Origin of the sequence: Streptomyces sp. H51, from assembly GCF_035656535.1 — a bacterium.
Lineage (GTDB): Bacteria > Actinomycetota > Actinomycetes > Streptomycetales > Streptomycetaceae > Streptomyces.
The window spans coordinates 54,673-111,084 of the sequence record NZ_JAYMHD010000039.1 but is presented as its reverse complement, the minus strand read 5'-3'; the positions used below and the strand labels follow the sequence as shown (position 1 = coordinate 111,084).

Sequence of the window (56,412 nt, the reverse complement as noted above, 5' to 3'; positions counted from 1 at the left end):
GCACGAGAGGAGGCGGGACACCGTGAGCGGGACCACGGAAACCAGGCTGGACGGGCAGCGCTCGGTGGGCGAGCTCGTCAACCGAGCCACCGAGCAGCTCTCGCGGCTCGTACGACAGGAGTTGGCCCTCGCCAAGGAGGAGCTGGCCGCGAAGGGCCGCCGGGCCGGGCGCGGCGGCGGACTGCTCGGCGCCGCCGGCGCGGTCGCCTACGCCGGCCTGCTCGCCCTGGCCGCCACCGGGGCCGCCGCCCTCTCGCTGGTGCTGCCGGTCTGGGCCGCGGCGCTGATCGTGACGGGGGCGCTGTTCGCGATCGCGGGTGTGCTCGCCGTGACCGGCCGCGCCCAGTTGCGCCGGGCCGGGCCGCCCACGCCCGAGCGGACTCTCGACAGCGTCAGGGCCGACGTCGAGGTGATCAGGGAAAGGGCGCACCGATGACGGACAGGGCAGGAGTGCCGGGCTCGGGGTCCCACGGCCCCGAGGAACTGCGGCGGCAGATCGAGCAGACCCGCGGCCAGCTCGGCGACACGGTCGCGGAGCTGGCGGGCAGGATCGACGTCAAGGGCAGGGCGCAGGCCCGCGCGGCCGACCTCCGGGACAAGGCGGGCGCGATGACCGTGCAACTGCGCAGCACCGCGGCGCAGGCCGGGCACAAGGTCCACGACACGGCGACGGCGGCCGGGCACCGGGTCCACGACCGGGCACTGGCCGCGGGTCACACGGCTCAGGAACGGGCGCTGCGGGCAGGCCACACGGCTCAGGAGAGGACGGCGGAGACGGGGCACGCGCTGGAGCGCAAGGCGGAGCGCGGCGTGCCGTGGCCCGCCCGGCCCGTGGTCACGGCGGCGGTCCGGCATCCGCGTCCGGCGCTGGTCATCGGCGCGGCGCTGGTCTTCGCCGCGGTGGTCGCGTGGCGGTACCCCAAGAAGCCCTAGCCGGCCGACGGGCTCGGCGGAAGCAGACGGCACGGCCGACGGCACGGCCGACGTGAGCGGGCACCCGGGACACCCGGGTGCCCGCTCACGCGGTGCCGCGTCGCGGCGACCGGCGATCCGTCGCCCCCCGGCCGGTCGGCCAAGCAACTCCGCCCCGGCTGAGGTGTGTCCCCGTGCTCGGGCCGCGCGTCCCGGGGTGGTCGTGTGGGGCGGCGGGGCTACGCGCCCGGGTGGGCCGGATCGGGGAGCGTGCCCGGGGATGGGCCGCCGGCGGGCGGCGGTGCCGGGCGTCGGCGGCGCCGGGCCGCCCTGAGCCTCGGCGGCCACTTCCTCGTGTCCCGGGGTTCCACGTACGGCTCCTCCGACGGCGGCCGCCCCTCGCAGACGATGGCCCGCTCGCGCGAGAGTTCGGCGTCGAACTCCAGCCCCAGCAGGATCGCCAGGTTGGTCAGCCACAGCCAGACCAGGAAGACGATGGCGCCGGAGAGGGTGCCGTACGTCCTGTTGTACGAGCCGAAGCCGGCCGCGTAGACCGCGAACCCCGCGGACGCCACCAGCCAGATCAGCGTGGCGAGGACGCTGCCGGGACTGATCCACCGGAAACCGCGGCCGCGGACGTTGGGCGCGGCCCAGTACAGCAGGCCGATCATCATGACCACCAGGAGCAGCAGCACCGGCCACTTCGCCACGCCCCACACGGCGATCGCCGCCCGCCCCAGCCCGATCGCCGTGCCCGCCCGTTCGGCCAGCGGCCCGGTGAAGACGACGATGACCGCGCTCGCGGCCAGCAGCACCATCAGAGCCACGGTCAGCGCCAGCCGCAGCGGCGTCAGCTTCCACACCGGCCGCCCCTCCGGCAGGTCGTACACGGCGTTGGAGGCGCGGATGAACGCGGCGACGTACCCGGACGCGGACCACAGGGCGAAGAGCAGCCCGGCCACGGCCAGGACGCCGCCCGTGCCGCCGCTGTCACCGAGTTGGACGACGGCGTCCCGCAGGATGTCCCGGGCGGGACCGGGCGCCAGGTCGCCGATGTTGTCCAGGAGCCGGTCCGTCGCGCGCTGCCCCACCACGCCCAGCAGGGACACCAGCACCAGCAGCGCGGGAAACAGCGAGAGCACGCCGTAGTACGTCAACGCGGCTGCGCGGTCGCCGAGTTCGTCGTCCAGCAGTTCCTTCGCCGTGCGCCGCGCCACCGCCCGCCAGGACCGTGCGGGCAGCCGGGCGGGACTGTCCTTGCCGCCCGCATCGTCCTCGTTCTCGTCCATGACCAGCGTGTTGCCCGGATACGCCCGGCGAATCGCGGACGCGGCCCGAATCCTCCGGCCGGACAGGAGCGCTCGGCCGGACGGGAACCCCGCCCGGTCGCGGCGATCCCGTCCGGCACGGCTCCGGGCGTTACGGGTGGAACCGCAGCACCTGCGGGTCGTGGTCGCTGATCTGGTCGTTGAACTCCGAGTTGATGTGCACGCTGTCGTACTCGTAGTCGCAGCCGCGCCGGATCGACGGGCTGACCAGGATCTGGTCCAGGACCTGCTCGTTGCCCTGGTAGTTGTAGGTGTACCGCTCGCTCCTCGGCAGCGACTTGATCGCCGACCACAGCTCGCCGTCACCCTCGAGGATCTTCGTGGTGTCGGAGAACTCGAAGTCGTTGATGTCGCCGAGCGCGATGACGTCCGCGTTCTTCTGGACGTCGAGGATGCTCTTGACGAAGGCGTTGACGAGCGTCGCCTGCTGGTGGCGCTGCACCTCCGAGATGCGCACCGGCGGCTGGTACTGCGCGGTCAGGCCCTGGTCGCCGCCCTTGGAGTTGAAGTGGTTGGCGATCACGAAGACCGTCCGGCCGCGGAAGACGAACTCGCCGGCCAGCGGCTTGCGGCTCTTCTCCCAGGCGGCGTTCGTCGGGTCGATCCGGCCCGGGGAGGCCGTCAGGGCCGCCTTGCCGTGGTCCCTGGTGACACCGACGGCGGTGGTGGCGTCGCCGCCCGCGCGGTCGGTGAAGGACACCCGGTCCGGGTTGAACAGGAACACCTGGCGGATGTTCCCGCCCGTCTGGCCGCCGTCCTCGTCGTTCACCGGGTCGATGGAGCGCCATTCGTAGCGCGGGCCGCCCGCCGCGACGATCGCGTCGATCAGCTTGTTCACCGTCACGTCCGCGGCGGTGGTGCCGTCGTCCTTCGCGCCGGTGTTGTCCTGGATCTCCTCCAGGGACACGATGTCGGGCGACTCGAGGTTGTTCACGATCGCGGAGGCGTGCTCCTCGAAGGTGGCGTCGGACGGGTCGAGGTTCTCGACGTTGTAGGTGGCGACCGCCAGCTCGCCGTTCCGCTGCTTCTCGGTCGACTCCCGCTCGAGTCCGGCGCTTTCGAGGGCGCCGATCCGGTTCGCGACGAGCGTGTAGCCGCCGTACTGGCTGTAGTCCAGCGGGCCGTCCGTGGTGCCGGTGAGGGTGTCGCCGACGTTCGCCTTCGGGAAGGCGGCGGTCGAGCCCAGCGACTGGATCTGCAGCCGGCCGGTGTTCTGGGAGTCGTAGGAGCCGTAGACCGTGCCGCCGCGGCGGTTGGCGTGCTCGTGCGGCTTCACCGTGACCCACAGCTCGGTGTAGGCGTCGGTGGCGGTGACCACGCGGGTGTCGGCGACCTGGACGTTCATGCCCTCCAGGGACTCGTAGTGGTCCAGGGCGTACGCCGACGGGTCCAGGGCCAGACCGTTGATCGAGCCGTTCGCGGCGGCGTCGCCGGCCGGGGTGTAGGCGTCCGGCACCGAGTCCGCGTCGATCACCGTGGCCGCGGGCACCGTGTTGCCGCTGGAGACGACCGTGATCGTCGGCTTGGTGATCTCCGTGACCGACTGGTTGCCGCTGGAGGTGCCGCCGGGCACGTACTCCGAGACCGTGCCGCTGACCTTCACGGAGTCGCCGACGGCGACCTTGGGGGTGGAGCTGGTGAAGACGAACACGCCCTCGCTGGTGGCCGGGTCGGCGTCGGGGTTCGGGTCCTGGATCCAGAAACCCTTGGACGAGCCGTAGGTGCGCACGCCGGTGACGATTCCGGTCACGTCCGCGACCTTCTGGCCGGCGTACGGGGATATGCGGGTGGTCCCCTGGACGTCATGGATGCGCACGGAGTCGGCGTGCGCGGGAGAGGTCAGCACGACGGCGGAGGCCGCGGAACAGACGGCGGCGACGGTGAGCGCGGCGAGGCGCGCGGAAGACTTGCTCGGCAACGGGATCCCTCCGGGGACATACGTGAGCGCCGGGACGAGGGTGCAGCTGGCTGCGACAGTGACGCGCGTAGAAACCGGTGAACAGTTGTCCTCGGTTTCTACGCGCGTCAATCTCCTGCCTGGTCGCGCCAGTTGTCAAGGTTTCGGCCATGTACGGACCCTGACGGGGAGATGAACCGGGCGGCATGGGTGGAAATCCGTCTAGGCTTCGACCTGAGTCGTACGTCCTCCAGGTGGTCGTACGGCCCCGAGCCGTTCTAGGAGAACCAGCCGATGTCAGACAGCTCCCCCCTGCCGCCGGTACGGCTGCGTCCCGAAGCGGAGCTGGCGCGGGACGCACTGTCCACGCCGTTGCTGTCCCGGGCCGCGCGGCTCGCCCGCTGGGCAGGCCCGGACACGCGTGTCGACGCCGCCGGCGGGCTCGTCGACGAGCAACTGCCCGCGGCCGCCGCGGCCCTCGGGCTGAGCGGGGACGACGCCGCCGCCTGCGCGAGCGAGGCCTGGCGGGTCGCCGTGGACACCGGCCTCCTCGAGATCGCCGACGAGCAGGCGGGCACCGTCGCGGCAGGCGAGGACCTGGCGCTGCTCACCGGCGGCTCGCCGAGCGACGTGCTCGGGGTGTGGCTGGGGGCGCTGGAGACGCTGCTGGCAGACGCGAGCGTGCCGGACCTGGACGGGCTGGTCGAGGCCATGGACGACGGCGGGCGGGTCGACCTCTCCGAGCTGGACTGGGACCCCGAGGCGGAGGCCGAGTTCCTGGACGGCGTCCTCGGCAACCTCTACCTGCTGACGGTCAGCGAGGACGGGCCGGGCGGGTCGCCGGTGCCGCTGCCGGCGCTCGCCGCCTCGATGCTCGTGCCCGCCGACATGACCGAGCCCAGCAACGACGTGCTGGAAGAGGTCTCCGAGGCGATGATGCGCCTCGACGACCAGTTCCGGCTGCTCGAACCGGTGGGGCTGGTGGAGTACCAGCCGGTGGACGAGGCGCTGATGACGGACGCCGACGAGGAGCCCGCCGCACCCGTCGACGAGACGGACGTCTCCCGCTACGGGATGGTGCGGCTGACCCCCCTCGGCCTGTACGGCGTGCGGGCCCGGCTGCTGGAGGCCGGGTTCCAGGCACCCGCCGTCGGCGACCTGGCCGACAAGGGCGCCGACGCGCTCCTGGACGGCGCGGCGTCGTTCGGGCACACGGCGGCGCAGGCGGAGATCGAGCAGTGGCTCACGCGCCGCGAACCGCTCGCCGCGGCACGGGAGTTGCTGGCGGCCGCGCGGGGCGGGGACACCGGGGCGCCGCTGCGGCGGCTGCGCTGCCAGCAGGCGCTGTCGCTGGTCGGCGCGGAGGCCGAGCCGGCGCTGCGGGAGGTACTCGACGACGCCGAACTGGGCGGGCTCGCCCGGGTCTGGCTGACCGAGCGGCAGGCCGCCGACGTGCCGGCGCCCTCCGAGAAGATGATTTTCTGGCTCACCATCGACACGGTGGCCGCCCAGCTCGCGGCCGAGGGCAACTCCGACGAACTGCGTTCCCTGGTGCAGGGGCTGGCGGACCGGCACGGCGGTTTCTTCGAGGCGGCCTGGCGGGTGGACCACCCGGCGACGGCCGACGTCCTGGAGGCGATGGGGCGCCTGCACCCCGACAAGAAGATAGCCAAGCAGGCCCGCAAGGCCGCCTTCAAGGCCCGCTCGCAGCGCGGGGACTGACGCCTCGGGGGGCTCGGGCCACGCCCGCTGCCCTTGCCCCCCAGCCCTTGCCCCCGCCCTTGCCCTCTCGCCCGTACCCCCGCCCTTGCCCCCTCGCCCCTTGTCCGCGAGCGCGGGTGACATCTAACATTTCAGTCATGGAGGCCATTCGACCCGTCCGGCGCACCCTGCTCAGGGACCGGGCGTACGAAGCGATCCGGGACGCCATCGTGGCCGGGGAGATCGAGCCCGGGACGGTGGTGCGGGACGCCGACCTCGCCGAGCGGCTGGGGCTGTCCCGCGCGCCGGTGCGGGACGCCTTCTCCCGGCTGGTCGACGAGGGGCTGCTGGAGAGCAAGCCGCAGAGCTACACGCGGGTGACCCCGGTCGTCGCCGCCGACGTGCGGGACGCGGCGGCCGTGGTCGGCGCGATGCACGAGCTGGTCGCGCGGGTCGCGGTGCCCCGGCTGTCCGCGGCGGACGTGGAGTCGATGCGCGCGGCCAACGAGCGGTTCGCCGCCGCCGTCGGCTCGGGCGACGTGGACGCGGCGGTGCGCGCCGACGACGACCTGCACGACGTCCTGGTCCGCGTCGCCGGCAACCGCGCGGCCGCCGCCACCGTCGCCCGCTACACCCCGCTCATCCGCCGGCTGGAGCGACGCCGCTTCGGCGAGGGCGGCACCTGCCGTTCGGCGGGCCTGCACGAGCAGCTGATCGCGGCCTGCGCGGCCGGTGACGCGGACACCGCCGTCCGGGTCACCGCGGAGATCTGGCGCGGCCTGGCCGAACTCGCCGACGGCGACTGACCCCCACCCCGGGAGGACGCATGTCCCTTTCCTCGTACGACCGTTACCCGCTGCTCTTCGGGCCGTCGCCCGTGCACCCCCTGGAGCGGCTGACCGCGTACCTCGGCGGGGCCTCCCTGTGGGCCAAGCGCGAGGACTGCAACTCCGGCATCGCCTACGGCGGCAACAAGACCCGCAAACTGGAGTACCTGGTCGCCGACGCGTTGGCGAAGGGCTGCGACACGCTCGTGTCGATCGGCGGGGTGCAGTCCAACCACACCCGCCAGGTCGCCGCCTGCGCCGCCCGTGCCGGGCTGAAGTGCGTGCTGGTGCAGGAGAGCTGGGTGGACTGGCCGGACTCCGTGTACGACAAGGTCGGTAACATCCTGGTCAGCCGCCTCGCCGGGGCGGATGTGCGGCTGGTGCGCGCCGGGTTCGGGATCGGGTTCAAGGAGAGCTGGGAGCAGGCGCTCAGGGAGGTCGAGGAGTCCGGCGGGAAGCCGTACGCCATCCCGGCCGGGGCGTCCGACCACCCGCTCGGCGGCCTCGGGTTCGCCGGATGGGCGCAGGAGGTCGCCGAGCAGGAGCGGGAGCTGGGCGTCTTCTTCGACACCGTGGTGGTGTGTTCGGTGACCGGGTCGACGCAGGCGGGCATGGTCGCCGGGTTCGCCGTCCTGGAGCAGGCGGGCGGGCGGCCGCGGCGGGTGATCGGCATCGACGCGTCGGCGAAGCCGGCCGCGACCCGCGCGCAGATCGCCAGGATCGCCCACGACACCGGTCGGCTCATCGGTGTGGAGCGGGACTTGACCGAGCAGGACGTCGAACTGGACGAGCGCTACCACGCGGGCACGTACGGCGTCCCCGACGAGGCCACGCTGGAGGCGATGCGGCTCGCCGCCCGCACCGAGGGGATGGTCACCGACCCGGTGTACGAGGGGAAGTCGATGGCCGGGATGGTCGACCTGGTCGCGCGCGGGGAGATCGGCCGGGACGCCACCGTCCTCTACGCCCACCTGGGCGGGCAGCCCGCGCTCAACGCCTACAGCGCCCTGTTCTGAGCGGGCCGGGCGCGGTCCCCTCGCGCGCGGCGGGGGCGGGCAGGTCCGCCGGCGTCCGTCGCCGCTCATGGACGGACCGCGGCCCGCGGCCGGGGAGTGACCGCCGGGCGCCCCGGGACCGGGGGCGCCCCGGGCGTCGTACGGATGCCTACAGCGCCTGGGCGGCCGGCTTGACCATGCCCCGCACCGTGCGCGCCTTGACGAACTCGCCCATGGCCGTCATGTCCCACTCGCCGGAGAACTGGCGGATCAGCTTCGCCATCATCACGCCGGTCTGCGCCTCGGCGTTGGTGAGGTCGAAGCGGACCAGCTCCTCGCCGGTCGTGGCGTCCAGCAGGCGGCAGTAGGCCTTGGCGACCTCGGTGAACTTCTGGCCGGAGAAGGAGTTCACCGTGAAGACCAGACCGGTGACCTCCTGGGGGAGGCGGCCGAGGTCGACGACGATGACCTCGTCGTCGCCGCTGCCCTCGCCGGTGAGGTTGTCGCCGGAGTGCTTGACCGCGCCGTTCAGGATCTGCAGCTTGCCGAAGTAGCAGCTGTCGATGTGGTTGCGCTGCGGGCCGTAGGCGATCACCGACGCGTCCAGGTCGATGGACTTGCCGCGGTACGCCGGCTCCCAGCCGAGGCCCATCTTGACCTGCGACAACAGTGGGCGGCCGCCCTTGACGAGGGAGACGGTCTGGTTCTTCTGCAGGCTGACGCGGCCCTTGTCGAGGTTGATCTTCCCGGCACCGGGGGCGGGCGGGGCGGGCGGCGCCGGCGGGACCGGGGGAGCGCCGAGCGGAGCGGCCGGGGGCGTCACCGGCGCCTGCGGCGCGGGCGTCGGAGGAGCCGCCGGCTGCGGCGCGGGGGCCGGTTCCTCCACCGTCACGCCGAAGTCGGTGGCGATGCCGGCCAGACCGTTCGCGTACCCCTGGCCGACCGCCCGTGCCTTCCACGCGCCGCCCCGCAGGTAGATCTCCATGACCACCAGCGCCGTCTCGGCGCCCAGCCGCGGGGGCGTGAACGTGGCCAGGACGCTGTGGTCGTCCGCGTTGCGGAGGGTGGCCGTCGGCTCGATGCCCTGGAAGGTCTGCCCGGCCGCGTCCGGGCTGGCCGTGACGACGACCTTCTCGATGCCCGGCGGGAGCGCGGTGGTGTCGACCGTGATCGCGTCGGGCGCCGTGCCGCCGCCGGAGCGGTAGGTCACGCCCGGTCCGGCGGGCTGGTTGTAGAAGATGAAGTCGTCGTCGGAGCGCACCTTGCCGTCGGCGGTGAGCAGCAGGCCCGAAACGTCGAGCCGCACCGGGGCGGCGACGTCCACCGTCACACGGGCGGCGGAGAGCGGGATGTTCGAGCCGGGGGTCATAGCTGTCATGCCAGGTGAACGAGCGGAGGTGTTTTGCCGTTCCCTTACTTCCCTCCCGCGCCGCCCGGCCACTCCCTCTCCCGTGCCGCCCGGCCGCTCCCCTCTCCCGCGCCGCCCGGCCGCTCCCGCTCCCGCGCCGATCTGGCTCCTCCCTCTCCCGCGCCGCCCCGGCTCGGCGCCGGTCGCGCGGGCGGCCGTCCTGCGGCACCGCCACGGTCTTCCGCCCGATCCCCGCCGCGAACCGCTCCAGCGCCTGCGGGCAGCGCTCCAGCGGTACCCGGTCGAACGTCCGTCTTCCGCCTCGTCGGCACTTGTCGGTGCGGCCGGGTCGGGGAGGGCCGGACGGTGCGGCCGTACCGGATCAGTACGGCCAGATCGGCGGGTCGTTGACGAAGTGGCCGCCGAGGCAGGCGTGCGCCGCCTTGTCCGGGTCCAGTTCGCCCTGTTCGGCGATGAGCTTCTCGGCGAACGGCTCGGAGTCGTCCCGCGGTTCGTAGCCGAGCGCCCGCGCGCCGGACAGGTCCCACCACAGCCGGGTGTTGGCGGAGGAGCCGTAGACGACGGTGTGCCCGACGTGCTCGGCGGTCAGGGCGGCGTGGAAGAGACGGGCGCCGTCGGCCGGGCTCATCCACACCGACAGCATCCGGACGCTGGTCGGCTCGGGGAAGCAGGAACCGATCCGCACCGACACCGTCTCCAGGCCGTACTTGTCCCAGTAGAACTGGGCCAGGTCCTCGCCGAAGGCCTTGGACAGGCCGTAGAAGGTGTCCGGGCGGTGCGGGGTGTCGACCGGGATCAGCGGGTCGTCGCCCTGCGGGCGCGGGGTGAAGCCCACGGCGTGGTTGGAGGAGGCGAAGACGACGCGGCCCACGCCCTCCTCGCGGGCGGCCTCGTAGACGTTGTAGGTGCCCTCGATGTTCGCCCGGAGGATCTTCTCGAAGGGGGCTTCCAGGGAGATGCCGGCGAGGTGGACGATCGCGTCGACGCCCCGCACGGCCTCGCGCACGGCGTCCCTGTCGGCCAGGTCGGCGGTGATCGCGTCCGGGTCGCCCTCGATGGGGACCAGGTCGAGAAGGCGCAGCTCGTAGCCGAAGGCGGGGAGCAGGTTCCGCATCAGGGTGCCGAGTCCGCCGGCTGCGCCGGTGAGCAGAACGGTGCGGGGAGCGGGCATCCTCGGTTCTCCTTGGTCCGCCGCCTCTGACAGGTGGCCGCATGCATGGACAGTATTCACATTCGTGGACACGCTAGGGATCGGTGCCACCCTCCGTCAAGTGTGGCGCGCCCCGGGGATTCTGTCCGTGTTCCGGTGCCGTGTTGCCGGTTTGCGCGCTTGACCGGCCCGGAGGCGGCTCCCTGGGGTGGCGTCGTTCAGAAACAGGGACGCTGGTCAGAATTGCGTACGCGCCTGCCTCAGGGAGAGCCCGTGACGCCTGCCCCTCTCGCCGCTCGACTCAGCGTCCCCAGCGGGCCGCTGTTCTTCCCCCGTCACCGCCTTCGTCCCCGACGGCGGCCTCGACCTCGACGCCTGCCGCACGCACGTGCGCGCCGGGGTCGAGGCCGGAGCCGCCGCGGTCTTCGCCTGCTGCGGCACCGGCGAGTTCCACGCGCTCACCCCCGAGGAGTTCGAGACGTGCGTGCGGGCCGCGGTCGAGGCGACGGCGGGCCGGGTGCCGGTCGTCGCAGGCACGGGCTACGGCACCGCGCCGGCCGTGCGGTACGCGCGGCTCGCCGAGGCGGCCGTCTTCGGCAGCCCCGAGCTGGTCCAGTACGCCGAGGCCAAGGGCGTCGAGGTGTTCTGCAACTCGGGCCTGAGCGAGGCCCAGCGCTCCGCCGCCGTCGAGAACCTGAAGAAGGTCGGCGCCGACGTGAACCTCGACACCGCGCACGTGCCCCGGGCAGCTGGACCTGCACGACGGTCCAGTACAAGTCCGGCACCCGCAAGCACATCGAGGACGACCTCGGGTACGAGATCATCGCCAACTTCGGCGACCAGTACTCCGACCTCGACGGCGGCTACGCCGACAGGACCTACAAGCTGCCGAACCCCACGTACTTCGTCAGCTGACGGCTCCTGCCGGTCCCCCGCGGGGCGGGTGGCAGGCGAACGCCCCGCCGGTCGTCACCGACGGGGCGTTCCTTCCGCCGGCCGAGGGGGGCTCAGGCCGGCAGGTCCATGGGGCACCGCACTACGAAAGACGTCCGAAACGGACGCGTGGTTGTCCCGCTCAGCGGAGCATGATGCCGGACGGCGAGAACTCGCACGCCGTCCCGTCCCCGCCGGTGCCGAACCCGGTCGGCTGCACGGACACGGCGGCACCGCTCATCACGGCCCGCCGCCCGGTGACCCGGCGGCGGTGGCGGACGCGCCGTTCCGCTCGTGCGGTCATGCCCATCCTCGGGTGCGAGGGGGACCTGACGGACCGGCCGATTCCGTAACACGGCGAAAACCTGAAACCGCCTCACCGCGGGAACAATCCAGCCAGCATCCGCATCGATCACCAGCAGGCAGGGAGCACCCGCATGTCCGAGACACAGAAGGCGGCCGACCGGTCCGACGCCGCGCCACCCCCGGCGAACGGCGTGGACCGGTATTTCAGGATCTCCGAACGGGGGTCCAGCTTCGGCAGGGAGATACGCGGCGGCTTCGCCACGTTCTTCACCATGGCCTACATCCTTGTCCTGAATCCCATCGTCCTGGGCAGCGCCAAGGACAAGTTCGGCCACTCGCTCGACACCGGCCAACTCGTCACCGCCACCGCCCTGGTGGCCTGCGTGATGACGGTGATCATGGGCGTCGGGGGCAACCTCCCGCTCGCCATCGCCGCCGGACTCGGCCTCAACGCCGTCGTGGCCTTCCAGTTGGCCCCGCTGATGAGCTGGGACGACGCGATGGGCCTGGTGGTCCTGGAGGGCGTCCTGATCTGCGTGCTGGTGCTCACCGGCCTGCGCGAGGCCATCATGAACGCCATCCCGCAGCAGCTCAAGCAGGCCATCGGCGTGGGCATCGGCCTGTTCATCGCCTTCATCGGCTTCGTCGACGCCGGGTTCGTCAGCCGCATGCCGGACGCCGCCAACACCACCGTGCCGGTCCAGCTCGGCGCGGTCGGCCGGCTCACCGGCTGGCCGGTGCTGGTGTTCTGCCTCGGTGTGCTGCTCACCATCGCGCTGCTCGCCCGCAAGGTGAAGGGCGCGATCCTGATCAGCATCGTCACCATGACGGTCGTCGCGATCGTCATCGACGCCGTCGCCGACGTCAAGAGCTGGGGCCTGACCACGCCCAAGGTCCCGGACCGGATCGTGGACGCCCCCGACTTCGGACTCCTCGGCCGCTTCAGCCTGTTCGGCGGCTTCGCGGAGGCCGGCGTGCTCACCGCCGTCCTGCTGGTCTTCACCCTGGTCCTGTCGGACTTCTTCGACGCCATGGGCACCATCGTCGGCATCAGTGCCGAGGCCGGTCTGCTCGACGACCGGGGCCAGGTGCCCGGGATCGGCCGGGTGCTGTTCATCGACGGCGCCGCCGCGGTCGCCGGCGGCATCGGCTCGGCCTCCTCCAACACCGCCTACATCGAGTCGGCGGCCGGCGTCGGCGAGGGCGCCCGCACCGGGCTCGCCAACCTGGTCACCGGCGGCCTGTTCGGACTGGCGCTGTTCCTCACCCCGCTGCTGACCATCGTCCCGCTGCAGGCGGCCGCGCCCGCCCTGATCGCGGTGGGCTTCCTGATGATGACCCACGTCAAGCACATCGAGTGGGACAGGTACGAGATCGCCATCCCGGCGTTCCTCACCATCGCCGCGATGCCGTTCACGTACTCGATCACGGACGGCATCGGAGCGGGCTTCCTCGCCTACGTCGTCATCAAGTCGGTCCTCGGCAGGGCCAGGGAGGTGCACCCGCTGCTGTGGGGCGTCTCGGCGCTGTTCCTGGTCTACTTCGCGATCGACCCGGTGGAGCAGATCCTCGGCGTGAAGTGACGCCCGCCGCCCCGGCGTCCGTGAACGCCGGGGCCGGCGCGGGCCGGGCGGCGCTCACCCCGGCAGGGTCAGCACGACCTCGTCGATCTCCTCGCCCCGGGCCGTCGCGTACCCGGTCGCCCGGGCCGTCTCGCGGAAGCCGCACTTCTCCAGCACCCGCCGCGAGCCGGTGTTGTCCGCCGCCGCGCGGGCGTACAGCGGGCGCTCCGGCACCTCGGCCAGCAGTGCGCGCAGCGCCGCCGTGGCCACGCCCCGCCCCCAGTAGGCCCGGTCCACCCAGTACGTCACCTCGCGCTCGCCCGGCTCCCCGTACACCGCCGCGCTGCCCACCACGTCGCCGTCGGCCAGGACGGTCCGCGTGACGGCGTCCGAGGCCCGGATCCGCTCCCACCGGGCGTCGAACGCGGCCCGGTCGGCGGGGTCCTTCGCGGTGAAGGCCGCCATGCGCAGTGCCTCCGGATCGTTCATCTGCCGGAAGAACACCGGCAGGTCGCTGTCGTGCACCTCGCGCAGTACGACGTCCATTCCTCAAAGCCTCCGGGTAGCCAGGGTCAGCCGGTCGCGCGCGTCGAACAGCGCGTCCTTCACCATCTGCTCGTGCGCGGGGGTCAGCCGCGCCACCGGCACCGAGCAGCTGATCGCGTCCCGGGCCGGGGTTCGGTACGGGATCGCGACGCCGAAGCAGCGCAGCCCCAGTGTGTTCTCCTCGCGGTCCACCGCGAAGCCCTGCTCGCGGACCTGGTGCAGCTCCTCGATGAGCCGCTCGCGGTCCGTGACGGTGTTCTCGGTGAGGGCGGGCAGCTTCTCCGGGAGCAGCTTGCGCACCTGCTCGTCGGTGTACGTGCTCAGCAGCGCCTTGCCGAGGGAGGTGGAGTGGGCGGGCAGCCGGCGGCCCACCCGGGTGAAGGGGCGCAGGTAGTGCTGCGACTGGCGGGTGGCGAGGTAGACGACGTTGGTGCCGTCCAGGCGGGCGAGGTGGATGGTCTCCGTGGTGTCGTCCGACAGCCGGTCCAGCGTCGGCCGGGCCACCGCGACCACCTCGTCGCCGTCGATGTACGACGTGCCGACGAGCAGCGCCCGCACCCCGATCCCGTACCGCGTGCCCGTCGCGTCCGTCTCCACCCAGCCCAGCTCCACGAGCGTGCGCAGCAGCATGTACAGGCTGGACTTGGGGTAGCCGACGGCCTCCTGGACCGAGGCGAGGGAGTGCATGCCGGGGCGGCCGGCGAAGTACTCGAGCAATTCAACGGTCCGCACCGCGGACTTGACCTGCGATCCGCCGCCGCCTGTCTCGCCTGCCGCCATCGCCCTCTACCCCTTCGTCGGACGGAACTGTGGAGCTATAGTCTCCAGCAGCTATTCATCATCAGAGACACCGTTCAGCATATCGAACACCCTGGTGGATGACCCAGAGACTGCGGCGATACGGCGCAGGAGATACGTGGAGGGACCGCGGTGGCAGCAGCACCAGTCTGGAGTGTCGACCCCCGTACCGGGAAGCAGCGCGAGCAGGTTGCGGTGGAGGCCACAGCCCAGGAGGTGGACGCCGCCGTCCGCGCCGCGCACGCCGCCCGCGGGGCCCTCGCCGACCGCGCCGTGCGCTCCGCCTTCCTGCGCACCGCCGCCGAACAGCTGGAGGCGGCCAGGGACGGGCTGGTGGAGACCGCCGACGCCGAGAGCGCGCTCGGCCCGGTCCGGCTCACCGGCGAACTCGCCCGCACCTGCTACCAGTTGCGGGCCTTCGCGGACATCGTCGACGAGGGCGCCTTCCTCGACGTGATCATCAACCACCCCGACGACACCGCTGCCCCGCCCATCCCCGACCTGCGCCGCTACAAGGTGCCGCTCGGCGTCGTCGCGGTCTACTCCGCGTCCAACTTCCCCTTCGCCTTCTCCGTCGCCGGCGGCGACACCGCGAGCGCCCTCGCGGCCGGCTGCCCGGTCGTCGTCAAGGCCCACCCCGACCACCCCGCCCTGTCCGAGCTGGTCGCCAAGGTGCTGCGCCGGGCGGCCGCCGCGCACGGCATCCCGGACGGGGTGCTCGGCCTGGTGCACGGCTTCGAGGCGGGCGTCGAACTGGTCGAGCACCCGCTGGTGGCCGCCGCGGGCTTCACCGGCTCCGTCCGGGGCGGCCGGGCGCTGTTCGACGCGGCGGCGGCGCGGCCGGTGCCGATCCCGTTCCACGGCGAGCTGGGCTCGCTCAACCCGGTCGTCGTCACCGAGGCCGCCGCGGCCGAGCGGGCGGAGGCCATCGGAGCGGGCCTCGCCGGGTCGATGACGCTCGGCGTCGGGCAGTTCTGCGTCAAGCCCGGCCTGGTGCTGGCGCCGTCCGGCGCGGCGGGCGACCGTTTCCTGAAGTCGCTCACCGACGCCGTGAGCGACACCGACGCCGGTGTCCTGCTCGACCACCGGATGCGGGACAACTTCCTCGCCGGCATCGCCGAGCGCAGCGCGCTGCCCGGGGTGGAGTCCCCGGTGACGCCCGGCGCGGGCGGCGAGCACACCGTGAGCGCGGGCTTCCTGGTGGTGTCGGCGGACAAGCTGGCCGAGGAGGGCGCCTACGACGTGCTCCTGGAGGAGTGCTTCGGACCGGTCACCGTGGTGGCCCGCTACGAGGACGAGGCCGACGTGCGCGAGGTGCTGTCGCGGCTGCCGGGCAACCTCACCGCCACCGTCCACCTGTCCGCGGAGGAGGCCGCGGGCGAGGGACGCGGCGCGGAGATCCTGGCGGAGCTGACGCCGATCGCGGGCCGGGTGCTGGTCAACGGGTGGCCGACCGGAGTCGCCGTCGCCCCGGCCCAGCACCACGGCGGTCCCTACCCGGCGACGACCTCCACGTCGACGTCCGTGGGCGGCACGGCCATCGAGCGGTGGATGCGGCCGGTGGCCTACCAGGGCGCTCCCGAGGCGCTGCTGCCGCCGGAGCTGCGGGACGACAACCCGCTGGGCCTGCCCCGCCGCTTCAACGGCCGCCTCGAGCACTGAGCACCCCGCCCGGCCCGCGCCGTCACCCGCCTGGCAGACTCGCCGGATGGACGTCGAACTGCCGCCCCTGCCCTTCCCGCTGCGCACCTACGGCCCCGACGGCCACTGGTCCTACGAGGACGGGGTCCTCACCGGCTGGGCCGGTGCCCGGCAGGACCGGTTCGTACCGCCCGCCGGCGAGGCGGTGGACCCCGCCTCCGACGCGCCCCGGCTGCTCGGGGCGCCGGAGGGCGACTTCCAGCTGATCGCGCGCGTCACGGTCGGCTTCGCCGCGGCCTTCGACGCGGGAGCGCTCTACGTCCACGTCGGCGAACGGGCCTGGGCCAAGCTCTGCCTGGAGTACTCCCCGGACGTGCCCACGGTCTGCACGGTGGTCACCCGCGGCCACTCCGACGACGCCAACTCCTTCACCGTGCACGGCAGTTCGGTGTGGCTCCGGGTGAGCCGCACCGGCCGCGCCCTCGCCTTCCACGCCTCCCGCGACGGCGAACGCTGGACCTTCGTCCGGCTGTTCACGCTGGGCGGCGAGCAGGAGACTGGCGCGGCACTGGTCGGCTTCCTGGCGCAGTCGCCGATGGGGGAGGGCTGCGTGGTGACCTACGACCACATCGAGTTCCGGCCCAGCTGGCCGCGCGACCTGCGCGACGGAAGCTGAGCGTCCCCGCCGGGCCGTGCGCGGCCTCGACGAGCCGATCCCCCTCACCGCCCCGGCCCGCGGCCGTCGTACGCCCCCGCACCCGCCCGGGGAGCGGGGCCGGCGCCCCGCGGCGGCCGCCGTGCCGGGGCGCCGGCGCGGCGAAGGCGCCGGGGAACCGCCGGAGACCACCACCCCGCCCAGGGATCCGGCGGCACGCGCCCGCGGTCCCGGCACCGCCGGCCCGCTGTGCGCCGACGCGGTCCGCGGGGGCCGGCCCCGAGCGCCTGCCGCGCCGGTCCGGCCGGGCCGGGAACCGCGCCCGCGCCGGGCACGTCCTCCGCTGCGTGATCAGAACGCACCGGACCGCCGGCTCCCCGGTGGTCAGGACCGCCCTGCCCGCCGAGGCCCCGGCCGTCGCCGCGCTGCACGCCCGCGCCCGGTCGACGTACTACCCGGACGGCCTGCCCGACGACGGCACCGACTGGCCGGCCAGGTGGGCGGAGGCCATCGGGCGGGCCGACCGCCGGGTGCTGTGCGCGGTGCTCGACGGCCGCCTGGTGGGCATCGCCTCCTTCCGCGATCCGCGGGGCACGCCCGCGGAGCCCGTCGAGCTGCTGCAGCTGCACACCGACCCCGGCCACTGGGGCCGGGGCGTCGGCACCGCCCTGCACAGGGCCTGCGTCGAGGAGTGGCAGGCCGACGGCAGACGGACGGCCGTCCTCGCCGTGCACGTCGGCAACCTGCGCGCCCGGGCCTTCTACGCCGGCCGGGGCTGGGTCCCGGACCCCCGGCAGCCCCCGGCGGAGGACGACCACCACCTGCTCATGCGCCTCACCGTGGCCGGTGAATGACCAGCGCTGGTTGAACGTTCACGCATGCGGCGGAGGGAGTCTCCGTACCCGTGCGAGCCGACAGGAAACCCGAACCATGCGCGTCGAGATCTGGAGCGACATCGCCTGCCCCTGGTGCTACGTGGGCAAGGCCCGCTTCGAGAGGGCGCTCGCGGACTTCCCGCACCGCGACCGGGTCGAAGTGGTGCACCGGTCCTTCGAACTGGACCCGGGCCGCGCCAAGGACGACGTCCAGCCCGTCCTCACGATGCTGACGAAGAAGTACGGCATGAGCGAGGCGCAGGCGCAGGCCGGTGAGGAGAACCTGGCCGCGCAGGCCGCCGTCGAGGGCCTGGCCTACCGCACCCGGGGCCGCGACCACGGCAGCACCTTCGACATGCACCGCCTGCTGCACCTCGCCGAGGAGAACGGCAGGCGGGGCGAACTGCTGCAGATCCTGTACACCGCCAACTTCGCCGAGGAACGCTCCGTCTACGCCGACGACGAGCGGCTGGTGGAACTCGCCGTCGCCGCCGGTCTGGACGCCGCGGACGCCCGCCGGGTGCTCGCCGACCCGGACGCGTACGCCGACGCCGTGCGCGCCGACGAGCGCGAGGCCGCACAGCTCGGCGCGACCGGCGTCCCCTTCTTCGTCCTCGACCGGCGCTACGGCGTCTCCGGCGCGCAGCCCGCCGAGGTCTTCGCGCGGGCGCTGGCCCAGGCCTGGGACGAGCAGCAGAAGACGCAGGCCGGAGGGCATGCATAAGCACCCCTTGGGGCGATCACGCAGAAAACTGCCATGGACGGGGCGCCGGGCGGGGCTCAGAGTGGATCCATGGAGACCTTCGAGAGCCTCGTCCGTTCCGAGTTCGCCCCGAAGAACACCTATCTGAACACCGCGAGCAACGGACTGCTGCCCGCCCGGACCGTGGCCGCGCTGCACGAAGCGGCGCGGCTGCGTGCCGAGGGCCGGCCGCTGGGCTCGCTGCACGCGGACGTGGAGAAGGCCCGCGCCGCCTTCGCCCGGCTGGCCGGCGTCCCGGCCGGCCGGGTGGCTGCCGGGGCGTCGGTGGCCGCGCACACCGGGGTGATCGCCGCGTCGCTGCCGGCCGGCGCCGAAGTGCTCACCGCCGAGGACGACTTCACCTCCGTGCTGAACCCGTTCCACGTGCGCGGCGACCTGAAGGTGCGCGCCGTCCCGCTGGAACGGATCGCCGACTCGGTCCGTCCGGGCACCGCCCTCGTCGCGGTCAGCGCCGCCCAGTCCGCCGACGGCCGGGTCGCCGACCTGCCCGCGCTGCGCGAGGCGGCCCGGCGGCACGGGGCCCGTACGTACGTCGACTTCTCCCAGACCGCCGGATGGCTGCCGGTGGAGGCCGCCGCCCACGACTTCGCGGCCACGGTCTCCTACAAGTGGCTGCTCGGCCCGCACGGGGCGGCCTTCCTCGTCGTCCCGGAGGACTTCGGCGGGCTGACGCCGGTCCTGGCCGGATGGGTCGCGGGCCAGGAGCCCTGGCGGAGCTGCTACGGGCCGGTGACCGAACTCGCCGACTCCGCAAGGCGGTTCGACCTCAGCCCGGCCCTGTTCACGTTCGCCGGGCTGCGCCGCTCCCTGGAGCTGATCGAGGAACTCGGCGTGGACACCGTGCGCGCCCACGACCTCGCCCTGGCCGACCGCTTCCGCGCGGGACTGGCCGCACTGGGCCACGAACCGCTCCCGGCGCCCGGCTCGGCGATCGTGTCGGTGCCCGGGCTCGGCCACCGGCAGCCCGGGCTGAGCGACGCCGGCATCGAGGTCTCCGACCGCGCGGGCAACCTGCGGGCCTCCTTCCACCTGTACAACACCCCCGCCGACGTCGACCGGCTGCTGGACGTGCTGTCCGGCTGACCGGCCACGGCGACGGGGGTGCCGGCGGCGCCGCGGCGGGTCACCTCACGGGGGTGAAGTCCCGCGCGCCGATGAACTCCGGCCGCCGCACGGACGCCGCGAACGGCTCGACGGCAGCGTTCTCCACGCTGTTGAACACGATGAAGACGTTGCTGCGCGGGAACGGCGTGATGTTGTCGCCGGACCCGTGCATGCAGTTGCAGTCGAACCAGGTCGCCGAGCCCGCCTGGCCGGTGAACAGCCGGATGCCGTACCGCGAGGCCATCGCGGTCAGCGCCTCGTCGGACGGCGTGCCCGCGTCCTGCATCCGCAGCGACTTCTTGTAGTTGTCCTCGGGCGTGGCCCCGGCGCAGCCCAGGAACGTCCTGTGCGAGCCCGGCATGATCATGAGCCCGCCGTTGGTGTCGTGATTCTCGGTCAGCGCGATCGAGACCGACACCGTCCGCATGTTCGGCAGGCCGTCCTCGGCGTGCCAGGTCTCGAAGTCCGAGTGCCAGTAGAAGCCGCTCGCCCCGAAACCGGGCTTGACGTTGATCCGCGACTGGTGGACGTACACGTCCGAGCCGAGGATCTGCCGCGCCCGCCCGACGACCCGTTCGTCGCGCACCAGGTCGGCGAACACCTCGCTGATCCGGTGCACCTCGAAGACGGACCGGATCTCCTTCGACCTCGGCTCGACGACGGACCGCTCGTCGGCGCGGACCGCCGGGTCGCGGACCAGCCGCTCCAGCTCACGCCGGCAGACCTCCACCTCGTCCGGGGCGATGAGGCGGTCGACGGTGAGGAAGCCGTCGCGTTCGTACTCCTGGAGGTCGGCGGTGGAGATCGGCCCCGGCGTGTCCGGGGACCCCCAGACGACCGGGTCCTGGCGCGGGACGGTCACCTCACCGGTGCCGCGCGTCGGGTAGAGATCCTTCACGGGGGCGGTGGTCATGGTCCTCACACCTCCTCGGGCTCGGTGAGCAGGGGGTACACGCCGTTCTCGTCGTGGTCCTCCCGGCCGGTGACGGGCGGGTTGAACACGCAGACGCAGTGGAAGTCCTCCGCGACCTTCAGCGTGTGCCGCTCGTGGCCGTCGAGGAGGTACATGGTGCCGGGAGTGATCGTGTACGTGTTCCCGGTCTCGTGGTCGGTGAGTTCGGCCTCGCCCCTGGTGCAGACGACGGCCTCGACGTGGTTGGCGTACCACATCGACGTCTCGGTCCCGGCGTACAGGATCGTCTCGTGCAGGGAGAAGCCGACCCTCTCCCTGGCGAGGACGATGCGCTTGCTCTCCCAGGTGCCGGACGCGGCCCTCACATGCCGGTCGGTGCCTTCGATGTCCTTGAACGAGCGGACGATCACGGTGCTGCGATGCCTCCTAGGTGGGTGAATCGGGACGGCCGGTACGGCCGGGACGGTCCGGACGGTCCGGACGGTCAGGCGGTCTCGCGGACCGACCGGGCGAGGACGCTCAGGCCCTCGTCCAGTTCGTCGGGGCTGACGGTGAGCGCCGGGAGCAGCTTGACGACCTCGCTCTCCGGGCCGGACGTCTCGATCAGCAGCCCGAGTTCGAACGCGCGCCGCGCGACCTTCGCCGCGCGCCCCTTGTCGTGGAACTCCAGGCCCCACACCAGCCCGCGGCCCCGGTACTCCTTGACGTCGGCGAGGTTCTCCTCGGCGATGGCGGTCAGTCCCCGCTCGGCCTGTTCGCCGCGGGTCCGGGTCTGCTTCTCCATCGCGGAGCCGTCCGCCCAGTACGCCTCCAGGGCGGCGGTGGCCGTCACGAACGCGGGGTTGTTGCCGCGGAAGGTGCCGTTGTGCTCGCCCGGCTCCCAGATGTCCAGCTCCGGCTTGAACAGGCACAGCGACATCGGCAGGCCGTAGCCGCTGATCGACTTGGACACGGTGACGACGTCCGGCACGATCCCCGCCTCCTCGAAGGAGAAGAAGGCGCCGGTGCGGCCGCAGCCCATCTGGATGTCGTCGACGATCAGCAGCATGTCCTGCCGCGCGCACAGCTCGGCGAGCGCGCGCAGCCACTCGGGGCGCGCGACGTTGATGCCGCCCTCGCCCTGCACGGTCTCGACGATGACCGCGGCGGGCTTGTCGAGTCCGGAGCCCTGGTCCTCGAGCAGCCGCTCGAACCACAGGAAGTCCGGCACCCGGCCGTCGAAGTAGTTGTCGAACGGCATCGGCGTGCCGTGCACCAGCGGGACACCGGCCCCGGCCCGCTTGAAGGCGTTGCCGGTGACGGCGAGCGAGCCCAGCGACATGCCGTGGAAGGCGTTGGTGAACGACACGATCGCCTCGCGCCCCTTCACCTTCCGCGCCAGCTTCAGCGCCGACTCCACGGCGTTGGTGCCGGTCGGCCCCGGGAACATGACCTTGTACGGCAGGTCGCGCGGCCTGAGCACGAGGTTCTGGAAGGACTCCAGGAAGGCGCGCTTGGCGGTGGTCGACATGTCGAGCCCGTGGGTGACGCCGTCGCGCTCCAGGTAGTCGATCAACGCCCGTTTCAGGACCGGGTTGTTGTGCCCGTAGTTCAGCGAGCCGGCTCCGGCGAAGAAGTCCAGGTACTCGTGGCCGTCCTCGTCGTACATGCGGCTGCCCTGCGCGCGGTCGAAGACGGTGGGCCAGCCGCGGCAGTAGCTGCGCACCTCGGACTCGACGGTCTCGAAGACGCTCAGGTCGGGCTGGGTGATGGTCACGGCGAATCGCTCCTCGTGGCGTGGGGGAGTGCGTGCGGGAGTGCTGGGGGTGTGGGGGAGTGGCCAGTCAGCGGGAGAGGGGGCCGATGCGGTGCAGGACCTCGGCCTCGTGCGGACCGTCGGGGAACAGGTCCGGGCCGAACAGCACCTCGCGCTCCACCCGTGCGCCGTGCCGCTCGGCGAACGAGGCGAACAGGCGCTCGGAGGCGGTGTTGTCCGGGGTGACGGTGGTTTCGAGGGTGGTCAGCCCGTGCTCCGTGACGGCCCGGGCCGCCAGGGCGTCGAGCAGTGCGGCCGCGAGCCCCCGCCCGCGGTACGCCCGGTCCACCGCCACCTGCCAGACCAGCAGGGTGCGCGGACGGTCCGGCCGTACGTAGCCGGTGACGAAGCCGACCGGTTCCCCGTGCTCGGCGCGGGCCACGGCCGTGGTACCGGCGAAGTCGCGGCACCACAGCAGATAGCTGTAGGACGAGTTGACGTCGAGGGTCTTCGAATCCTTCGCGATACGCCACAGCGCGGCGCCGTCCGCGACCGACGGACGGTCTATTTGCAGTTCTGCTTGTGCGGCAGTCATGCAAATTGAACTTACCGAGGGAATTCCAAAAATGCATCGCGCGAGGGGGTTACCCGCGCAGGGGTCCTGTGTTATCGCGCGCGGCGCGTGCGGCTGCGCGGGGATGGTCCGGAAAGTGCCGCTTTGGCCGTGATGAACAGTGATAAAACGGCCAGGATGTGTAACGCGTCACACCCGTGAAACCCCCACGGGACCTGCCCGAAACACGCCGGTCGACGTTCGCAAAATCTTCGCGTTTAGCCGGAAGGAAAGCGGGCAGAAGACGAAGGGAAACTACTCTCGGATAAACCTCGGAATTACCCCTGAATTAGGTGTTGCTAATCCTGCTGACGCGATACCGCGCCCTGTGCCGCCCGGTCCGCCGCCTCCGTGTCCACCGCCAGGCCCCGCTCCGCCAGCGCGGCGCCGAGCGCCGCCAGGCAGCGCCGTACCGTCTCCGGGGACGCGTCCGGCCCGTAGTGGTTGACCCGGATCATCTCCTTGGCCAGCGCACCCCCGCCCGCGGCCAGCGGCAGTGCGGGGTCGCTCTCCAGGGCGCGCGCCACCAGCTCCGACGCGTCCGTCTCCGCCGGCACCCGCAGTGTGGTGGCCACCGGCGCCGCCTCCCGGGCCTCGCGCACGTACGGCTCGAGCCCGCCGCCCATCGCGAGGGCGCCCGCCCGGGCCGCGGCGGCGGCCGACGCGTGCCGGGCCGTCACCGTCTCCAGTCCCGACGCCTCGATCCGCTCCAGGCACGCCTCCAGCGCGAGCATCTCCAGCTGCGCCGGGGCGTGCAGCAGCGCCTTGCGCCCGCCGTCGATCCAGCGCTCCTTCCAGTCCAGCAAGGACAGGTACGACCGGCGCGGGGCCCGCGGGTTCGCGGCCATCCGCGCCCACGCCCGGGCGCTCACCGACACCGCCGAGACGCCGGCCGGCCCGCCCATCGCCTTCTGCGCCCCGATGACGCACAGGTCCACGCCCCACGCGTCCGGCAGCACCGGCTCCGCGGCGACCGAGGCGACGGCGTCCAGGTAGAACAGCGCGCCCCGCTCCCGCACCACCTCGCCGATCTCCGCGACCGGGTTGGTGTTGCCGGTCGCCGCCTCCGCGTGCACCAGGGACACGAAGTCGATCTCCGGATGCGCCTCGAAGGCCTCCCGGACCTGCTCGGCGTGCACGGCGGTGTGGAAGGGCACCGCCAGGTCGACGACCGTCGCGCCGCAGTCCCGCAGCCAGTTGCCGAAGGTCTGCCCGTACGGGCCGGTGATGACGTTCAGTGCGGTCGTCCCCGGCCCCGCCGTCGCGCGGATCGCGCCCTCCAGGGGCAGCAGGGCCTCGCCCTGCGTGATCACGACGTCCTGGCCGGTGCCGAGCAGCCGTGCCACGCGGTCCTCGATGGAGGCGAAACGTGCGGCGCTCAGCGGCGCGAGGTCCAGAAGGGGGTGGGTCACGGCAGTGCTCTCTTCTCGCCGGCGGGGTGGACGCGGTGGACGAAGTCGAGGGTAATCGGTGCCTCGGCACCGCCTCCGACCGGCACTTCTCAGGCAGGGCGGCCCCGAGACCATGGAATTGATTTGAGATAGTCAAAGTTCTCCTTATAATCGGAACCCACAGTTCACCCACAGGAGGTCCCCCGTGCACACCGTCCCCGGGCGCCGGATCCGCGTTCTGGCCGCCACCACCGCGACGGCCGGGCTGGTCCTCGTGGCCGGCTGCACCTCAAGCGACAGCGGCGGCAGCGGCAGCCGGACCGCGGCCGGCGGGGTCGAACTGGTGAAGGCCGGACAGCTCACCACCTGCACCCACCTGCCGTACCCGCCGTTCCAGTCGGAGATCGGCGGCAAGGTGCGGGGCTTCGACGTCTCCCTCGTCGACCTGGTCGCCGAGGACCTGGGTGTGCGGCAGCAGATCGTCGACACGCCGTTCGAGAACTTCAAGACCGGCGCGTTCCTCAACTCCGGCCAGTGCGACCTGGCCGCGGCCGGCATGACCATCACAGAGGAGCGAAAGAAGAACGTCGACTTCTCCGTCCCCTACTTCGACGCCACCCAGGCCGTCCTCGCCGACCGCGGCAGCGGCGTCCACTCGCTCGCCGACGTCAAGGCCAAGGGCCTGAAGCTCGGCGCCCAGGCGCAGACCACCGGCGAGGACCACGCCAGGAGCAAGGGCTTCGACCCGGTCTCCTTCGAGTCCTCCGACGCCGTCCTCAACGGTCTGCGCACCGGCCAGGTCAAGGCCGTCATCATCGACTACCCCGTCGTCCAGGGCTGGCTGAAGAACAAGGCCGACGCCGGCGCCTTCGAGGTGGTCGACAACCTCGCCACCGGTGAGCAGTACGGCTTCACGGTGAAGAAGGGCAACACGAAGCTCCTCGCCGCCGTCGACGCGGCGATCGAGGACGCGAAGGCCGACGGCACGTACAAGAAGCTGTACGAGAAGTGGATCGGCCCCTACGACGCCTCGGCCGCGTCGCCCTCCGCCTCATGACCGACACGGACCTCCGCACCCCCACCCCGCCCCGCGGGAAGGGGCTGACCCGGCGGCAGAAGCGCCGTCTGTCGCGCGGTGCGCAGTACGTCGTCTTCGTCGCCGCCGTGGCCGCCTTCGCGGCCTCGGCCGACTGGGGACGGCTGGGCAACCAGTTCGCGCAGCAGGACATCGCGCGGCGGATGTTCCCCGAGATCATCACGCTGGCGCTGAAGAACACCGTCCTGTACACGGTGTCCGGCTTCGTCGTCGGGCTGGCCCTCGGCATGGTCGTCGCGCTGATGCGGCTGTCGCCGGTCGGCCCCTACCGCTGGCTCGCCGGCGTCTACATCGAGATCTTCCGCGGCCTGCCCGCGCTGCTGATCTTCATCTTCATCGGCGTCGCCGTACCGCTGGCCTTCCCCGGCACGGAGATCGTCGGCGGCACGTACGGCAAGGTCGCCCTCGCGCTGGGCCTGGTGGCCGCCGCGTACATGGCCGAGACGATCCGCGCGGGCATCCAGGCGGTGCCCAAGGGGCAGATGGAGGCGGCCCGTTCGCTGGGCTTCTCGCCCGCCCGGGCCATGGTCTCCATCATCGTTCCGCAGGCGTTCCGCATCATCATCCCGCCGCTGACCAACGAACTGGTGCTGCTGTTCAAGGACTCGTCGCTGGTGCTGTTCCTCGGCGTCACCCTGGAGGAGCGCGAACTGTCCAAGTACGGCCGCGACCTGGCCAGCACGACCGCCAACTCCACGCCGATCCTGGTCGCCGGCCTGTGCTACCTGCTGGTCACCGTCCCGCTCGGCTTCGTCGTCCGCCGCCTGGAGGCGAAGGCCCAGGAGGCCGTCAAGTGAGCCCTGCCGCAGAGATCCGCCTCCAGGGGCTGCACAAGTCCTTCGGCGACACCGAGGTGCTGCGCGGCATCGACCTGGAGATCGCCCAGGGCGAGGTGGTGTGCGTCATCGGACCGTCCGGCTCCGGCAAGTCGACCCTGCTGCGCTGCGTCAACCTGCTGGAGGAGCCCACCCGCGGCCGGGTCTTCGTCGGCGGCGTCGAACTCACCGACCCCGACGTCGACATCGACGCCGCGCGCCGCCGTATCGGCATGGTCTTCCAGCAGTTCAACCTCTTCCCGCACCTCACCGTCACCGAGAACCTCACCCTGCCGCAGCGCCGGGTGCTGCGGCGGGACAAGGCGACGGCCGCGCGGGTGGCCGCCGAGAACCTCCGGCGGGTGGGCCTGTCGGAGAAGGCCGGAGCCTACCCCGCCTCCCTCTCCGGCGGCCAGCAGCAGCGCGTGGCCATCGCCCGCGCACTGTCGATGGGGCCCGAGGTGATGCTGTTCGACGAGCCGACCTCGGCGCTCGACCCCGAGCTGGTCGGGGACGTGCTCGCGGTGATGCGCATGCTCGCCGACGAGGGCATGACCATGATGGTCGTCACGCACGAGATGTCCTTCGCCCGCGAGGTCGCCGACCGGGTCGTCTTCATGGACGGCGGCGTGATCGTCGAGGACGGCACGCCGGGCCAGGTCATCGGCAGCCCCCGCCACGACCGCACCCGCCACTTCCTCTCCCGCCTGCTGGACCCGGCGATGGCCGACGTGGAGGAGGAGACCTCGGACCGGGTGGCCCAGGGCGAATAGCCGGTCACTAGAGTGCCGTGCATGAGCGATCAGGCGGTGCTGCACGTGAAGGGCCGGGTCCTGGCCGGGCCCGACGACGTCCGCGACGAGCTGTGGGTCGTCGGCGGACGGATCTCCTACGACCGTCCCGCCGGGGCGCGCGACGTCCGCAGCGTCGAGGGCTGGGCCCTGCCCGGCCTCGTCGACGCGCACTGCCACGTCGGGCTCGGCCCGCACGGCCCGGTCGAGGAGGACGTGGCCGAGAAGCAGGCCCTGACCGACCGGGACGCGGGCACCCTGCTGATCCGCGACGCCGGCTCGCCCTCCGACACCCGCTGGATCGACGACCGGGACGACCTCCCGAAGATCGTCCGGGCCGGCCGGCACATCGCCCGCACCCGCCGCTACATGCGCGGCTACGCCTGGGAGATCGAGCCCGACGACCTCGTCGAGTACGTCGCGCGGGAGGCGCGCCGCGGCGACGGCTGGGTGAAGCTGGTCGGCGACTGGATCGACCGCGACCTCGGCGACCTGGCCCCCAGCTGGCCGGCCGACGCGGCCCGGGCGGCCATCGCCGAGGCCCACCGGCTCGGCGCCCGCGTCACCGCCCACTGCTTCGCCGAGAACTCCCTGCGCGACCTGGTCGAGGCGGGCATCGACTGCATCGAGCACGCCACGGGCCTCACCGACGACCTGATCCCGCTGTTCGCCGAGCGGGGCGTCGCCATCGTCCCGACGCTGGTCAACATCGCGACGTTCCCGCAGCTCGCCGCGGGCGGCGAGGCGAGGTACCCGCAGTGGTCGGCGCACATGCGCCGGCTGTACGAACGCCGCTACGACACCGTGCGCGGCGCCTACGACGCCGGCATCCCCGTCTACGTCGGCACCGACGCCGGCGGTCACCTCGCCCACGGCCTGGTGGCGGGCGAGGTGGCAGAACTGGTCACCGCCGGAATCCCGGCCGTGGCGGCCCTGTCCGCGACGACCTGGGGCGCGCGCGCCTGGCTCGGCCGTCCCGGCCTGGAGGAGGGCGCGCCGGCCGACCTCGTGGTGTACGAGGCCGACCCGCGGGCGGACGTGCGGGTGCTGGCGGCTCCGCGCAGGGTGGTGCTGGAGGGCCGGGTCGTCGGCTGAGCGCTCCGCCCCGCCGCGGGGGAGTCCCGGCCGTAATCGAATGCGTTCACGGGGAACACCCGTAGGGGTGAACTGGTGCCGTATGGACGCCAGTTCACCCCTGCGGGCGTAACTCTTGGCGGGTCCCGAGCTGTCTCTTCTGGGGGTCCCACCACCTTGAACGGCAACAGTTTCCGCATGCCCGCACGCCGGCTCGCCACCGTCACGGCGGTCACCGCCCTGGCCGCCGGTCCCGCGGCCATGGCAGGCTCCGGCTCCGCCCACGCGACCGCCGACCACGGCCGCGCGAGCGCCGTCGTCCTGCGCACCGGGCTCGACGTCGGCCTGCTCGACAAGACCGTGCACGTCCCGCTCACGGTCTCCCTCAACCAGGTCGAGGCGCCGCGGAGCGCCCGGAAGACCGCGCTGACCGCCCGGCTGGACGGCGTCGACGGCGGGAAGCCGTTCAGCGTGCTGAGCGCGGAGGTGGCGGACGCGCAGGCGACGGTCACCGCCGACCGGGCCGAGGGCTCCACCACCCTCGCCCACGCCCGGCTGCACGTGCCCGGCCTGCCGCTGCTCTCGCTCGTCGAGGTGCAGCAGGTCACCGCGAAGGCCACCTGCGAGGCCGGGAAGGCGCCGGTCGCCTCCGCGAACCTGCTCGGCGCGGTCACGGTCCTCGGCAAGAAGATCACGCTCACCCCCGGCGGTCCGACGAACGTCGAGGTGCCCGGCATCGGCGAGGTGCGCCTGGACCTGTCGCAGAAGCGGACCACCTCACGCACGGCGGCCGCGACCGCCCTCCGACTGAAGGTCTCCGTCAACCCGCTGAAGCTCAACGTCGCCGAGGTGGAGGGCACGCTCACCCTGGCGGAGGCGACCTGCGAGGCTCCGCCCGCGCCCGCGGGCCAGAGCGCGGACCCGGCACCGCAGAGCCCGGACCCGGCCGGTGACGTCAGGCCGCAGGGCGCGCCCGCGAGGGAGGCGGGGCTGGCGGAGACCGGCGGCAGCTCGGCGACGCCGTACGTCGCGGGCGGCGCGCTCGTCCTGGTCGCGGCGGGCGGCGGAGCGCTGGCGCTGGCCCGACGGCGCAGGAGCTGACCGCTACGGGACCCGCAGGCACGGAGCCCGCCGACGCTGTCGCGTGCGGAGGCCTCCGGCCCGCAGGGGGCCGGGGGCGCGGCCCTTCCCGGGGGCGTGTGGTGGTGCCGTGGGCGGGGTGATCACCGCGTTCGGGCGGGGGTGACGGCGGTCCGGCGTCCTGGGCCGGGGCGTGCGGGCGCGGATCGTGCCGGTGGTGCGGGTGCGGGTGCGTCGGTCGGGAGGGGCTGGGGGTGCGGCCCTTCCCGGGGGCGTGTGGTGGTGCCGCGGGGTGGTCGGCCTCTCGGGCGGCCCGGCGGTGTGCGGGGCGGGCCTCCCGGGGCCCGTGACCGTCCCGGCCCGGAGGGGCGCCGTCGCGTGGCCGGGGCGGCGTGCCCGCCGCCCCGGCCTCCGCTCCGCCGCGCGGTTCCAGGACGCCCGTCACAGGCCCCGCGGCAAGGCCCGTTCCAGGGCGCGCAGGAACGAGTCGGCCGTCGGCCGGTCCCGCACCGCCAGCCGCAGCCACTGGTCGCCCAGCCCGGGGAACGTGTCCCCGCGCCGTACCGCGAACCCCAGCTCGCGCAGCCGCCGGCGCACCTCGGTGGCGTGGGGCAGCCGGACCAGGACGAAGGGGCCCTCGGCGGGCCCCGCCACCCGCAGCCCCCGCGAGGCGAACGCGCCGAGCCCCGCCACCAGATGGGCCCGGTCGGCGGCGATGCGGTGTGCCGCGTGGGCCGCCTCCGCCAGCGCCCGCGGCCCGACGCAGGCCGCCGCGGCGGCCAGCGCCGGCGTCGACACCGGCCACAGCGGCTGGGCGCGCTCCAGTTCGGCGATCGTCTCCGGGGCGGCCAGCACGTATCCGATCCGCAGCCCCGCCAGCCCCCACGTCTTCGTCAGACTCCGCAGGACGACGAGCCCCGGCACGTCGGTCCGCCCGGCCAGGGCCTCCCGCTCGCCCGGCACCGCGTCCATGAACGCCTCGTCCACCACCAGCGTCCGCCCGGGACGGGCGAGCGCGGCGACGGACCCGGCCGGGTGCAGCACCGACGTCGGGTTCGTCGGGTTGCCGATCACCACCAGGTCGGCGTCCTCCGGGACCGCGGCGGCGTCCAGCCGGAAACCGTCCGCCGCCCGCAGCAGCACCCGGTCGACCGTGTGGCCCGCGTCCCGCAGCGCCGCCTCCGGCTCCGTGAACTGCGGATGCACCACCACCGGCCGGCGTACCTTCAGCGCCCGCGCCAGCAGCACGAACGCCTCCGCCGCGCCGGCCGTCAGCAGCACCCGCTCCGGCGGCAGTCCGTGCCGCGCGGCCACCGCCGCCCGCGCGGCCCGCCCGTCCGGATAGGCGGCCAGCCCGTCCAGGGACCGGGCGATGTGCTCGCGCAGCCAGACCGGGGGCGTGCCGGTCCGGACGTTCACGGCCAGGTCCACCAGCGCCGAGCCGTCGTCGCGGACCTCGGCGTCCCCGTGGTGGCGCAGGTCAGGCCCGGCGGCCTCCTCAGTGGGCATGGGCGTGTCCGCCGTGGTGGTGCCCGTGGTGGTGATGGTGGCCGTCGTCGTCCGGGTGGAAGTGCGGCTGCTGCGGCGCGCCCACCTTGTCCTCGAAGCCGGGCAGCGCGATGCGGTACACGCAGCTGTCGCAGTTCATCCGCAGATCGCCCTTGACGGCCTCCTGGTACCGCTCCATCACCAGGTCGAGCAGCTCCGGTTCGGGGCCGATGACGTCCGCCGAACGCACCTCCAGCTCCGGGTGCGCGGCCGCCCACTGCTCGGTCTGCCGCCGCACCCGGTCCGGCAGGATCCCCGTGAACAGGAAGTACGGCAGTACGACGATCCGCCGCGCGCCCAGCTTCGCGCACCGGTCGAGGCCGCTCGGCACGTCCGGCGCCGCCAGCGACACGAACGCCGTCTCCACCCCGGCGTACCCGCGGCCCTCCCACAGCAGCCGCGCCGCCTTGAACACCTCCGCGTTCGCGTCGGGGTCGGTCGAGCCGCGCCCGACCAGCAGCACGGTCACGTCCGACCGGTCGCCGGACGGCCGGTCGCCGGACGGGTCCCCGGCCGCGCCCAGCGCCTCCTCCAGCCGCCGCTCCAGCACGTTCAGCAGCGACGGGTGCGGGCCCAGCGGACGGCCGTAGGTGTACGAGATCCCCGGGTGCCGTTCCTTCTCGCGGGCCAGCGCCGCCGGGATGTCCCCCTTGGCGTGCCCGGCGGACACCAGCATCAGCGGCACGGCGGCGAAGCGGCGCACGCCCCGCTCCACCAGCTCGGCGACCGCGTCGCCGAGCGGCGGCGGGGACAGCTCGATGAAGCCGCCCGCGACGGGCAGTTCGGGGTGGCGGCGGCCCAACTGCCGCACGAAGTCGCGGAACGCCTCGGCACCGGCGTCGTCCCGGGTGCCGTGGCCGGCGATGAGCAGGGCGGGCGGCGGGGTGGTCACGATGTCTCCTCGGAAAGCGGAACGGAGTGGTACAGCAGGGCGTTCAGCGCGGCGGCGGCGACCGCCGACCCGCCCTTCTCGGACACGTTGCTCACGGCGGGCAGCCCGCTCGCGCGCAGCGCGGCCTTGGACTCGGCCGCGCCGACGAAGCCGACGGGCAGGCCGATGACGAGCGCGGGGGAGGCGTCCAGCGTCAGCAGCTCCTCCAGGGCGGTCGGCGCGCAGCCGATCACCCACAGGGCGCCGGGGCCGACCTGCTCGTAGGCCAGCCGCACCGCGTGCGCCGAACGCGTCAGCCCCGGACCGGCCTCGGCGTCCTTCAGCCGGCAGACGGTCTCCCGGCGGGTGATCCCGGCCGCGACCATCTCCACGTCCACCACGACGGGCGCCCCGGCGTGCAGCGCGGCGTGCGCCGCGGTCAGCTCGTCCTCGTCCATCACCAGGTCGGCCGCGTAGTCGAGGTCGGCCGCGGAGTGGATCACCCGCTCCACGACCGCCCGGGTCAGCGGCGGGAAGTGCGAGGTGTCCAGGCGGGCGCGCAGCCGCCGGAAGGACTCCTGCTCGATGGGGTGCACCACACGGGTCGCCCGGTTCACCGCGCCTCCTCCTGCCAGCGGTAGCCGCGCGGCGTCACCATGCGCCCGGCGATCTCCCGGGTCGCGGTGTTGCCCACGGTCACGACCGTCATCATGTCGACCGTCGCCGGGTCCAGTCCGGCCAGCGTCGTCACCCGGCCGGCCTCGTCCGGCCGGGAGGCGTTGCGCACGACGCCCACCGGAGTCGTCGGCTCCCGGTGTTCGGCGAGGATCGCGAGCGCCTTCGGCAACTGCCAGTCACGGCCGCGGGAACGGGGGTTGTAGAAAGTCACCACGAGGTCCGCCTCGGCCGCCGCCCGCACCCGCCGCTCGATGACCTCCCACGGCGTGTGCAGGTCGGACAGGCTGATCGACACGTGGTCGTGGCCGAGCGGCGCGCCCAGGATCGCCCCGGCCGCCAGCGCCGCCGTCACCCCCGGCACGCCGACCACGTCGATGTCGTCGGACGCCTCGGCGAGCGCGGGGGACGCCATGGCGTACACGCCCGCGTCGCCGCTGCCGATCAGCGCGACCGCCCGCCCCCCGCGGGCCTCGGCGACGGCCGTGCGGGCCCGCTCCTCCTCGGCGCCGAGCCCGGACTCCAGGATCCGGGTGCCGGGCCGCAGCAGATCGCGGATCTGGTCGACGTACTGGTCGAGCCCGACCAGGACCGAGGCGCGCCGCAGTTCGGCCTTGGCGCGCGGGGTGAGCAGGTCGCGGGCGCCGGGACCGAGCCCGACCACCGCGAGCCGGCCGCGCCCCGGACGCCGTACCACGGCACACGTCGCCATCGCCGACTTCCGCTTGGGGACGAGGAGTTCACCGCCCCCCAGCAGGGCCGCAGCCTCGGCGACGGACGGCGTCCCGACGGCGGCCAGCGGCGCGTCGGACGGGTTGGGCACGTCGACGGCCGCCAGTTCCCCGGCCGGGTACGTCACCAGCGGCACCCCGAGCCGTTCGGCCGCCGCGACGATCCCGGGCTCGTCGGCCTTCGCGTCGACGGTGGCGAGTTCCGCGACGCTGCGCGCGGACAGCCCCGCCTCCCGCAGCGCCTCCTCGACCAGCCCGAGCACCTCCTCGGCGGGCGCGCCCTTCGACGCGCCCACGCCGACCACCAGGGACGGCGGCCGCAGCAGCACCTCGCGCTCGCCGGCCTCCACGGCCCGGTCCGTCAGCCGGACGGTGTACGAGCCGTGCGCCGCCGTCGGCAGCGCGGGCAACGGCCACGGCACCTCCGCCTCCAGCACGACGGGCTCGCCGTCGAGCAGGGCGCGGGAGACCGCCGCCACCGCGCCCTCGCAGGGCAGCCCGAGCGTGTCGAGGCCCGGCAGCCCCACCGCGTCCGTCGCCGTCGTCACCACCGGCTCGGCGCCCAGCAACTCCCCGACCGCGCGGGCGAGTTCGTTGGCGCCGCCGCCGTGGCCGCCGACCAGCGGCACGGCGAACCGGCCGCCCTCGTCCACGCACACCACGCCCGGGTCGGTCCGCTTGTCGTCCAGCAGCGGCGCCACCAGCCGCACCACGGCACCCGTGGCGAGGAAGCACACGAGCTGCTCGCATTCCGCGAACGCCGTCCGTACGGCGTCCCCGACGGGACCCTCGTACACGCGCGTGCGGTCCGGCCACGCCGCGGCCAGCCGGTCGCGTGCCGCCGCCCCCGCCGCGGTGGCGGAAATGAGGCCGATCACAGAGCAACTCCTTCACGAGAGAACGGGGTTCTGACACCCCACAGCAGGAACACGGGATTGGCCGCCGCCAGCCGGGTCACGTCCCCCGGCAACGGCGCCAGCCGCGACGACTGCAACAGCACCCCGTCGCAGTCGAGCCCGGCGCCGGTGAGCGCCTCGCGGGCGGCCGGCACCCGGTCGAGCGCGGCCATCGCCACCACGACCGTCCGCCGGGCCCGCCGCGCGCACGCGGTGACCACGGCGGGCAGGTCCCGCCCGCCGCCGCCGACGAACACGGCGTCGGGGTCGTGCGGGGAATCGAGGCCGTCCAGCACGCCCGGCGCCGACCCGTGCACGGTGCGCACGTCCACACCGTGCGCGGCCGCGTTGGCGCGGATCCGCTCGACGCCGTCCCGGGTCTTCTCCACCGCGGTGACGGCCGCGCCGAGCCGCGCGCACTCCACCGCCACCGAGCCGGAGCCCGCGCCGACGTCCCAGACCAGGTCGCCGATCCGGGGCCCGAGCCGGGCCAGCGCCAGCGCCCGCACCTCGAACTTGGTGATCATCGAGTCGCGGTGGGCGAACGCGGACTCCTCCAGTGCCCACCCGGCGGGCCCGGCCGGCGCCCCGGCGACCGTGCGCACCCCGCCGAGCGCCCGCGCCTCGTCCAGGCACAGCACCACGCTGACCGCGCCGCCCCAGTCCCGGGCGGCGGCCTCGGCGGGCGTCACCCGCTCCACCCGCTCCTCCGCCAAGCCCAGCGCCGACGCGACCACCAGCACCCGCGGCTCGGACCGCAGTGCGGCCCCCAGCTCGGCGGGCCCGGCGCCCGGCCCCGTCAGCACGGCGACCTTCGGCCGCGCCCGGCACACGTTGACCGCCGTCCGCAGCGCCCGCCCGTGCGCGGAGACCACCACGGCGTCGTCCCACGGCAGCCCGACGCGGGCGAACGCGGCGGCGACGGAGGACACCCCGGCCCGCACGTCCAGCCGCTCCGCCCCGAACCGTTCGGCCAGCGCCCGCACGATCCCGAAGAACCCGGGGTCGCCGGAGGCCAGCACGACGACCCGGCCGCCCTCGCCCAGGTGCCGTTCGACGGCGTCCATGGCCGGCGCCAGCGGACCGAGCACCACCCGCTCGGCGCCGGCCGGCACCGGCGCGGCCGACAGATGCCGCCGCCCGCCGACCACCAGCCGGGCCCCGGCCAGCACATCGGGCGGCACCGGCGCCCCCGTCCCCGTGCCGACGACGGTGATCACGTGTTCGCACCCCGCGCGCGCAGGGCCCTGCGGGCCTCCGGGTCGGCCTTGCGGAAGCCGTGGAAGTGACCGGGGTGGTACAGGTGCGAGCGCGTGCCGTGCGCGTCGAGGGCCGGGCCGACCAGGAACAGGGTGTGCTTCCAGAGCTTGTGTTCCTTGACCGTCTCCTCCAGCGTGCCGATCGTGCACCGCACGAGCAGCTCCTCCGGCCAGGTCGCCTGGTAGGCGACCACGACGGGCGTGTCGGTGGGGTACCCGCCCTCCAGCAGCTCCCGCACCAGCTGGCCGCTGCGCGCCGCCGACAGGAAGATCGCCATCGTGGTGCCGTGCCGCGCGAACTCCCGCACCTCCTCGCCGGGCGGCATCGGCGTCTTGCCGCCGCCCAGCCGGGTCAGCACGACGGACTGCGCGACCTCCGGAACGGTCAGCTCCCGCTGCGCGAGCGCGGCGACCGCGGAGAACGCCGACACCCCGGGCACGACCTCCGTCGCGATGCCGATCCGGGCACACCGGTCGAGCTGCTCCTGGGTGCCGCCCCACAGCGCCGGGTCGCCGGAGTGGATGCGGGCGACCCGCAGACCGTCCCGGTGGGCGCGTTCGTAGACGGCGACGACGTCCTCCAGCGACATCGTCGCCGAGTCGAGGATCTCCGCGTCCTCGCGCGCGTGCCCGAGGACCTCCGCCTGCACCAGGCTGGCCGCCCAGATCACGACGTCGGCCTCGGCGATGGCGTGCGCGGCACGGAACGTCAGCAGGTCGGCGGCGCCGGGGCCGGCACCGACGAAGGTCACCTTGCCGGCGGGGGCATCGGCCATGGGGATCGGTCCTCTCCTGAAGGAAACGGGCATTCAGTACGTGATCGGTCGTCGGACGTGCGCGAAGGGGCGCCGATCGGATAACAAGGCCCCATGGCGGTCTTCGTCGCGCTCGGCGCGTTCCTGATGACGCTGGTCGGCGGATGGACGGCACAGCGCGTGACCGACCGTCGCCACCTGGTGCTGGGCCTGGCCGGGGGCCTGATGCTGGGTGTGGTCGGCCTCGACCTGCTGCCGGAGGCGCTGAGGGCGGCGGGCCGGGAGGTGTTCGGCGTCCCGGCGGCCCTGCTGCTGTTCGTCGCCGGCTTCCTGCTGGCCCACCTGGTGGAACGCCTGCTGGCCACCCGCAAGGCCGCGCACGGCGCCGAGGAGCACGCCCACCGGACGCCCGAGGTGGGCCTGACCGCCGCCGCGGCGATGGTCGGCCACAGCGCCATGGACGGGCTGGCGATCGGCGCGGCCTTCCAGGTCGGCGGCGGCATGGGCCTGGCCGTCGCGCTCGCCGTCATCGCCCACGACTTCGCCGACGGCTTCAACACGTACACGATCACCAGCCTGTACGGCAACGCCCGCCGCAAGGCCCTGACCATGCTGTTCGCGGACGCGGCGGCGCCCGTCGCCGGCGCGGCCTCCACCGCCTTCATCACCATCCCCGAGCCGCTGCTCGGCGGCTACCTCGGCCTCTTCGGCGGCGTACTGCTCTACCTCGCGGCGGCCGAGATCCTCCCCGAGGCCCACCACGAGCACCCCGCCCGCTCGACCGTGCTGTGCACGGTCGCCGGGGCGGCGTTCATCTGGCTGGTGGTCGGCATCGCCGCGTGAACTGCATGATCCGGGGGATCTCACAGCTTGCCGCCCCGCCCGCCGTCCCGCCGCGGCGGCGCGATCAGCGTGGACAGGTACGGCAGCTCGGCGCCGTCGAGCTCGGCGGCCGGCCGGATCGACTCGGTCTCCAGACCGAGCGCCGAACCCCACACCGCGTCGCCGATCCGCCCGGTCTCCCGCAGCGCCTCGGCCACCTCACGGGCCTGCCGCCCGAACTTGTACGCGACGACCGTGCCCGGCCCGCTCAGGGCCTCCTTCAGCACCGCGCTCCCGGCCGTGACGGGCACCAGCGTCAGCGGCTCGGTCCCCTCGGTGAGCACGGCGCCGGACCGGGCCGCCAGGTCCTGCATCGCGGTGATCCCGGGCACCGTCTCCACCACCGTTTCGGGCACCAGCTCCGCCACGGTCTGCGCGAGATAGTGGAACGTCGAGTACACGTTGGGATCGCCGATGGTCGCGAACGCGACGCAGCCGCCCTCCCGCAGCAACCGGGCGACCCGCTCGCCGGCCACGTCCCAGGCGGCCTCCCGCCGCGCCCGGTCGGTCCGCTCGTTCAGCGCGAACACCACCCGGACGACCTTCTCCGCGGGCACGTAGTGCAGCACCGTCGCCTCGGCGCGCCCGCGCTCCAGGGTGTCCATCACCGGTACGACCACCACGTCGGCGGCGCGCAGCGCGTTGACGCCCTTGACGGTCACCAGCTCCGGGTCGCCCGGCCCGACCCCGACCCCGATCAGCCTGCTGCTCATGACGTCCGGCACCTCTCCACGAACCGACGGGCGACACCGGGCTCGGCCGCCCAGTGCGTGTGCAGATAACTCGCGTGCACACCTCGCTGTACAAAACCTTCGACCCGCCGCACGGGGGCGCGCACACCCCAGGCGGGAGCCGTCCCCGCGCCCGGCTCGACGACCGTGCGGTGGAACTCGTGCCCGCGCATCCGCGTCCCGGCCACCGCGAGCACGCTGTCGCCGACGGCCACCGCGTCCCGGTAGCCCAGGGTGAGCCGCTCGCTCATCCGGGCCGTGGCGTCCAGCACCCCGCACATCGGCTGCCCGTCCAGCTCCCGGCACAGGTACAGCAGCCCGGCGCACTCGGCGGCGACCGGCGCGCCGCTCGCCGCCAGGTCCGCGACCTCCCCCCGCAGCGGCTCGTTGGCGGACAGCCCGTCGGCGTACACCTCCGGGAAGCCGCCGCCGATGACCAGCCCGCTCGTGCCGTCCGGCAGCCGCTCGTCGTGCAGCGGGTCGAACAGCACGACGTCGGCGCCGGCCGCGGTCAGCAGCTCGGTGTGCTCGGCGTAGGAGAACGTGAAGGCGGGACCGCCGGCGACGGCGACCACGGGACGCGCACGCTCGGTCGTGACAGGCGGCTCCCACGGCTCGCCCGGCACCGTGCCCGCGCTCCGGGCCAGCGCCGCCAGCGCCTCCAGGTCGCACCCGGCGGCGACCTGCGCGCCCATCGCCGCGACGGCCTCCACCGCCGCCGTCTGCCGCTCGGCGACCGGCACCAGCCCCAGATGCCGCGACGGCGTGTCCACCTGAGGAACCCGCCGCAGCACTCCCAGCACCGGCACCCCGGCGGAGTCCAGCGCCTCCCGCAGCAGCTCCTCGTGCCGGTCGGAGCCGACCTTGTTCAGGATCACGCCCCCGATCCGCACCTCCGGGTCCCAGGACGCGAACCCGTGCACCAGCGCCGCCACCGACCGCGACTGCGACGACGCGTCCACGACGAGCACCACCGGCGCCCGCAGCACCTTCGCCACCTGCGCGGTGGACGCCAGCTCACCCTCGCCCGCGGCCCCGTCGTACAGGCCCATCACGCCCTCGACGACGGCGATGTCGCACCCGCGCGCACCGTGCGCGAACAGCGGGCCGAGCAGCTCCGGCCCGCACAGGTAGGCGTCGAGGTTGCGCCCCACGCGCCCGGTGGCGAGCGCGTGGTACCCGGGGTCGATGTAGTCCGGTCCGACCTTGTGCGGGGACACGGCGAGCCCCCGCGCGGCGAACGCGGCCATCAGCCCGGTGGCGACGGTGGTCTTGCCGCTGCCGGAGGACGGCGCGGCGACGACCAGCCGGGGCACGGACGAGGACGTCACCACTCGATGCCCCGCTGGCCCTTCTGGCCCACGTCCATGGGGTGCTTGACCTTGGACATGTCGGTGACGAGGTCCGCGAGGTCGACGAGTTTCCCCGGCGCGTTCCGTCCGGTGATCACGACGTGCTGGGTTCCCGGCCGGTTGCGCAGCACCTCCACGACCTCGTCGGTGTCGATCCACCCCCAGTGCATCGGGTAAGCGAACTCGTCGAGCACGTACAGCTTGTACGTCTCGGCGGCCAGGTCCCGCTTGACCTGCTCCCAGCCCTCGCGGGCCTTCTCCTCGTTGTCCATCTGCGCGTCGCGCTGGACCCAGGACCAGCCCTCGCCCATCTTGTGCCAGGCGACGGTCCCGCCCTCGCCGGAAGCGCCGAGCACGCGCAGCGCGTTCTCCTCGCCGACCTTCCACTTGGCCGACTTCACGAACTGGAACACCCCGATCGGCCAGCCCTGGTTCCAGGCCCGCAGCGCGAGCCCGAAGGCGGCCGTCGACTTGCCCTTGCCGATGCCGGTGTGCACGATCACCAGCGGCCGGTTGCGCCGCTGACGGGTCGTCAGTCCGTCGTCGGGGATGACGCTCGGCTGTCCCTGCGGCATTAGGCGGCCCTCCTGTTGCCCTGAACGTCCCTGACCAGCCCGGCGATCGAGTCCGCCCGCAGCTCCTCCAGCGTCACCGCGGCGCCCCCCAGTTCACCGGCGAGCTGCCCGGCGAGCCCCAGCCGCACCGGCCCCGACTCGCAGTCGACGACCACCGACGCGACCGAATCGGCCGCGAACAGCCGCGCCGCCCGCCCGGCGAGCGCCACCGGCTCCGGACCGCCGGTGGCCCGCCCGTCGGTCACCACCACCACGAGCGCCCGCCGCGCGGGATCCCGCAGCTTCTCCACCCGCAGCACCTCGTGCGCCCTCAGCAGCCCCGCCGCGAGCGGCGTACGGCCCCCCGTCGGCAGCGACTCCAGCCGGGCCGCCGCCGCGTCCACCGACGAGGTCGGCGGCAGCGCCACCTCCGCGGCCGACCCGCGGAAGGTCACCAGCCCCACCTTGTCCCGCCGCTGGTAGGCGTCGAGCAGCAGCGACAGCACCGCGCCCTTCACGGCACTCATCCGCTGCCGCGCCGCCATGGAGCCGGAGGCGTCGACGACGAAGAGGACGAGGTTGCCCTCACGCCCCTCACGCGTCGCCTGCCGCAGATCGTCCCGGCGCACCACCAGCCCGCGCCCGGACCGGCCGCGCGCCCGCTGGTGCGGGGCGGCTGCCTGCACGGTCGCCGCCAGGTGCAGCTTCGTCAGCGCCCCCTGCGGACGCCGCGCCCCTGTGGTCCGCCCGTGCTCGGTCCGCGCCCGCGAACGCCGCCCGGCGGCGCCCTCGCCGATCCCCGGCACGCTCAGCACCTTGGTCCGGAACGGCTCGGCGGCACGCGCGGGGGACTGCTCCGAGGCCCCCGAGGTCTGCGGCTCACCGTCCTCCCCGGCCTCCGGCCGCGCGCCCGTGTCCCCGCCCTGCGGCCCGGCGTCCGGCGCCGGCTGCCCGCCGCCCCCGCCCGGCCCGCCGCCGTCGGGGCCCGGATCGGGATCGGAGTCGGGGTCGCTGCCGTCGTCGCCGGAGAACTCCTCCAGCGTCTCGTCCAGCTTGCTCTCGTCCAACCCGGGCGCGTCGAAGGGGTTGCGCCTGCGCCGGTGCGGCAGCGCCAGCAACGCCGCCTGCCGCACGTCCTCGGCGAGCACGTCGGTCCGCCCGGCCCACGCGGCCAGCGCGGTCGCCGTCCGCGCCATCACGATGTCGGCCCGCATCCCGTCGACCTCGAACGCCGCGCAGGTCGCCGCGATCTGCCGCAGCGCCCCGTCGCCCAGCTTCACCTGCGGCAGCAGCTCCCGCGCGGCGACGATCCGCTGCCGTACGGCGGCCTCCTCGCCGGCCCAGCGCGCGGCGAACCCGGCCGGGTCGTCGTCGTAGGCGAGCCGCCGCCGGACGACCTCCACCCGCTGGTCGGGCTCCCGGGAGGCGGCCACCTCGACCGTGAGGCCGAAGCGGTCCAGCAACTGCGGCCGCAGCTCGCCCTCTTCGGGGTTCATGGTGCCCACGAGCAGGAACCGCGCCGCGTGCCGCACGGAGACGCCCTCACGCTCGACGTACGAGGCACCCATCGCCGCCGCGTCCAACAGCAAGTCCACGAGATGGTCGTGGAGCAGGTTGACCTCGTCGACGTAGAGGATGCCCCGGTGCGCGTCGGCGAGCAGGCCGGGCTCGAAGGCCTTCACGCCCTCCGCCAGCGCCCGCTCGATGTCCAGGGCGCCGACCAGCCGGTCCTCGGAGGCGCCGACGGGCAGCTCGACCATCCGCGCCGGGCGCTGCGTACCGGCGCCCGGCTCGTGCGGCCCGTCCGGGCAGGACGGGTCCGGTGCCGCCGGGTCGCAGGAGAACCGGCACCCGGGGACGACGGCCACCTCCGGCAGCAGCGCCGAGAGAGCGCGCACGGCCGTGCTCTTGGCGGTGCCCTTCTCGCCGCGCACCAGCACGCCGCCGACCGCCGGGGACACCGCGTTCAGCAGCAGCGCGAGCCGCAGGTCGTCCTGCCCGACGACGGCCGTGAACGGAAAGGGGGTAGTCACTTCTCGTCGCCTTCCAAGTCGCCTTCGAGCTCCAGGTAGGTGGCGCGCAGCCGCTCCAGCGTCTCCGCGTCCGGCTCCGCCCACAGCCCGCGGTCGGCCGCCTCCAGCAGGCGTTCGGTGATGCCCCTCAACGCCCATGGATTGGACCTCTTCATGAAGTCCCGGTTCTCCGCGTCGAAGACGTACTCGGCGCTGAGCTTCTCGTACATCCAGTCGTCGACCACGCCCGCCGTGGCGTCGTAGCCGAAGAGGTAGTCCACGGTCGCCGCCATCTCGAAGGCGCCCTTGTAGCCGTGCCGCCGCATGGCCGCCATCCAGCGCGGGTTGACCACCCGGGCGCGGAACACCCGGTGGGTCTCCTCGCCCAGCGTCCGGGTCTTCACCTGGTCCGGTACGGCGGAGTCGCCGACGTACGCCTCCGGGCTCGCGCCCGTCAGATGGCGCACCATGGCGACCATGCCGCCGTGGTACTGGAAGTAGTCGTCCGCGTCCACCAGGTCGTGCTCGCGCGTGTCGACGTTCTTCGCCGCCACCGCGATCCGCTTGAACGCCGTCTCCATGTCGCCGCGGGCCGCCCGCCCGTCGAGCCCGCGGCCGTAGGCGTAGCCGCCCCAGACGGCGTACACCTCGGCGAGGTCGGCGTCGCTGCGCCAGTTGCGGGCGTCGATCAGCGGCAGCAGGCCCGCGCCGTACGCGCCCGGCTTGGAGCCGAAGACGCGGGCCGTGGCCCGGCGCCGGTCGCCGTGCGCGGCGGTGTCCTCGTCGGCGTGCGCCTTCACGTAGTTCTGCCCGGCGGGCTCGTCCAGCTCCGCCACCGCCCGCACCGCGTCGTCGATCAGCCCGACCACATGCGGGAAGGCGTCCCGGAAGAAGCCGGAGATGCGGACCGTGACGTCGATGCGCGGCCGGCCCAGCTCCGCCAGGGGCACGACCTCGAAGCCGGTGACCCGGCGGGAGGCGTCGTCCCACACCGGGCGGCAGCCCAGCAGCGCCAGGATCTCGGCGATGTCGTCGCCCTGGGTGCGCATCGCGGACGTGCCCCACACCGTCAGGCCGACGGACTTCGGGTACTCCCCGGTGTCCTGCAGATAGCGGGCCACCAGCGAGTCGGCGAGCGACTGGCCGACCTCCCAACTCAGCCGGGAAGGAATGGCCTTGGGGTCGACGGAGTAGAAGTTCCGGCCGGTAGGCAGGACGTTGACCAGACCGCGGGTGGGCGATCCCGACGGGCCGGCCGGGACGTAACCGCCGTCCAGCGCCCGCAGGATGTGCCCGATCTCGTCCGTGGTGCGCGCCAGCCGGGGCACGACCTCGGTGCACGCGAACTCCACCACCGCGACGGCGTCGGGGAGTTCGGCGCCGAGCACCTCGCGCACCAGCGGTGCGCTTTCGGCGGCCGCCCAGTCGCGCGCCTCCATGCCCTCCGCGATCCGCCGGCACAACAGCTCCAGCAGGTCGATCGCGTCGGCGGCCGTGCGCGCCGGGCCGTCGACCAGGTCGGTCAGTTCGGCCGGCAGCTTCACCGGGGCGCCCGGCTCGGCCAGCAACTCCTTCTCCACGAGCCCGAAACGGGCCGCGAGCGAGGCCCGCAGCCCCGGCAGCGCGTTCGCCTGCCCGCCCCACACCTGTGAGGCCCGCAGCACCGCGAGGACCAGGTTGACGCGCGGCTCGCCGACCGGACCGCCGCCCAGGACGTGCAGGCCGTCGCGGATCTGCACGTCCTTGATCTCGCACAGGTAGCCGTCGATGTGCATGACGAACTCGTCGAACGCCGCGTCGTCCGGCTGCTCGTCGACGTGCAGGTCGTGGTGCAGTTCGGCCGCCTTGACCAGCGTCCAGATCTGCGCGCGCACGGCCGGCGCCTTCGCCGGGTCCAGGTCGGAGACGAGGGCGTACTCGTCGAGGAGCTGCTCCAGCTTGGCCAGGTCGCCGTAGGTGTCGGCGCGGGCCATCGGCGGCACCAGGTGGTCGACGACCGTGGCGTGCCCGCGCCGCTTGGCCTGGGTGCCCTCGCCGGGGTCGTTGACGATGAACGGGTAGATCAGCGGCAGGTCGCCGAGGACGGCGTCCGGGGCGCACCCCGGGCCGAGCCCCAGGCCCTTGCCGGGCAGCCACTCCATCGTGCCGTGCTTGCCCATGTGCACGATCGCGTCGGCGCCGAAACTGTTCTCCAGCCAGCGGTAGGCGGCCAGGTAGTGGTGCGACGGCGGCATGTCGGGGTCGTGGTAGATCGCGATCGGGTTCTCGCCGAAACCGCGCGGCGGCTGGATCATCACCACGACGTTCCCGAACCGGAGGGAGGCGAGGACGATGTCATCGCCGTCGACGTACAGCGAGCCCGGCGGTTCGCCCCACGCCTCCAGCATGGCGTCCCGCAGTCCGGGGTCCAGCTTGTCGAACCACGCCCGGTAGTCGGCGAGCGGCACCCGTGCGGGCGCGGCGGCCAGCTGCTCCTCGGTCAGCCACTCCACGTCGTGCCCGCCGGCCTCGATGAGCCGGTGGATCAGCTCGTCGCCGCCGGAGGGGTATTCGGTGAGCGCGTACCCGGCGCCCCGCAGCGCGTCCAGGACGCGCACCGCGGACGCGGGCGTGTCGAGGCCGACCGCGTTGCCGACGCGGGAGTGCTTGGTCGGGTACGCGGTGAAGACCAGCGCGACCTTCTTCTCCGCGTTCGGCTTGTGCCGCAGCCGCGCGTGCCGTACGGCGATCCCGGCGACCCGGGCGGCCCGCTCGGGGTCGGCGACGTACACCGGCACGTCGTCCGGCCCCTGCTCCTTGAAGGAGAACGGCACGGTGATCAGCCGGCCGTCGAACTCCGGGATCGCGACCTGCATCGCCGCGTCCATGGGGGACAGGGCGGCGTCGGACTCGTCCCAGGCGGCCCTGGACGACGTCAGGCACAGCCCTTGCAGCACCGGGACGTTCAGCTCCGCGAGCCGCCCGACGTCCCAGGCTTCTTCGTCGCCGCCCGCCGACGCCTGCGAGGCGTGCGTGCCGCCGGCCGCGAGGACGGTGGCGACCAGGGCGTCCGCCGTGCCGAGGATCTCGTACAGCCCGGCGTCCGCCCCGCGCAGCGAACCGCAGTAGACCGGCAGGGCATTGGCGCCGTGCGCCTCGATCGCGTCGCACAGGGTGTCCACGAAGGCATTGTTGCCGCTGAGTTCGTGGGCCCGGTAGAACAGCACGCCCACCGTGGGCCGGCCGTCGAGCAGGGCACGCTCGCCGTGGACGCCGTACTCGGGCATCCGCTGCGGCTCGACGAACCCCTCGCCGGTCAGCAGCACGGTGTCGGACAGGAACCGCGCCAGCTCGGTCAGGTTGGCGGGACCGCCCTCCACCAGGTACCGCAGCGCCTCGGCGACCACGCCGGCCGGCACCGACGACTCGGCCATCAGCTCCGCGTCCGGCACCGCCTCCCCGCCGAGCAGCACGGTCGGGACGCCGGACGCCTTCAGCGCGGCCAGCCCGTCCTCCCAGGCGCGCTTGCCGCCGAGCAGCCGTACGACGGCGATGTCGGCGCCCGCGAGCAGCCCCGGCAGTTCCCCGGCCACGTCCACCCGGGTCGGGTTGCCGATCCGGTAGGAGGCGCCGGAGGCGCGGGCCGCCAGCAGGTCCGTGTCGGCGGTCGACAACAACAACACTGTGCTCATGCGGGCGCTCCCGGTGGGATGAAGGGCAGTCCTTGCGGCGCGCCGGACTCGATGAGCCGCCACAGCGCGTCCGTGTCCGCGTGCTGTTCGATCAGGTCGCCGAGCCGGTCGAGCTGCTCCTCGCGCAGCGCGGCGAACGAGGTGTCGTCGGCGGGCACGAAGCGGCGGCCCGCGGCGGCCGCCACCTCGCGCAGGAAGGCCCGCCGGAAGCCGTCCGACTCCAGCGAGCCGTGCCAGTGCGTGCCCCAGGTCTGTCCGACCCGGCAGCCGTCGAGGCTGTGTCCTTCGTCATCAGAGATGAACGCCTGGCCTCCCTCGACGGAGGCGACCCCGTGGTGGATCTCGTAGCCCTCGACCCGCTCGCCGAGGGCTTCGCCCACCGGCCGGGTGAGGGTCTTCTCGCGGGCGAACCGCACCCGTACGGGCAGCACGCCGAGGCCGTCGACGTGTCCGCGCCGGCTTTCCACGTCGTCCTCGATGTGCTCGCCGAGGATCTGGAAGCCGCCGCAGATGCCGAGCACCGGCCGTCCTTCGGCGGCCCTGCGCACCAGCGCGTCCGCGAGCCGCCGCTCGCGCAGCCACTGGAGGGCCTGCACGGTGCCGCGGGTGCCGGGGATCACGACGAGGTCGGCGTCCGCCAGTTCCTCGGGCCGGTCCACGAACCGCACCACGACGCCCGGTTCGGCGGCCAGCGCGTCCACGTCGGTGAAGTTCGACATCAGCGGGACCGCGCAGACGGCGACCCGCAGGACGTCCTCGCCGACCGGCGGGGCGGTGTTCGACTCCCGCACGGTCCCGCGCAGGGAGACGCGCAGTCCGTCCTCCTCGTCGATGCCGAGCCCGTGCCGGAAGGGCAGGACGCCGTAGGTGTGCCGGCCGGTGAGTCCGTGCAGCATGTCCAGGCCCGGCTGGAGCAGGGAGACGTCGCCGCGGAACTTGTTGACCAGGAACCCGGCGACGAGTTCCTGGTCCTCGGGGGAGAGCAGGGCGACGGTGCCGAAGAAGGAGGCGAAGACGCCCCCGCGGTCGATGTCGCCGACCACCAGCACGGGCAGCCCGGCGTTGCGGGCGATCCCCATGTTCACGATGTCGGTCCGCCGCAGGTTGATCTCGGCGGGCGAACCGGCCCCTTCACAGATCACCGCGTCATACGTGCCCCGCAGTTCGGCGAGACAGTCGAGGACCGTGCCGAGCAGCTTCTGCTGCCGCCCGCCGTGATAACCGCGCGCGCTCATCTCGCCCACGGGCTTGCCCATGAGCACGACCTGGCTGCGCTGCTCGCCGCCCGGCTTGAGCAGCACCGGGTTCATCAGCGCGGTCGGCTCGATCCGGCACGCCTGCGCCTGCATGGCCTGCGCCCGCCCGATCTCCGCGCCCTCGCGGGTGACGAACGAGTTGAGGGACATGTTCTGCGCCTTGAACGGCGCGACCTTGACGCCCTGCCGCACCAGCCACCGGCAGATGCCGGCCGTGACGACGCTCTTGCCGGCGTCGGAGGTGGTGCCGGCGACGAGGAGACCACCGTTCATTTCCCGTGTCCCTTCACGAGGCTCACGACGAGGCGCGCGGCGGCACAGGCGCCGAGCGCGAGCAGACCGACCCGTCGGGACAGCCGCACGGCCCGTTCGATGTCGGGCACGGCGACGGCGCGCCCGTCCCGGTTCAGCACCGGCCGGTGCTCGACGCGCCCCCCGTACGACAGCGTTCCGCCCAGCCGCACGCCGAGAGCGCCCGCGAACGACGCCTCCACCGGTCCGGCGTTGGGGCTCGGGTGCCGGCCGGCGTCGGCCCGCCAGGCCCGCACGGCGCCCCGCCGGTCGTCGCCGGCCACGGCCGCGAGGACGGCGGTGAGCCGCGCGCCCGGCCATCCGGCCACGTCGTCGAGGCGGGCGGAGGCCCATCCGAACCGCCGGTACCTCGGGGACCGGTGCCCGACCATGGCGTCGAGCGTGTTGACGGCCCGGAACCCGACCAGCCCCGGCACGCCGGCGACGGCGCCCCACACGAGCGCCCCCACCACGGCGTCGGAGGTGTTCTCGGCGACCGACTCGACGACGGCGCGGGCGATCCCGTCGGCGTCCAGCGCCTGCGGATCGCGCCCGCACAGATGCGGCAGCCGCGCCCGCGCGGCCTCCACGTCCCCCGCCTCCAGGGCCCGCCCGATCACCCGGGCCTCCCGGGCGAGCGACGTCCCCCCGACGACGGCCCAGGTGGCGGCGCCGGTCAGCGCGACCGAGGCGGCGGCGGAAGGGCGTACGGCACGGGCGGAGAGGGCGCCCAGCGCCGCCGCTCCGCCCGCGCACACGACGGCGTGCAGCGAGCCCCACCCGCGGTGGTCCCGCCACAGCACCCGTTCCACGGCGCCGGCGGCCCGTCCGAACGCGGCGACCGGATGTCCGCGGCGGGGATCGCCGAGCAGCAGGTCGGTCACGAGTCCGGCGGCGGCGCCGTACGCGAAGACGCGATCGGCACGCATCGGCTCAGCCGGCCGCGGGGTGGGGCAGGGCTCGGGCGGTGTTCCTCGGCCGGCAGCCGCGCATGGCGATATGTCCTCACTCAGGGTGTCCACGCCCTGGTTCGAAGAGACCGGCGGTGAGAGTTCCTGGCTCCCGGGGCTCGCACCCCGGTGACAGTGGCGGGACCGCGCCGGACTCGCACCGGCTTCCTCTCCTGCCGCCGTAATTGGCCCCGGCAGTCCACCACGGGGCCGGAAGGGCCGTCAACCTGCCGCTGACCTGCGGCGGGGGAGTGTGCTCAGGCCCACACGCGAGGGGTCGCCTGGGTCACCGGAAACCGTTGCCGGAACGCGTGCGGAACCAGGTGGGGAAACGCGCGGGGACATGCGCGGGGAAACGCCTGGTGCCGGGACGGATCACCGTCCCGGCACCAGGGGGAGTCGGACCGCGGGCTCAGCCCTTGGCCATGATCAGGTTGATGCCGTACGCCACCGCCGCCGCGCAGGCGGCGAAGCACAGGTACGCGCCGGTCACCGCGAGGGCCGCCGAGTCGCCCTGCGCCACCGCCCGCTCGCGGCGCGACAGGCCCATGACGCCCAGGGTGAACAGGGCCACGAGGCCCACGGTGACCCCGAGGCTGACGCCGAAGACGGAGCCGAGGGCCGCCCAGTCGATCTTCATGCTGCTTCTCTTCCTTCTGCCGGGGATCAGACCGCGGCGGCCGGCGGGGTGGCCGGGGTGGCCGGATCGGGGGTGGCGGTCACGGCGGCCGGGGCGGCCGGCGACAGGATCGTCGCCGTGAGCTCCTCGGTCACCGGGCCGGCCGGGGGCGGCGTCACGGCGGCCATCGCCGCGGCCACCACGCCGTCCGGCTCCTCGACGTGGTTGACGTTGCTGTGGTCGACGACCTCGCGGCGGGAGATCTTCCAGATCGCGGCGCTGGAGGCGATCAGGAAGACGGCGACGACGGCGGTGCCCCAGTCACCGAGTCCGGTGACCGACTCGGCGAGCGCGCCGACCAGGGCGGCGGCCGGGAGCGTCAGCACCCAGGCGACGACCATCCGGGTGGCGGTCGACCAGCGGACCACGCCGCCCTTGCGGCCGAGGCCCGCACCCATCACCGAACCGGAGACGACGTGCGTGGTGGACAGGGAGAAGCCGAGGTGGGAGGAGGCCAGGATGGCCGTGGCCGCGCTGGTCTGGGCGGCGAAGCCCTGCTGCGGCTGCAGGTCGGTCAGGCCCTTGCCCATGGTGCGGATGATGCGCCAGCCGCCGATGTAGGTGCCGAGCGCGATGGCCAGGCCGGCGGAGAGGATGACCCAGGTGGGCGGGTCGGAGTCGGGGGCGACGACGCCGCCGGCGACCAGGGCGAGGGTGATGATGCCCATCGTCTTCTGCGCGTCGTTCGTGCCGTGGGCCAGGGAGACCAGGCCCGCGGAGGCGATCTGGCCCGCCCGGTAGCCCTTGTCGGCGGCCTTGCCGTCGGCCTTCCGGCCGAGCGTGTAGGACAGGCGCGTGGCGAACATCGCCGCGACTCCCGCGACGACCGGGGCGGCGACCGCGGGGATCAGCACCTTGGTCACCAGCACGTCGCCGTGCACCGCGCCCATGCCCGCCGAGGCGACGGTGGCGCCGATCAGGCCGCCCATCAGGGCGTGCGAGGAGCTGGAGGGGAGCCCGACCAGCCAGGTCAGCAGGTTCCAGAGGATCGCGCCGACCAGTGCGGCGAAGATGACCTCGGGACGGATGCCGGTCTCGTCGACGAGACCCTTGGAGATCGTGTTGGCGACCTCCACGGAGAGGAAAGCGCCCACAAGGTTGAGCACGGCGGACATGGCCACCGCGACCTTGGGCTTGAGTGCGCCGGTCGAGATGGTGGTGGCCATCGCGTTGGCGGTGTCGTGGAAACCGTTCGTGAAATCGAACGCGAGTGCGGTAGCCACCACAATCGCGAGGATCAGCGAGAAGTTTTCCATTTACCCAGGCAATCGTTCGAGGTCATTGGCGCGTCGAACGTACGTAACCTGGGTGAACGGAAGGTGAACTGAGGCGGGCCGCAGGATGTCCGAAAAAGGGGGTCGGCGGTTCCGCCGTCCGGTCTGCCCGCGGTGGCGGTGACGGTTGGGTTTCACGTGGTCACGTACGGTGTTCCGGTCCGGAACGGCGGCGGGCCCGGGGGTGTCCTGGCAGGATCGCCGCATGGCTGAGCAGCGAGCGGACCGGCGGGGCGGACGGGGTGGACGCAAGGCCCGGGATGCCCGGGATGCCCGGGAGGGCGGGCCGGTCGGGCCGGTCGGGGCGGAGGAACGGGGCAGGGCGGTACGGGCCGAGGAGACGCGCGCCTGGGAGGATCTCGTCGCCACGGCCCGGCGCACGGTGGCCGACGGGCTGGTCGTCGGCACCTCCGGCAACGTCTCGGTACGCGTCGGGGACACCGTCCTCGTCACGCCGTCCGGGGTGCCGTACGACCGGCTGACCGCGGGCGACCTGACCGCCGTCGGCCTCGACGGCCGGCAGGTGCTCGGCTCGCTGGTGCCGACGAGCGAACTGCCCATGCATCTCGCCGTCTACCGCACGACCACGGCCCGCGCCGTCGTCCACACCCACGCCGTGCACGCGACGGCCGTCTCCACCCTCGTCCCCGAACTGCCGACGATCCACTACATGGCCGCCGCGCTCGGTGGAACCGTCCGTGTCGCCCCTTACGCGACCTACGGCACCGACGAGTTGGCCGAGAACATGCTCCGCGCCCTCGCCGGCCGCTCCGGCTGCCTGCTGCAGAACCACGGCACCGTCACCTACGGCGCCACCCTCGAACAGGCCTACGACCGCACGGCCCAGCTCGAGTGGATGTGCCGTCTGTGGCTGACGGCGTCCGCGGTCCCGGGGCTGTCGCCGTCCCTGCTGACGGCGGAGCAACTGGCGGAGGTGGGGGAGCGGCTGCGGGGATACGGACAGCGCGACCGCCCCGCCCCGGCCCGCCCCGCGCCGGACGGATCCGCCCGGGACTGACCCGCCCAGGCCTGCCCGGGACTGACCCGCGCGGGGCCGACTTGCCTGGGACTGACCTGCCCGGGACTGACCTGCCCGGGACTGACCCGCGCGGGGCCGATCCGCCCGGGACTGACCCGCCCGGGATCGGCTCACCGCGTCGTAGCCCGACCCGACCCGGCCCGACCCGCCGCGCACCGCCGTGTCACCCCGCCCCGTCCGCCCACTGGCCGGTGACGCGGTCCGCCGGGACACTGGACGGGTGCGCACCGTCAAAGCATCGGCCGCCGCCGTCACCGCCGCCCTGGCGGCCGGCGCGGCGAGCGTGGCCGTCGGCCGGCTGGCCAGCGACGCCGCGCTCAAGGCGCCGCCGGGCAAGCCCCTGCCCACCGAACCCCGGCTCACCGTGCACGCCACGGCCCCGGACCGGATCTCCCTGACCCGCGACCTGGCCTCGACACGCCCCGGCACCTACGGCCTCACCGACGCCGGCGCCCACGCCGTCGTCGGCCCCGTCCTGGGCACCGCGGGGAACTCCGCCGACGCGGTCGTGCGCCGCCTCGAACGCGTCACGCGCGGCACCCTCGAGCCCGGCGACAAGGTGTGGTTCACCCCCGGCCTCCACGTCGGCGACCCCGGCACCGCGCTCGGCCTCGACCACGCCGACGTCACCATCCCCGGTGAACTCGGCTCCCTGCCCGCCTGGTTCGTCCACGGCGTGCGGCAGACCTGGGTGATCGCGGTGCACGGCCTGGGCACCACCCGCGAACTCGCTCTGAACGTCATGGAGTTCCTGCACGACCGGCGCTTCCCGGTGCTCGTCCTCGCCTACCGCGGCGACCCCGGCGCCCCCCGCTCCCCGGACGGCCTGAGCCACCTGGGCGAGACCGAGTGGCGCGACCTGGACGCGGCGATCCGCTACGCCGTACGGCAGGGCGCCCGGCAGGTCGTCCTGTACGGCTGGTCCACCGGCGCCACCATGGCGCTGCGCGCCGCGCTGCACTCGGGCGTGCGCGAGCGTGTCTCCGGCCTGGTCCTGGACTCCCCGGTCCTCGACTGGACGACGACGCTGCGCGCCCTCGCCGCGGCCCGCCGTACGCCGGCCGCCCTGCTGCCGCTCGCCGTGCGGGCCGCGCAGGGCCGCACCGGCCTGTACGGCGACCGCTCGGCCGGCCTGGCGGACGCGGCCCGGCTCACCGTCCCGACCCTCGTCTTCCACGGCCCGGGCGACGCCCTGGCCCCCTGGGAGCTCTCCCGCGGCCTCGCCCGCGCCCTGCCCGGCCTGGTCGCCCTGCACACGGTCCGGGACGCCCCGCACGGAGCGATGTGGAACGCCGACCCGGCGGCCTACGAGGAGGCGCTGCGCCGCTTCCTCACCCCCCTGATGTGAGCCGCGGCGAGCCCCCTCCCGCCCCCGGTCCCGGAGATTCCGCTTGAGGCCGCGGGACCGGCCTGTTCCGGGCGCTCCGGGGCCCTGCGGAAGCCGCACTTCCGCCCTGTCCGGCGCCCGCGGTGACATTCCGTTTGGGTTTTCGGACCGTCAACCGGAAGACTGCACCCGTGACGTCCCGTATCCCGCGCGACTCCAGGCTTCGACTCGTCCGCCCGCGACCCCTGGCCGCCGCCCCCTCAGCAGTGAACCAGCGGCGCCCGCGGCGCGCCGCCCCCCGCCCCCCGGAGGGCACACCGGCCCCCGCGGAACTGGCCAGGATGGCTCGCTCCGGCCTGGCCGCCGCGGCCCGCGTCGCGCGCTGGGCCGACACCGCGCTCGGCGTGGGCCGGGACGGCGTGACCGCCGACGGAAAGGCCACCCTCTCCGACGCGACCGCCGAACACGCGGCGGCGGACCTGGGCCTGAGCGTGGCTCAGGTGCGCGCCGACTGGGACATCGCCCGCCTGGCCGGCCTGGTGGAGGTGCACGGCGGCCGGGCCCGGCCCGGCTGGCGGCTGCGCGCCTGGGACCGCGACGACAGCGCCGTCCTGCGCGGCTGGGTCGCCCTCTTCGACGCCTGGTCGCTCGCCTACCCCGAGCCCGCCCACCACGAGCCCGCCGCCGTCGCCGAGGTCGTCTCGGCCATGCCCCAGGTGCTCTCCTTCCTCCAGCTGTCCGCCGGCCCGGTCCCCGTGGAGCAGCTCCTGGACCTCCTGGAGCAGCGGGTCACCGAACTGCGCACCGAGCGCTGCGAGATCCCCTACGGCCCGCAGCCCGATCCGGCCCTGGAGACCGGCTGGCAGGACACGCCCCTCGCGCCGCTCCTCGACTGGGCCCTGCACGCCCTCGCCTCCGTCGGCGCGCTCACCTGCGGCGACGGACAGGCCACCCTGACCCCGCTCGGCAGCTGGGCGGTCTGGGTCAAGCTGGAGCAGATCTGCGTCGCCGCCCAGAGCCCCGCCGGGAACATCGAGCAGAGCGCCGAGGACATGCTCCGCGGCTGCGCCCAGCTGCGCCCGAACGCCGCCCGGGCCGAATACCGCGCCTGGCTCGCCGCCCGCCCCGTGGGCAGCGCCGTCACCGAGCTGCTGGCCGCCGCCCGCGGCGAGGACGCCCTGCTGCGCGGTCTCGCCTTCGAGGCGCTGCGCGTGGTCGGCGCCCCCGCCGAGGCGGACGTGCGTTCCGTGGCCGACGAGCCGACCCTGCGGCCCTACGCGCTGCTGTGGCTCGCCGAGCACGACGGCATCGACCCGGAGGACGCCCACGAGGTCCTCACCCGGGAGGAGGCCACCTGGCTGTGGGTGGACACCGCCGCCGCCGTCGCCGACCACGGCGAGGCCCCCATGCTGGTGCGCCACCTGGAGTCCGCCGTGCAGCCGACCGTGCCGGCCCTGCTCGACGAGGTGCGCGCCGTCGGCCACCCCCGCACCGTGCAGGTCCTGGTCGCGCTGGCCGCCGCGCACCCCGACCCGGCCCTCGCCAAGGCCGTCCGCCGCGCCGCCTTCCAGGTGCACACCGGCGGGGACTAGCCACCGGCCGGCCGGGGGAGCCCGGAAGGGCTCCGGCCTCCGTCAGGCCCGGATCTCCGGGGCGTACGTGCCGAAGCTCCATATGTTGCCCTCGACGTCCCGGGCCATGTAGTCCCGGCCGCCGTACTCCTGGTCCGTCGGGGGCGTCAGGATCTCCGCGCCGTGCTCCGCGGCATGGCGGTGGTGTGTGTCGACGTCGTCCACGGCGACGTACACCCCGGTGGTGCCCGCGTCCTTCATGGCCGCGTCGAAGACGCCGCCGCGGCCCTTGGAGGCGATCATCACCGCGCCGTTGCCCTGCACCAGCTCGGCGTGCATGACCACGCCGTCCTCGCCCTCGTACACCGACAGCTCGGTGAAGCCGAAAGCCTCCGTGAGCTGCCTGATCGCCGTTCTCGCGTCCGCGTACAGCAGCGTCGGGCAGATGCTCGGACGTCCGCCGTGCGTGCCGGCCATACCGATCACTCCCTCGTGATCACGTCGGAAATGTCATCCACCGTCCAGTGTGACAGCGGCCACTGACAACGGCCCGCGCCCGCCGGGCCGGAAAAGCGCTTGCATGCGCCCGTTAGACTTCTCCCATGGCCATTCTCCTCGCGCATTAGACGGCGGGAACGTCCTCAGCCGCCCACCCGCCAACCCCTGTCCGCCCTGGAGTCTGTCCGTGATCTCCGCCTCCGGTATCGAGCTGCGCGCCGGTGCCCGCATCCTCATCGAGAACGCCAGCTTCCGCGTCGCCAAGGGCGACCGCATCGGCCTGGTCGGCCGCAACGGCGCCGGCAAGACCACCCTCACCAAGTGCCTGGCCGGCGAGGGCATCCCCGCCGCCGGCACCATCACCCGCTCCGGCGAGGTCGGCTACCTCCCGCAGGACCCGCGCACCGGCGACCTGGACGTCCTCGCCCGCGACCGCGTCCTGTCCGCCCGCGGCCTCGACGTACTGATCCGCAAGATGCGCGAGAACGAGCAGCGCATCGCCAACGGCCAGGGCGCCACCCGCGAGAAGGCCATGAAGCAGTACGAGCGCCAGGAGACGGAGTTCCTCACCAAGGGCGGGTACGCCGCCGAGGCCGAGGCCGCCACCATCGCCGCCGCGCTCAACCTGCCCGACCGGGTGCTGAACCAGCCGCTGCACACGCTCTCCGGCGGTCAGCGCCGCCGTATCGAGCTGGCCCGCATCCTGTTCTCCGACGCGGACACCCTGCTGCTGGACGAGCCCACCAACCACCTCGACGCCGACTCGATCATCTGGCTGCGCGACTACCTCAAGACCTACCGCGGCGGCTTCATCGTGATCTCCCACGACGTCGACCTGGTCGAGACGGTCGTGAACAAGGTGTTCTACCTGGACGCCAACCGCGCCCAGATCGACATCTACAACATGGGCTGGAAGCTGTACCAGCAGCAGCGCGAGGCCGACGAGAAGCGCCGCAAGCGCGAGCGCGCCAACGCCGAGAAGAAGGCCGCCGCGCTGCATTCGCAGGCCGACAAGATGCGCGCCAAGGCCACCAAGACGGTCGCCGCGCAGAACATGGCCCGCAGGGCCGACAAGCTGCTCGCCGGCCTGGAGGCCGTCCGGCAGTCCGACAAGGTCGCCAAGCTGCGCTTCCCGGAGCCCGCGCCCTGCGGCAAGACCCCGCTGACGGCCGAGGGCCTGTCGAAGTCGTACGGCTCGCTGGAGATCTTCACCGACGTCGACCTGGCCGTCGACAAGGGCTCCCGGGTCGTCATCCTCGGTCTCAACGGCGCCGGCAAGACCACCCTGCTGCGCCTGCTCGCCGGCGTCGAGCAGCCCGATACCGGCATGGTCGTCCCCGGTCACGGCCTCAAGCTCGGCTACTACGCCCAGGAGCACGAGACCCTGGACCCCGAGCGCACGGTGCTGGAGAACATGCGCTCGGCGGCCCCCGACATGGACCTCGTAGAGGTCCGCAAGGTGCTGGGCTCGTTCCTGTTCTCCGGCGACGACGTCGACAAGCCGGCCGGCGTGCTCTCCGGCGGCGAGAAGACCCGTCTCGCCCTCGCCACCCTGGTGGTGTCCTCGGCGAACGTGCTGCTGCTGGACGAGCCGACCAACAACCTCGACCCGGCCAGCCGCGAGGAGATCCTCGGCGCGCTGCGCACCTACAAGGGCGCCGTCGTCCTGGTCACGCACGACGAGGGCGCCGTCGAGGCGCTGCAGCCGGAGCGGATCATCCTGCTCCCGGACGGCGTCGAGGACCTGTGGGGTTCCGACTACGCGGACCTCGTCGCCCTCGCTTGACCGAACTCGTGATCAACGGCGTAGGGATCATTCGGCTCATCGTTGATCCGTCATCTGGGTGAGATCGCCTGGTACCCGGGTGTGTCCGCCATCGATTTCGCGGCCGAGTCCTCCATCGCCGGGGGCTCGGCCGTCGCGCGTCGCTGACCAGGAACTTCGCCGGTGAACCCGTTCGGCCCAACGAACGCGACCGTGCGGAAGCGGGCGTTCCGTATGTGGGGATGCGCTCCTGTCGTCACAAGCCTGTCTCACGGACCTTGCCGAATGGGTGGCCATGAGCGCCCGGAGGGGTGATCATGAGGAGACCAGAGCGCACTTCCCATGAGGAGGCACGGGTGGCCGAGACTCTGAAGAAGGGCAGCCGGGTGACCGGCGCCGCGCGCGACAAGCTCGCGGCAGACCTGAAGAAGAAGTACGACTCCGGTGCGAGCATCCGGGCGCTGGCCGAGGAGACCGGCCGCTCGTATGGCTTCGTTCACCGGATGCTGAGCGAATCGGGCGTCACGCTGCGTGGGCGTGGCGGGGCGACTCGCGGCAAGAAGGCCGCTTCGTCCTGACCCGGGCGGCCCATCGGCTTCGATGGTGGCCACCCGGTCGGTCTCCCTTCGGCCCTTGAGGGACCCGGGGGGACGTGAGACCGGCCGGGTGGTTACTGTGCAGTCACTTAGCTCTGCTCTGCTGACCGCACTCATCGGAGGCGCCCCATGGCTTCGCCCGCCCAGGACCTCGGTCCGGTACTCGACAAGGACGGCGTACGGCTCACCGTCGACGACGCGATCGCCACGGTGACGCTGACCAACCCGGCCAAGCGCAACGCGCAGAGCGCCCCCATGTGGCGTGCGCTCGCCGAGGCGGGTCGGCTGCTGCCGGGGTCGGTCCGTGTCGTCGTGCTGCGCGCCGAGGGCCAGTCGTTCTCGGCCGGTCTCGACCGGCG

51 protein-coding genes, 2 pseudogenes and 1 riboswitch (1 of these 54 only partly in view) are annotated in these 56,412 nt (G+C 73.6%); of the genes and pseudogenes, 25 read left to right on the top strand and 28 right to left on the bottom strand.

Translation table 11 applies throughout. From position 1 onward, the window contains the following. The first annotated feature begins 22 nt into the window (after positions 1 to 22). The gene (locus tag VKA29_RS12350) at positions 23 to 436 is read left to right on the top strand and encodes a phage holin family protein (protein ID WP_324785471.1); all 414 of its coding nucleotides are present in this window, start codon (positions 23 to 25) and stop codon (positions 434 to 436) included. Then, on the top strand, positions 433 to 933 hold the full coding sequence (locus VKA29_RS12345) for a DUF3618 domain-containing protein (protein WP_324785470.1): 501 nt from the start codon (positions 433 to 435) through the stop codon (positions 931 to 933). The genes VKA29_RS12350 and VKA29_RS12345 overlap by 4 nt, the downstream gene beginning before the upstream one ends. Before the next feature lie 218 nt (positions 934 to 1,151). On the opposite strand, the gene VKA29_RS12340 is transcribed toward VKA29_RS12345, so the two are convergent. Then, positions 1,152 to 2,201 carry a YihY/virulence factor BrkB family protein gene (locus VKA29_RS12340; protein WP_324785469.1) on the bottom strand — a complete coding sequence of 350 codons (1,050 nt, stop codon included), beginning with the start codon at positions 2,199 to 2,201 and terminating at the stop codon, positions 1,152 to 1,154. Between the two features lie 130 nt (positions 2,202 to 2,331). Continuing rightward, entirely contained in the window at positions 2,332 to 4,158 is a 1,827-nt protein-coding gene (locus tag VKA29_RS12335; RefSeq protein ID WP_324785468.1) for an endonuclease/exonuclease/phosphatase family protein, read from the bottom strand. A gap of 273 nt (positions 4,159 to 4,431) precedes the next feature. Between VKA29_RS12335 and VKA29_RS12330 the strand changes: the two genes are divergently transcribed. The 3 genes from VKA29_RS12330 to VKA29_RS12320 all read left to right on the top strand — a co-directional run bounded on the left by VKA29_RS12330 (position 4,432) and on the right by VKA29_RS12320 (position 7,681). Further along, positions 4,432 to 5,859 carry a hypothetical protein gene (locus tag VKA29_RS12330; RefSeq protein WP_324785467.1) on the top strand — a complete coding sequence of 476 codons (1,428 nt, stop codon included), beginning with the start codon at positions 4,432 to 4,434 and terminating at the stop codon, positions 5,857 to 5,859. Positions 5,860 to 5,996: 137 nt separating this feature from the next. Further along, positions 5,997 to 6,644: a GntR family transcriptional regulator gene (locus tag VKA29_RS12325; RefSeq protein ID WP_324785466.1), complete on the top strand. Its 648-nt coding sequence runs from the start codon at positions 5,997 to 5,999 to the stop codon at positions 6,642 to 6,644. A gap of 20 nt (positions 6,645 to 6,664) precedes the next feature. Next, positions 6,665 to 7,681, top strand: coding sequence for a 1-aminocyclopropane-1-carboxylate deaminase (locus VKA29_RS12320; protein WP_324785465.1), 1,017 nt, complete (start codon positions 6,665 to 6,667; stop codon positions 7,679 to 7,681). A gap of 148 nt (positions 7,682 to 7,829) precedes the next feature. On the opposite strand, the gene VKA29_RS12315 is transcribed toward VKA29_RS12320, so the two are convergent. Together VKA29_RS12315 and VKA29_RS12310 are read right to left on the bottom strand one after the other, a co-directional pair. Continuing rightward, the gene (locus VKA29_RS12315; protein ID WP_324785508.1) at positions 7,830 to 9,029 is read right to left on the bottom strand and encodes a TerD family protein; all 1,200 of its coding nucleotides are present in this window, start codon (positions 9,027 to 9,029) and stop codon (positions 7,830 to 7,832) included. Between the two features lie 361 nt (positions 9,030 to 9,390). Next, on the bottom strand, positions 9,391 to 10,200 hold the full coding sequence (locus VKA29_RS12310; protein ID WP_324785464.1) for an NAD(P)-dependent oxidoreductase: 810 nt from the start codon (positions 10,198 to 10,200) through the stop codon (positions 9,391 to 9,393). 252 nt (positions 10,201 to 10,452) lie between these two features. On the opposite strand from VKA29_RS12310, the pseudogene VKA29_RS12305 reads away from it, so the two are divergent. Then, a pseudogene (locus VKA29_RS12305) lies at positions 10,453 to 10,768 on the top strand (dihydrodipicolinate synthase family protein); the annotation flags it as partial. After that, positions 10,751 to 11,094, top strand: a pseudogene (locus VKA29_RS12300) (HAD family acid phosphatase); the annotation flags it as partial. The pseudogenes VKA29_RS12305 and VKA29_RS12300, both read left to right, overlap by 18 nt. Positions 11,095 to 11,254: 160 nt before the next feature. Here VKA29_RS12300 and VKA29_RS12295 read toward each other — a convergent pair. Continuing rightward, positions 11,255 to 11,416 (bottom strand): hypothetical protein, encoded by a 162-nt coding sequence (locus VKA29_RS12295; RefSeq protein WP_324785463.1) that lies wholly within the window; start codon positions 11,414 to 11,416, stop codon positions 11,255 to 11,257. A gap of 133 nt (positions 11,417 to 11,549) precedes the next feature. On the opposite strand from VKA29_RS12295, the gene VKA29_RS12290 reads away from it, so the two are divergent. Further along, complete coding sequence (locus VKA29_RS12290) at positions 11,550 to 13,001, top strand: NCS2 family permease (RefSeq protein WP_324785462.1); 1,452 nt, start codon at positions 11,550 to 11,552, stop codon at positions 12,999 to 13,001. Positions 13,002 to 13,055: 54 nt separating this feature from the next. On the opposite strand, the gene VKA29_RS12285 is transcribed toward VKA29_RS12290, so the two are convergent. Both VKA29_RS12285 and VKA29_RS12280 read right to left on the bottom strand, forming a co-directional pair. Beyond that, positions 13,056 to 13,526, bottom strand: coding sequence for a GNAT family N-acetyltransferase (locus VKA29_RS12285; protein ID WP_324785461.1), 471 nt, complete (start codon positions 13,524 to 13,526; stop codon positions 13,056 to 13,058). 3 nt (positions 13,527 to 13,529) lie between these two features. Further along, positions 13,530 to 14,306, bottom strand: coding sequence for an IclR family transcriptional regulator (locus VKA29_RS12280; protein WP_324785460.1), 777 nt, complete (start codon positions 14,304 to 14,306; stop codon positions 13,530 to 13,532). 150 nt (positions 14,307 to 14,456) lie between these two features. On the opposite strand from VKA29_RS12280, the gene VKA29_RS12275 reads away from it, so the two are divergent. The 5 genes from VKA29_RS12275 to VKA29_RS12255 all read left to right on the top strand — a co-directional run bounded on the left by VKA29_RS12275 (position 14,457) and on the right by VKA29_RS12255 (position 19,341). After that, the gene (locus VKA29_RS12275) at positions 14,457 to 15,986 is read left to right on the top strand and encodes an aldehyde dehydrogenase (NADP(+)) (protein WP_324785458.1); all 1,530 of its coding nucleotides are present in this window, start codon (positions 14,457 to 14,459) and stop codon (positions 15,984 to 15,986) included. Between the two features lie 46 nt (positions 15,987 to 16,032). Continuing rightward, entirely contained in the window at positions 16,033 to 16,641 is a 609-nt protein-coding gene (locus VKA29_RS12270; RefSeq protein ID WP_324785457.1) for a DUF1349 domain-containing protein, read from the top strand. 329 nt (positions 16,642 to 16,970) lie between these two features. Then, positions 16,971 to 17,474, top strand: a complete 504-nt coding sequence (locus VKA29_RS12265) for a GNAT family N-acetyltransferase (RefSeq protein ID WP_324785507.1) — start codon at positions 16,971 to 16,973, stop codon at positions 17,472 to 17,474. Positions 17,475 to 17,550: 76 nt separating this feature from the next. Further along, complete coding sequence (locus VKA29_RS12260) at positions 17,551 to 18,219, top strand: DsbA family oxidoreductase (RefSeq protein WP_324785456.1); 669 nt, start codon at positions 17,551 to 17,553, stop codon at positions 18,217 to 18,219. A 69-nt stretch (positions 18,220 to 18,288) separates the two neighbouring features. Next, positions 18,289 to 19,341, top strand: coding sequence for an aminotransferase class V-fold PLP-dependent enzyme (locus VKA29_RS12255; protein ID WP_324785455.1), 1,053 nt, complete (start codon positions 18,289 to 18,291; stop codon positions 19,339 to 19,341). A 40-nt stretch (positions 19,342 to 19,381) separates the two neighbouring features. Here the strand turns inward: VKA29_RS12255 and thpD are convergent, their stop codons facing one another. The 5 genes from thpD to VKA29_RS12230 form a co-directional block, all read right to left on the bottom strand. Then, on the bottom strand, positions 19,382 to 20,275 hold the full coding sequence (gene thpD, locus VKA29_RS12250; protein ID WP_324785453.1) for an ectoine hydroxylase: 894 nt from the start codon (positions 20,273 to 20,275) through the stop codon (positions 19,382 to 19,384). Between the two features lie 5 nt (positions 20,276 to 20,280). Next, the gene (locus tag VKA29_RS12245) at positions 20,281 to 20,685 is read right to left on the bottom strand and encodes an ectoine synthase (RefSeq protein WP_324785452.1); all 405 of its coding nucleotides are present in this window, start codon (positions 20,683 to 20,685) and stop codon (positions 20,281 to 20,283) included. Positions 20,686 to 20,759: 74 nt separating this feature from the next. Then, positions 20,760 to 22,031, bottom strand: a complete 1,272-nt coding sequence (ectB, locus tag VKA29_RS12240) for a diaminobutyrate--2-oxoglutarate transaminase (RefSeq protein WP_324785451.1) — start codon at positions 22,029 to 22,031, stop codon at positions 20,760 to 20,762. A 67-nt stretch (positions 22,032 to 22,098) separates the two neighbouring features. Then, positions 22,099 to 22,605 (bottom strand): diaminobutyrate acetyltransferase, encoded by a 507-nt coding sequence (ectA, locus tag VKA29_RS12235; protein WP_324785450.1) that lies wholly within the window; start codon positions 22,603 to 22,605, stop codon positions 22,099 to 22,101. A gap of 317 nt (positions 22,606 to 22,922) precedes the next feature. Next, positions 22,923 to 24,035 carry a pyridoxal-phosphate-dependent aminotransferase family protein gene (locus VKA29_RS12230; RefSeq protein ID WP_324785449.1) on the bottom strand — a complete coding sequence of 371 codons (1,113 nt, stop codon included), beginning with the start codon at positions 24,033 to 24,035 and terminating at the stop codon, positions 22,923 to 22,925. Positions 24,036 to 24,219: 184 nt separating this feature from the next. Here VKA29_RS12230 and VKA29_RS12225 point away from each other — a divergent pair, with 184 nt between their 5' ends. From VKA29_RS12225 to VKA29_RS12205, 5 genes are all read left to right on the top strand, one after another. Beyond that, a complete protein-coding gene (locus VKA29_RS12225) occupies positions 24,220 to 25,071 on the top strand; it encodes a transporter substrate-binding domain-containing protein (RefSeq protein WP_324785448.1) in 852 nt (283 codons plus the stop codon). After that, the gene (locus tag VKA29_RS12220; RefSeq protein WP_324785447.1) at positions 25,068 to 25,907 is read left to right on the top strand and encodes an amino acid ABC transporter permease; all 840 of its coding nucleotides are present in this window, start codon (positions 25,068 to 25,070) and stop codon (positions 25,905 to 25,907) included. Before VKA29_RS12225 ends, VKA29_RS12220 begins: the two co-directional genes overlap by 4 nt. Beyond that, positions 25,904 to 26,698 carry an amino acid ABC transporter ATP-binding protein gene (locus tag VKA29_RS12215; RefSeq protein ID WP_324785446.1) on the top strand — a complete coding sequence of 265 codons (795 nt, stop codon included), beginning with the start codon at positions 25,904 to 25,906 and terminating at the stop codon, positions 26,696 to 26,698. Before VKA29_RS12220 ends, VKA29_RS12215 begins: the two co-directional genes overlap by 4 nt. A 21-nt stretch (positions 26,699 to 26,719) precedes the next feature. Continuing rightward, entirely contained in the window at positions 26,720 to 27,811 is a 1,092-nt protein-coding gene (locus VKA29_RS12210; protein WP_324785445.1) for an amidohydrolase family protein, read from the top strand. A gap of 156 nt (positions 27,812 to 27,967) precedes the next feature. Beyond that, entirely contained in the window at positions 27,968 to 28,891 is a 924-nt protein-coding gene (locus tag VKA29_RS12205) for an SCO1860 family LAETG-anchored protein (RefSeq protein ID WP_324785444.1), read from the top strand. 420 nt (positions 28,892 to 29,311) lie between these two features. Here VKA29_RS12205 and cobC read toward each other — a convergent pair whose 3' ends face one another. From cobC to cobM, 6 genes are read right to left on the bottom strand one after another with little or no spacing between them, the layout of a single operon-like run. Then, entirely contained in the window at positions 29,312 to 30,379 is a 1,068-nt protein-coding gene (gene cobC / locus VKA29_RS12200; protein ID WP_324785443.1) for an Rv2231c family pyridoxal phosphate-dependent protein CobC, read from the bottom strand. Further along, positions 30,369 to 31,310, bottom strand: coding sequence for a sirohydrochlorin chelatase (locus tag VKA29_RS12195; protein WP_324785441.1), 942 nt, complete (start codon positions 31,308 to 31,310; stop codon positions 30,369 to 30,371). Before VKA29_RS12195 ends, cobC begins: the two co-directional genes overlap by 11 nt. Then, positions 31,307 to 31,906, bottom strand: a complete 600-nt coding sequence (locus tag VKA29_RS12190; RefSeq protein ID WP_324785440.1) for a precorrin-8X methylmutase — start codon at positions 31,904 to 31,906, stop codon at positions 31,307 to 31,309. Before VKA29_RS12190 ends, VKA29_RS12195 begins: the two co-directional genes overlap by 4 nt. After that, positions 31,903 to 33,573, bottom strand: coding sequence for a precorrin-3B C(17)-methyltransferase (gene cobJ, locus VKA29_RS12185; RefSeq protein ID WP_324785439.1), 1,671 nt, complete (start codon positions 33,571 to 33,573; stop codon positions 31,903 to 31,905). The genes VKA29_RS12190 and cobJ overlap by 4 nt, the downstream gene beginning before the upstream one ends. Then, the gene (gene cbiE, locus VKA29_RS12180) at positions 33,570 to 34,811 is read right to left on the bottom strand and encodes a precorrin-6y C5,15-methyltransferase (decarboxylating) subunit CbiE (protein WP_324785438.1); all 1,242 of its coding nucleotides are present in this window, start codon (positions 34,809 to 34,811) and stop codon (positions 33,570 to 33,572) included. Before cbiE ends, cobJ begins: the two co-directional genes overlap by 4 nt. Continuing rightward, a complete protein-coding gene (gene cobM / locus VKA29_RS12175; RefSeq protein WP_324785437.1) occupies positions 34,808 to 35,626 on the bottom strand; it encodes a precorrin-4 C(11)-methyltransferase in 819 nt (272 codons plus the stop codon). The genes cbiE and cobM overlap by 4 nt, the downstream gene beginning before the upstream one ends. A gap of 93 nt (positions 35,627 to 35,719) precedes the next feature. Between cobM and VKA29_RS12170 the strand changes: the two genes are divergently transcribed. Further along, positions 35,720 to 36,448, top strand: coding sequence for a ZIP family metal transporter (locus VKA29_RS12170; protein WP_324785436.1), 729 nt, complete (start codon positions 35,720 to 35,722; stop codon positions 36,446 to 36,448). A gap of 20 nt (positions 36,449 to 36,468) precedes the next feature. On the opposite strand, the gene cobI is transcribed toward VKA29_RS12170, so the two are convergent. From cobI to VKA29_RS12125, 9 genes are all read right to left on the bottom strand, one after another. Next, positions 36,469 to 37,200, bottom strand: coding sequence for a precorrin-2 C(20)-methyltransferase (gene cobI / locus VKA29_RS12165; RefSeq protein WP_324785435.1), 732 nt, complete (start codon positions 37,198 to 37,200; stop codon positions 36,469 to 36,471). Further along, a complete protein-coding gene (locus VKA29_RS12160; RefSeq protein WP_324785433.1) occupies positions 37,197 to 38,552 on the bottom strand; it encodes a cobyrinate a,c-diamide synthase in 1,356 nt (451 codons plus the stop codon). Before VKA29_RS12160 ends, cobI begins: the two co-directional genes overlap by 4 nt. After that, the gene (cobO, locus tag VKA29_RS12155) at positions 38,546 to 39,145 is read right to left on the bottom strand and encodes a cob(I)yrinic acid a,c-diamide adenosyltransferase (protein WP_324785432.1); all 600 of its coding nucleotides are present in this window, start codon (positions 39,143 to 39,145) and stop codon (positions 38,546 to 38,548) included. The genes VKA29_RS12160 and cobO overlap by 7 nt, the downstream gene beginning before the upstream one ends. Then, on the bottom strand, positions 39,145 to 41,157 hold the full coding sequence (locus VKA29_RS12150) for a putative cobaltochelatase (RefSeq protein WP_324785431.1): 2,013 nt from the start codon (positions 41,155 to 41,157) through the stop codon (positions 39,145 to 39,147). Before VKA29_RS12150 ends, cobO begins: the two co-directional genes overlap by 1 nt. Then, entirely contained in the window at positions 41,154 to 44,807 is a 3,654-nt protein-coding gene (cobN, locus tag VKA29_RS12145; RefSeq protein WP_324785430.1) for a cobaltochelatase subunit CobN, read from the bottom strand. Before cobN ends, VKA29_RS12150 begins: the two co-directional genes overlap by 4 nt. Beyond that, entirely contained in the window at positions 44,804 to 46,336 is a 1,533-nt protein-coding gene (locus VKA29_RS12140) for a cobyric acid synthase (protein WP_324785429.1), read from the bottom strand. The genes cobN and VKA29_RS12140 overlap by 4 nt, the downstream gene beginning before the upstream one ends. After that, the gene (locus tag VKA29_RS12135) at positions 46,333 to 47,283 is read right to left on the bottom strand and encodes a cobalamin biosynthesis protein (RefSeq protein WP_324785428.1); all 951 of its coding nucleotides are present in this window, start codon (positions 47,281 to 47,283) and stop codon (positions 46,333 to 46,335) included. Before VKA29_RS12135 ends, VKA29_RS12140 begins: the two co-directional genes overlap by 4 nt. 120 nt (positions 47,284 to 47,403) lie before the next feature. Then, positions 47,404 to 47,476, bottom strand: a riboswitch (cobalamin riboswitch). A 240-nt stretch (positions 47,477 to 47,716) separates the two neighbouring features. Beyond that, on the bottom strand, positions 47,717 to 47,944 hold the full coding sequence (locus tag VKA29_RS12130) for a hypothetical protein (protein WP_324785427.1): 228 nt from the start codon (positions 47,942 to 47,944) through the stop codon (positions 47,717 to 47,719). A 26-nt stretch (positions 47,945 to 47,970) separates the two neighbouring features. Further along, the gene (locus VKA29_RS12125; protein WP_324785426.1) at positions 47,971 to 49,239 is read right to left on the bottom strand and encodes an inorganic phosphate transporter; all 1,269 of its coding nucleotides are present in this window, start codon (positions 49,237 to 49,239) and stop codon (positions 47,971 to 47,973) included. A gap of 223 nt (positions 49,240 to 49,462) precedes the next feature. Here VKA29_RS12125 and VKA29_RS12120 point away from each other — a divergent pair, with 223 nt between their 5' ends. The 3 genes from VKA29_RS12120 (at position 49,463) to VKA29_RS12110 (ending at position 53,215) form a co-directional block, all read left to right on the top strand. Further along, complete coding sequence (locus tag VKA29_RS12120; protein ID WP_324785425.1) at positions 49,463 to 50,275, top strand: class II aldolase/adducin family protein; 813 nt, start codon at positions 49,463 to 49,465, stop codon at positions 50,273 to 50,275. Between the two features lie 241 nt (positions 50,276 to 50,516). Beyond that, complete coding sequence (locus VKA29_RS12115) at positions 50,517 to 51,644, top strand: alpha/beta hydrolase family protein (protein WP_324785424.1); 1,128 nt, start codon at positions 50,517 to 50,519, stop codon at positions 51,642 to 51,644. 170 nt (positions 51,645 to 51,814) lie between these two features. After that, positions 51,815 to 53,215, top strand: coding sequence for a hypothetical protein (locus tag VKA29_RS12110; RefSeq protein ID WP_324785422.1), 1,401 nt, complete (start codon positions 51,815 to 51,817; stop codon positions 53,213 to 53,215). A gap of 42 nt (positions 53,216 to 53,257) precedes the next feature. On the opposite strand, the gene VKA29_RS12105 is transcribed toward VKA29_RS12110, so the two are convergent. Further along, positions 53,258 to 53,671: a VOC family protein gene (locus VKA29_RS12105; protein ID WP_324785420.1), complete on the bottom strand. Its 414-nt coding sequence runs from the start codon at positions 53,669 to 53,671 to the stop codon at positions 53,258 to 53,260. 208 nt (positions 53,672 to 53,879) lie between these two features. Between VKA29_RS12105 and abc-f the strand changes: the two genes are divergently transcribed. The 3 genes from abc-f to VKA29_RS12090 all read left to right on the top strand — a co-directional run. Further along, positions 53,880 to 55,478: a ribosomal protection-like ABC-F family protein gene (gene abc-f, locus VKA29_RS12100; RefSeq protein WP_324785419.1), complete on the top strand. Its 1,599-nt coding sequence runs from the start codon at positions 53,880 to 53,882 to the stop codon at positions 55,476 to 55,478. A gap of 335 nt (positions 55,479 to 55,813) precedes the next feature. Beyond that, entirely contained in the window at positions 55,814 to 56,035 is a 222-nt protein-coding gene (locus VKA29_RS12095; protein ID WP_004002281.1) for a helix-turn-helix domain-containing protein, read from the top strand. A 147-nt stretch (positions 56,036 to 56,182) separates the two neighbouring features. Beyond that, positions 56,183 to 56,412: the beginning of an enoyl-CoA hydratase/isomerase family protein gene (locus VKA29_RS12090; RefSeq protein ID WP_324785417.1), read on the top strand. 574 nt of this gene lie beyond the right edge of the window; the window shows 230 of its 804 coding nt (coding positions 1-230); the start codon lies at positions 56,183 to 56,185; its stop codon lies off the right edge, out of view.

Bases quoted from the DNA above. Each gene is read 5' to 3' on its own strand.
- VKA29_RS12345 (WP_324785470.1), top strand. From the start codon at position 433: ATGACGGACAGGGCAGGAGTGCCGGGCTCGGGGTCCCACGGCCCCGAG.
- VKA29_RS12340 (WP_324785469.1), bottom strand. From the start codon at position 2,201: ATGGACGAGAACGAGGACGATGCGGGCGGCAAGGACAGTCCCGCCCGG.
- VKA29_RS12330 (WP_324785467.1), top strand. From the start codon at position 4,432: ATGTCAGACAGCTCCCCCCTGCCGCCGGTACGGCTGCGTCCCGAAGCG.
- VKA29_RS12325 (WP_324785466.1), top strand. From the start codon at position 5,997: ATGGAGGCCATTCGACCCGTCCGGCGCACCCTGCTCAGGGACCGGGCG.
- VKA29_RS12320 (WP_324785465.1), top strand. From the start codon at position 6,665: ATGTCCCTTTCCTCGTACGACCGTTACCCGCTGCTCTTCGGGCCGTCG.
- VKA29_RS12315 (WP_324785508.1), bottom strand. From the start codon at position 9,029: ATGACCCCCGGCTCGAACATCCCGCTCTCCGCCGCCCGTGTGACGGTG.
- VKA29_RS12310 (WP_324785464.1), bottom strand. From the start codon at position 10,200: ATGCCCGCTCCCCGCACCGTTCTGCTCACCGGCGCAGCCGGCGGACTC.
- VKA29_RS12295 (WP_324785463.1), bottom strand. From the start codon at position 11,416: ATGACCGCACGAGCGGAACGGCGCGTCCGCCACCGCCGCCGGGTCACC.
- VKA29_RS12290 (WP_324785462.1), top strand. From the start codon at position 11,550: ATGTCCGAGACACAGAAGGCGGCCGACCGGTCCGACGCCGCGCCACCC.
- VKA29_RS12285 (WP_324785461.1), bottom strand. From the start codon at position 13,526: ATGGACGTCGTACTGCGCGAGGTGCACGACAGCGACCTGCCGGTGTTC.
- VKA29_RS12280 (WP_324785460.1), bottom strand. From the start codon at position 14,306: ATGGCGGCAGGCGAGACAGGCGGCGGCGGATCGCAGGTCAAGTCCGCG.
- VKA29_RS12270 (WP_324785457.1), top strand. From the start codon at position 16,033: ATGGACGTCGAACTGCCGCCCCTGCCCTTCCCGCTGCGCACCTACGGC.
- VKA29_RS12260 (WP_324785456.1), top strand. From the start codon at position 17,551: ATGCGCGTCGAGATCTGGAGCGACATCGCCTGCCCCTGGTGCTACGTG.
- VKA29_RS12255 (WP_324785455.1), top strand. From the start codon at position 18,289: ATGGAGACCTTCGAGAGCCTCGTCCGTTCCGAGTTCGCCCCGAAGAAC.
- thpD (WP_324785453.1), bottom strand. From the start codon at position 20,275: ATGACCACCGCCCCCGTGAAGGATCTCTACCCGACGCGCGGCACCGGT.
- ectA (WP_324785450.1), bottom strand. From the start codon at position 22,605: ATGACTGCCGCACAAGCAGAACTGCAAATAGACCGTCCGTCGGTCGCG.
- VKA29_RS12220 (WP_324785447.1), top strand. From the start codon at position 25,068: ATGACCGACACGGACCTCCGCACCCCCACCCCGCCCCGCGGGAAGGGG.
- VKA29_RS12210 (WP_324785445.1), top strand. From the start codon at position 26,720: ATGAGCGATCAGGCGGTGCTGCACGTGAAGGGCCGGGTCCTGGCCGGG.
- cobC (WP_324785443.1), bottom strand. From the start codon at position 30,379: ATGCCCACTGAGGAGGCCGCCGGGCCTGACCTGCGCCACCACGGGGAC.
- cobM (WP_324785437.1), bottom strand. From the start codon at position 35,626: ATGGCCGATGCCCCCGCCGGCAAGGTGACCTTCGTCGGTGCCGGCCCC.
- VKA29_RS12170 (WP_324785436.1), top strand. From the start codon at position 35,720: ATGGCGGTCTTCGTCGCGCTCGGCGCGTTCCTGATGACGCTGGTCGGC.
- cobI (WP_324785435.1), bottom strand. From the start codon at position 37,200: ATGAGCAGCAGGCTGATCGGGGTCGGGGTCGGGCCGGGCGACCCGGAG.
- cobO (WP_324785432.1), bottom strand. From the start codon at position 39,145: ATGCCGCAGGGACAGCCGAGCGTCATCCCCGACGACGGACTGACGACC.
- cobN (WP_324785430.1), bottom strand. From the start codon at position 44,807: ATGAGCACAGTGTTGTTGTTGTCGACCGCCGACACGGACCTGCTGGCG.
- VKA29_RS12140 (WP_324785429.1), bottom strand. From the start codon at position 46,336: ATGAACGGTGGTCTCCTCGTCGCCGGCACCACCTCCGACGCCGGCAAG.
- VKA29_RS12135 (WP_324785428.1), bottom strand. From the start codon at position 47,283: ATGCGTGCCGATCGCGTCTTCGCGTACGGCGCCGCCGCCGGACTCGTG.
- VKA29_RS12130 (WP_324785427.1), bottom strand. From the start codon at position 47,944: ATGAAGATCGACTGGGCGGCCCTCGGCTCCGTCTTCGGCGTCAGCCTC.
- VKA29_RS12125 (WP_324785426.1), bottom strand. From the start codon at position 49,239: ATGGAAAACTTCTCGCTGATCCTCGCGATTGTGGTGGCTACCGCACTC.
- VKA29_RS12120 (WP_324785425.1), top strand. From the start codon at position 49,463: ATGGCTGAGCAGCGAGCGGACCGGCGGGGCGGACGGGGTGGACGCAAG.
- VKA29_RS12105 (WP_324785420.1), bottom strand. From the start codon at position 53,671: ATGGCCGGCACGCACGGCGGACGTCCGAGCATCTGCCCGACGCTGCTG.